Origin of the sequence: Reyranella sp., assembly GCF_004296935.1 — a bacterium.
Lineage (GTDB): Bacteria > Pseudomonadota > Alphaproteobacteria > Reyranellales > Reyranellaceae > Reyranella.
On the sequence record NZ_SCVH01000160.1, the window covers coordinates 1 to 53,786 of the forward strand.

Sequence of the window (53,786 nt, forward strand, 5' to 3'; positions counted from 1 at the left end):
GGATCGTCTGAACCGCGGTGCCGTTGTTGGCGATGAAGGTGATCCAGCAGGCGCCCGAAAGGGCGACACAGGCACCGACCACCAGCGGCGTGAGCACGAGCGCGATCACCAGGGTGGCGGCAGTGTGGATGCCCATCGCCCAGATATTGGCGCGGTCCGGCCCGAGCAAGCGATTCAAGGTCGGCATGAGGATGGCGCCAGCCACGGCACCGGCTCCGAACACGGCGTAGAGGATTCCGAAGGCGAATTCGTCGAGACCGAGCTCGAAGCGGCCGATCACCGGCAGCAGGGTGCCGACAGCGATGCCGGGCACGAAGAAGCAGAGGCCGCGGGCGAAGATCGCCTTGAGCTCGCCGGACCCGCGCACGAAGGCGATGCCGCTGCGCGCCGCCTCGAGCAGTCCCTCGCGACGCTGGGCGGCTTTCGCCTCGGCCGGCCGGCGCCAGCGCAACATGGCGAAGATGACGCCGACATAGGTGGCGGCGTTGACGGCGAAGAGCATGAAGACACCGACCAGGCTGAGAAGGACCTGGCCGACCACCGGCCCCACCGTGCGGGCAAGATTGAAGCCGGCGCTGTTCAGCGCGATGGCCGGCCGGAGGTGCGGTCCGGAGACGATCTCCGGCACGACGGCATGCCAGGCGGGCGCGTTCATGGCGTTGCCGAGCCCCATGCAGAAGCTGAGGCCAAGCAGGCTCCAGTGGTCGAGCCGGCCCAGGAAGGCCAATACGGCCAAGGCGGCGGCCACCGCCATCATCCAGACCTGGCAGACGATGATGTAGCGGCGGCGATCGAACCGGTCAGCCAGGACGCCGGCAAAGAAGCAGAACAGGAACATCGGGAGCGTGCCCGCCGCCGACAGCAGCGCCACGAAGATCGGCTCCTGCGTCAGACTGGTCATCTCCCAGGCGGCACCCGTGGTCGCCATCCAGCCGCCGGTGTTGGACAGGACGTTGGCGGTCCACAGCAGCGCGAAGGAGCGGTTGGCGAAAGGGGCGAAGGCCGACGCCGGGCGGCCGACGCCGGGCGTCCGCGGGCTCACCCCAGCGCCTTCTCGTAGACCCGGTGCGTCTTGTAGTGAACGCCGCCGACCGAGCGGATGATGTTGTTGGTCGCCTTGTTGTCCTCGAGAATCCAGCCCAGTTCGGCGGAGGTCTTGCCCAGGCGCTTGCCGTTGGCGCGCAGGTGATCGATGGCGATCATGGCGAGGCCAGCGCCCATCAAAGGGTGATTGCGGAACTTCTTCTTCACGCCCATCAGCGGCACGCGGGTACTGTGGACGTCGGTGATCTTGAGCCGGAACAGGAGCTTCACCAGATTCCAGGGCGTGAGCGCGCCGTTGAAGTCGACGGTCGCCTCGCTGAGGTTGGTGAGGGCCAGGATGAAGGCGACCGTCTCGTCGTCGACATCCACGAACACGGCGAGATCGGGCACGATCACCGGGCGCAGCGCCTTGGAGGCATGGTCGATCTCGGCCTGGGTGAAGGGCACATAGCCCCAGTTGTCACTCCAGGCATCGTTGAAGATGCCGACCAGGGTGCGGACCTCGGCGTCGAACATCTTCATGTTGGCAGTGCGGACCTTGACCCGGCCGGCGAGGCCGGCGCGGTCGAGCAGCTTGCGGCCGATGGTCTCCGGCGCATTCTGGACGTCGTAGTCGTAGGAGAAGAGATCCTTGGCTTTCACATAGCCGCAGGCCTCGACCCGGGCCCCGGCATAGGGCGGATCATAGGGCACCATCAGCACCGGCCGGCTGTCGAAGCCGTGGACCAGGAGGCCCACCTCCTCGTTGATCGACAGGGTGAATGGACCGGTCACACGCACCATGCCTTTGGCCTTCAGCCAGGCTTCGGCCGCGGCGAACAGCGCGGCGAAAATTGCCGGATCATCCTCGGCCACCAGGCAGCCGAACTGACCGGTGCTGTCGGCATGCTGATCGAGATGGGCGCGATCGACCTGGGCGGAGATCCGACCGACGACCCGGCCGGCGCGCCGGGCGAGAAAGAACTGGACCTCGGCATGCAGAAACAGCGGATTCTTCTTGGGCGAGAAAGCCTCCTGCCGCTCGACGTTGAGCGGCGCCACCCAGCCCTTGTGTCCGGCATAGAGCCGCTTGGGCAGGCCGATGAATTCCTTGAGGTCAGCCTTGGTGGCCACGGGGGAAACGACGAGATCGGAAGGTGCCATGTCCGCCTCAGCCTACCACGGCCGATGCAGCGCTTCGGAACACGAACTGGCCATCGAGTTCGCAGCCGGCACCGTCGGCGCGCAACGCACGGATATCGACTCCCAGGCGCCATCCCGTCGGCTCGTGCTCGACATGGATCAGGTGGTAGCGCGCCCGACCATACTTGCCGCCGGGCGCCGCCGACGCCGAGGTGACGCCGATCACCGGCACCGGGCCGGCCGGGCCGTCGATCCGCGCGACTTCGCTTCGGTGGTTGTGTCCGTGCAGGACGAGTTCGCAGCCGACGCGACGGACCATCGCCTGGAAGGCCGCCGCATCGGTCAGGCGCTTGAAGTGCTTCTCGGTGGTGAGCGGCGGATGATGGATCAGCACGACGCGGCAAAGCCCTTCTCGGCCGAGATCGGCCAAAATCTTCTCGGCAGCCGTGATCTGTGCTTCGCCGAGCGTCCCGGTGGCGAAGAAAGGTGGCTTCGGCACTCCGCTGTTGAGGCCGACCAGCGCGACCGGCCCGCGCCGGCGCAAGGTCGGGAAGACCTGGAAGTCGGTGGCCGGCGGCTTGTCGTCGCCTGCCATGTAGGTGCCCCAGAGACCGAGCCCCTCGCCCCAGGCCGTGGCGACATAGACGTCGTGGTTGCCGGGAATGACCGTGATCCCGTCGGGCCCGCCGAGCTGGGCGAGCCACTTCGAAGCGCGGACGAACTCGTCGGGCAGCGAGATGTTCACGAGGTCACCGGTCAGCGCGATGTGATCGGGCTTCTGCGCCTTGAGGTCGGCCACGATGCCGGCCAGCGCCTCCGGCACATGCAAGTGCACGCGGTGCCGCCACCAGTTGAGGTAGCCCGTCACGCGCTTGCCCAGGAGGTCGAGGGAGCGCGCCGCGGGCATCGGCAGGTGCGGATCGGACAGATGCGCCAGCGTGAACATGGAAGGGTGATCCACCGCCCGGTCCGGACGGTCAAGCGAGGCGGCTGGAACTAGCGGCTGCCGGCGACGACGCGCAGCTTCGGCGCCCCGGAAAGGACCCCGAGTTGCCGGCCGATCCCGGTCATGACCTCGATCATGTGCTGCAGCTGTTCCGGCGTGTGGGCGGCGCAAACCGAGCAGCGCAGCAGCGAGACGCCGTTGGGCGTGGCCGGCGGCACGGCCACGTTCACGTAGATCCCGGCATCGAGCATGGCGCGCCAGAAGCCGATGGCGAGCATACGGTCGGGCAGATGCACGCCCACCACGGGACCATGCTCCGGGCCGAGCTTAAAACCCTGCGCGGCGAGGCCGTCATAGAGGGTGGCGACGTTGTCCCAGAGCTGCTTGCGCAGCTCCGGCCGCGCCTGGACGACGCGCAACGCCTGGCGGACGGACGCCACGATCGAGGGCGGCAGCGACGCCGTGAACATATAGGAGCGCACGGTGACGCGCAGGATGTCGAAGTCGGGATCGTTCGACACGCAGTAGCCGCCGATCGCGCCCAGGGTCTTGGAGAAGGTGCCGACGATGAAATGGCAATCGTCGAGGACGCCCGCCGACTCGCAGAGGCCGCGGCCGGTCTCACCGAGCGCGCCCAGCGAATGGGCCTCGTCGACCAGCACATAGGCGCCGTATTTCTTGCAGACGTCGACGAATTCCCTGAGCGGCGCGCTGTCGCCCAGCATCGAATAGATGCCTTCCAGGATCACCAGCCGGTTGCCGGACTTGTCGCCCAGACGGCGAAGGCGGGATTCCAGGCTCGAGGGGTCGTTGTGCTTGAAGCGCACGACCTCGGCCTGGGTCATCTTGCAGGCATCGTAGATCGAAGCGTGGCTGTCGGCGTCGATCAGCAGATGGTCGCCCTGGCCGACCAGGGTGGAAATCACGCCGAGATTGGCCTGGTAGCCGGTCGTGAAGACCATGCAGTGCTTCTTGCCGTAGAAGGCGGCGATCTCCTCCTCCAGGAGGACGTGCTCGCTATAGCTGCCGTTGGCGATGCGCGAGCCGGTCGTGCCGGTGCCCTCGGCGCGGATCGCCTCGATGGCGGCTTCCATGCAGGAAGGATCGAACGTCAGGCCGAAATAGTTGTTGGTGCCAACCAGCAGGGTCTTGCGGCCGTTGATGATCGCCTCGGTCGGCGACAACACCCGCTCCATGCGGATCTGGAAAGGGTCGGCCCCGGTGGTCCGGACATCGCGGTACGCCTCGAGCAGGCCCGCATGACGGTCGAACAAGCCCATGATGGCTAGCGCTTGGCGCGCAAATCCAGGATCGTGTCGGCGAGCTGGTCGACGGTATGGATCTCGGCCACGACGTTCATCGGGATCGACACGTCGAAGCTGTCCTCGAGCTCCATGACCATATCCATGATCGCCAGCGAATCGATGGTCAGGTCCTTGGCGATGACGGTGGCGCCAACGATCGGCCGCTCGCCCGCCTGATAGGGCGCGAGGTGACGGCAAATCTCCCGGATCACGTCGAGACGCGACGCGAGGCGGGGCAATTCGAGGGTGTTGGCGATGTCGTCGTTTTCGACGATCAATTGGTGGGCAGTGCGCAAGAGCTGCTCTCCGGTCCCGGGGTCAGACATGCCACTTTGTGACAGAAACCGTGATTCCTTGTGAAATAACAATTTGTTACGCAGTGTTTCACACGTCCTAGAGCCATTTGTTCTGGCGATACCACGAGATCGTGTCGCGAAACCCCGCCTTCAGATCGTAGCGGGGCCGGAAATCGATCGTTGCCGCCAGACGGCGGTCGTGAACCGCCCAGTCGGGGTGAAATAGTTCCCGGACCTTGGCCCGGGTCAGAATCTGGGCCGCCCCTCCCAGGGCATGCCGCAGGCCGTTGGCCCAGCCGACGACTTCCATGGCGGCCCGGGGCACCGGCAACGACCAGACCCCGCGCCCCAGCGCGGCCCCCGCCGCCGCCGCCATGTCGCCGTAGCCGTACCCTCCCTCCTGTCCGTCATCGATCTCGTAGACAGAGTCGGGTGGGGGATGATCGACCGCCATGGCCAGGGCTTCGGCCAGATCCGCGACATGGATGAGAGCCAATCGGGCGTCGTCGAGTTGAGGTCGTGGCGCCAGCCCCCGGGCGGCGGCTTTGAAATAGGTCAGCGTTTCGCGGTCGCCCGGGCCGTAGACCGCCGGCGCCCGAATCGCCAGCCACGGACCGATTCGGCCGGCCACCACCTGCTCAGCCGCCCGCTTGCTCCCGGCATAGGGCGAAAGCTGGGGTTCGCGGGCAGCCAGTGAAGAAAGCAGGATGAACCGCGCCTGAGGGGCAAGAGCCGAAAGGCGCGCCGTGCCATCGCGGTTGACCGCCATGAAGTCGGCGGGCTGCCGCGCCTTGATGAGGCCGGCGGCGTGAATCACCGTGTCGGCGCCGTCGACCAGGCGCCGCAGGGCCGCTTCGTCAGCCAGGTCGCCGAGCACGACCTCGGCCTTGACGTTCGGCAACGAGGGCATCGGCGACCAGCGTCGAATCAAGAGGCGGAGGCTGAAACCACGTCGGGCCAGGGCAGACACAAGGTGCGGCCCGACAAAGCCTGTGGCGCCGGTAACCGCGACCAGCCTGCCCATTGCGGCCGACTCAGGCCGCGGCCGGCTTCGAAGGCGAGGCCGGCGATGCGTAGAGGCCGGCGAGGTAGTTGGCCTTGGTCCGCGCGCGGCTCAGCTTGCCTGAGCTCGTCGTCGGCAGCCCTGTTGTCGGCGGCACCAGGGCGACGTCGCAATCGACCGCAATTGCCTCGCGCACCGCGCCGGCGACGTCGCGCGCCAGCGCCACGCGGGCCTCCTCACCCGACACGCGCGCCAGCACCGCCACGACCACCCGCTCGCCCTCGCCGGTATCGATGGAGAAGGCCGCGGCATCGCCGTTCTTCACGAGGCGCTTGGCCTCGATCGCCCACTCGATGTCCTGCGGCCAGACATTGCGGCCGTTGATGATGATGAGATCCTTGGCACGCCCCGTGACCACGATCTCGCCCGCCAGCCAGTAGCCGAGATCGCCGGTGTCGAGCCAGCCGTCGTCCGAAAGCACCTCCTGGGTGGCCTCGGGCTCGCCGAAATAGCCCGGCATGACGCTGGGGCCCTGCACGAAGATTCGTCCGACCTGACGATCGGCCCGCACTCCGCCGTCGGGACCGCGCACTTCGAGAAGGTGGCCGGGCAGGACACGGCCGCACAGCACGAAACGGCGGGCGCGCTGGCTGTCCTGCGGATCGGAAGCCGGCATCGCGAGCTGTGCCTCGCCAAGCGCTTTTCGGTCGACGACGTCGGTACGCACACCCACATCGTGCGGGCTGAAAGTGATCGCCAAGCATACCTCGGCCATGCCGTAGCTTGGAATGAAGGCCTTGCGATCGAAGCCCGAGGGTTCGAAGGCGTCGGCGAAGCGTTGAAGCACCTCGGGACGGATCATGTCGCCGCCGATCCCGGCGCGCCGCCAGCTCGAGAGGTCGAGATCGGCCGGCACCTGCGTGGCGCCGCGTCGCGTCGCCAGGTCGTAGCCGAAGCTCGGGCTGTAGGAGATGGTGCCACGATTGCGCGAGATGATGTTGAGCCACTGCATCGGCCGGCGCGCGAAGTCGCGCGGCGTCAGGTAGTCGATCGAGAGCTGGCAACTGAGCGGCGCCATCAGGAACCCGATCAGGCCCATGTCGTGATAAAGCGGCAGCCAGCTCGCCGTGCGATCGCCCGGGACCACATCGAGGCCCGCCGGCCCCGTCATGCCAGCGAGGTTGGCCATCAGGGCCCGCTGGGTGATCTGCACGCCATGCGGATGGCGCGTGCTGCCCGAGGAGAACTGGATGTAGCAGAGGTCGGCGGGGCCGAGCGGCCGGAGGTCGACCGGCTTCTCCGGCAGGGCATCGAGGACATCCTTGCCGCCATGCAGGCGTACCGCCGGGAATTCCCTGGCGGCGTCGGCGAGGAAGCCCGCGAGATCGTCGATGCCGACGGCCGCGACCGCGCCCGAGGCAAACAGCTGCCGGCGGAGTTGGTCGAGATAGGCATCCTTGCCGCCGATCCCGACCGGAATCGACACCGGGACGGGCACCAGCCCGGCATACTGGGCGCCGAAGAAGGAATCGAAGAAGCCGGGCCAGGTGTCGGCAGTAATCAGGAGCCGTTCGCCGACGGCAAATCCCGCCCCGATCAGCTTACGGGCGGTGACCTGGGCCCGCTCCCGGACCTCGCGCCAGGTGAGCACCGACAGCAGGTCCCCCTTGGCATTATAAAAGGAGATGCCGGTCTGGCCCTGAGCCGCATAGTCCAGCATCTCGGGCACCGAGGTGAAGCCGGCGCGGCGCTGGGCAAGCCGGGCATTGCGTGAGGGAAGCGGATCCATTGGAACGGCGGGTCTCCTAGCAGAGGGGTCGGAGGCCCTCAAGACGCACACCTGCGCCCTTTGGGCGACGTTGACACACCCCGACCTCGGTAAGATAGTGCCCGACCCCCGCCAAAAGCGGGGGAATTTTACTTCTGAAGGAGGGTCTAGCTGTGATTACGGCTGTTATGCCGACGTACGGTCGCAAGGACGTCGTGTTCGAACGCGGAGAGGGCAACTATCTCTACGCGACGGACGGCCGACGTTATGTCGACTTTACCTCCGGTATCGCCGTCAACGCGCTGGGCCACTGCCACCCCTACCTGGTCAAGGCTCTGACCGAGCAGGGACAGAAGCTGTGGCACACCTCGAACCTGTTCCGCATCGGCAACGGCGAGAAGCTGGCCAAGCGGCTGGTCGAGAACTCCTTCGCCGACACCATGTTCTTCTGCAACTCGGGCGCCGAGGCGATCGAGGGCGGCATCAAGCTGATCCGCAAGTATCAGTTCATGAACGGCCAGCCCAAGCGGTACAAGATCATCTGCTTCCAGGCGGCGTTCCACGGCCGCCTGCTGAACGCGCTCGCCGCCACCGGCAACGAGAAGTACCTCGAAGGCTTCGGCCCGCCGGCTGCCGGCTACAGCCACGCGCCGCTCAACAACACCAACGTCGTGCGCGACATGGTGGACGACGAGACCGCCGGCATCCTGGTCGAGCCGATCCAGGGCGAAGGCGGCATCCGCGCCACCACGACGCAGTTCCTGAAGGACCTGCGCGCGATCTGCGACGAGTTCGGCCTGCTCCTGTTCTACGACGAGATCCACACGGGTTTCGGCCGCACGGGCAAGATGTGGGGCTACGACTGGTCGGGTGTGAAGCCCGATGTCGCGGCGATCGCCAAGGGCATGGGCGGCGGCTTCCCGATCGGCGCCTTCATGGCGACCGAGAAGGCGGCGGTCGGCATGGTGCCGGGCACGCACGGCTCGACCTACGGCGGCAATCCGCTGGCCACGGGCGTGGCCAACGCGGTGCTCGACGTCCTCCTGGCGCCCGGCTTCATCGAGGGCGTGCGCGAGCGCGGCGAATACCTCAAGGGACAGCTCGAAGGGCTCTGCAAGAAGCATCCGAAAGTGTTCGTCGAGCAGCGCGGCACCGGCTTTCTCCAGGGCATCCGTTGCGTGCCGCCGGCCGGCGAGATGGTCGACAAACTGCAGTCGCTCGGCATGCTGGTGCCGCCGGCCGGCGAGAACGTCGTCCGCATCTTCCCCGCGTTGATCGCCGACAAGGCGGTCCTCGACGAGGGCGTGGCCATTCTCGAGAAGGCTGCGGTCGCGTTCGAAGCCGCAGCCAAGTGACGACCCATGTCGACACCCAAACATTTCCTCGACCTCGATCAGGTCGACCCTAAGACGCTTCGCCAGATCCTCGACCAGGGCAAGGCGATGAAGAAGTCGCGGGCCAATGGCGGGCCGGGGGGCGGCCACGCCCAGCCGCTGGCCGGCAAGACACTCGCCATGATCTTCGAAAAGCCCTCGACCCGGACGCGCGTGTCGTTCGAGGTCGGCATGCGCGAGCTGGGCGGCCAGACGATCATGCTCGGGCGCACCGACACGCAGCTGGGGCGCGGCGAGACCATCGCCGACACCGCCCGCGTGCTCAGCCGCTACGTCGACATCATCATGATGCGCACCACCGTCGAGGAGAAGCTCCTCGAGATGGCCAAGTATGCGACCGTGCCGGTGATCAACGGCCTCACCGACAAGACGCATCCCTGCCAGCTGATGGCCGACGTCATGACCTTCGAGGAGCATCGCGGCCCGATCCAGGGCAAGGCGATCGCCTGGTCGGGCGACGGCAACAACATGGCGACGTCGTGGATCCACGCCGCCGTCCAGTTCGATTTCGAGCTGCGCATCGCCTGCCCGCCGGAACTGACGCCGCCGGCCGACGTCGTGCAGTGGGCGGAGAAGTCGAAAGGCCGCATCCAGATCGGCCACGATCCCGAGAGACTGGTGAAGGGCGCCGACTGCGTCGTCACCGACACCTGGGTGTCGATGGGCGACGAGGATCCGCAAAGCCCGAGCGCCGCCAGGCGGCACAACCTGCTGCGCGGCTTCCAGGTCGACAAGCACCTGATGAAGCAGGCCAAGAAGGACGCCATCTTCATGCACTGCCTGCCGGCCCATCGCGGCGAGGAAGTGACCGTCGATGTGATCGACGGGCCGCAGTCGGTCGTGTTCGACGAGGCGGAAAACCGCCTGCATGCGCAGAAGAGCATCCTCGCCTGGTGTCTATCGTGAGTCTCGCGTCGGAGGGCCTCACCCCTTCCGACGAAGACTGGGACCGCGTCCTACCCTTCCAGCTCGACGCGCTGGGTGTCCGCGGCCGTCTCGTGCGGCTCGGCCCCTCGCTCGATGCCATCATCGAACGCCACGGCTATCCGCTCGCCGTGGCGCGGCCGCTGGCCGAGGCGATGGTGCTGTGCACGGCGCTGGCGACGTCGCTGAAATACGACGGCATCTTCACGCTGCAGATCAGCGGCGATGGGCCGATCCGCCTCCTCGTCACCGACCTCACCAGCGACGGCGCGCTGCGCGGCTACGCCCAGTTCGATTCCTGGAAGCTCGCCGTCGCCCTCGGCTCCGGCAACCACGATGCGCCGGACGGCTACGTGCCGAAACTGTTCGGCCAGGGCCGCCTCACCTTCACCGTCGACCAGGGCCAGCACACCGAGCGCTACCAGGGCGTCGTGCCGCTGGAGGGTGCCACCCTGGCCGACTGCGCCCACACCTATTTCCGCCAGTCCGAGCAGCTGCCGACCGGCATCAAGATCGAGGCCCGTCGCGAGGAAACGACGGACGGTCCTCACTGGCGGGCGGCCTCTCTGGTCGTCCAGCAGATGCCGGAGTTCGACGCCGGCCGCATCGACGTCGACCAGGACCAGCGCGAGGACGACTGGCGCAAGGCCGTCATCCTGATGGCCTCGGCCACCGAGAAGGAAATGCTCGACCCTGCCCTGCCCGGCAAGACGCTGCTGTTCCGCCTGTTCCACGCCGAGGGCGCGCGCCTGTTCGAGCGCCGCGCCTTCCAGGCCCGCTGCCGCTGCAGCCGCGAGCGCATCGACGGCGTGCTGAAATCGATCAGGCGCGAGGAGCTCGCCGACCTGCGCGATCCGCAGGGCCTGGTCGCCGTCACCTGCGAGTTCTGCTCGACCCAATATGCGTATGACGAGGCGGACCTCGACCGGGTCTACGCCTCCGACGCGTAGCCGTTTCGGTTGCCCGCTCGCCCGGCGCACGGGCCCAACTTTTGAAATCGGGCCCAACTCGACATACAGAAATTCGGCTCTCCAGCCGCCTGGAAGCCAGCAAATCCAACCTTTCCGCGCGCTCGGCGGGCCCACCTGAAACGTGGGAGTGTTGGGCCCGAAGTTGGGCCAGACTCCGAGATAAGCCCTATTCCATTGGCTTTTGTCCGACTCCCGGTTTCTTCGTTTGCCCAAGCCCCGGCGCGCCCTGTGCCCCAGGCGTCGTTAAGTGTCTGTTCTGGCGTCGTTATTTGGCGCCGAGTTGAGACGGGGTCGTTGTTGGGACTGTCCACGGGTCAGGACCCGCGGCGGCTGCACCAGGCGCCCGGAAGGAAGAGGCGCGCGAACCCACGGACGGCCGCAGGAGGTCTTGCCGATCATGAAAAAGGCCGACGCAGTCCGAGCGTCAGCCTACCTGAATAATAACCTAAAACCTGCTGAACCTGCAAGTCTCCTATCGGAAACCTGCCATGCGCCCCACGCAGGCGTCGCAACGCTCGACGAGGGCCAGCGACACTGGCGCCAGGAGTTCCTCGTAGGCTGCATCGCTTCCGCCCGCCGCCTCGATCATGGGAAGCGCCATGTTCACGCCGATGATCGGCACGTGTCCGGCGCGATGAAGCGCGACGGCGGCTTCGTTGAGAACTTTCAGATTGGCCGCCCGGACCGCCGGATCGGCCGCTCCACCACCGGCCCTGTAGGGCCCGGCAACCATGATCCACATTCTCGCTCCCCACTCTTTCGTGCGACGGGAGGGCGCGGTCATCTCCGCAAGGCCCTCACGCCGGCCCATGTCGCCTCGGCGCCGAAGCTGCGCACGCGGGCGCCCCTCTGACCGAGCGCGAGAGCATAGCGCGCCGTCAGCGCCGCCGCGCCGATCGCGATGACCTCGCGACCCATTGGCAGCTCCTGAAGACGCAGTTCCTCGCCGATCAGCAGGCCGGAGAGATAGCTCGCCGACTGGGCCGGCGACAGGCGGCCGAACAGGCCGAGCGCGCGCACACCGAAGGCGTTGTGCAGCAGGCCTTCGCCATTGCCGGCGCGCGTTACGCCGCGCAGGAAGGCCGCCTCGTCGAGGGCGGCGTCGGCGTCGAGCGTGCGCGCCAGGATGGAATGCTGGCTCAGCAATCCATAGAACTCCCCTGTCATATAGGTACGGAAGCCGATGACCCGGCCACCCTGCACCGTGGCCCATTTGCTGTGCGTGCCGGGCAGGACGAACAGCCCCTCGCCAAGGCCCGTAAGCCGCATGGCGCCGAAGATCTGCACCTCCTCGCCGCGCATCACGTCGGGCACGTCACCCTGCTCGTCGCTGAGGCCGGGCACGAGGGCGATCCGCCCCGGCTCGATCCAGTGCAGGCGCCGCGCGAGCTCGTCGGGCCCGGCGGGACAGGCGACATAGGGCGCCTCGCTCCAACCCTGCCGGCTGCCGGCCATGCCGGAGATCAGGCAGACACTGCCGGCCGGCTTCATCCAGTCCGAGAACAACGAGGCGAAGACGCCGGCGAAGTCGCCGTTGGGCACGTTGAGGATGCCGAGCGGTGCGCTCTTCTCCTCCAGCACGCGACCCGCCTCGTCGAGACGGGCGCCGCGCAGCGAGCTCGTTCCCCAGTCGACGGCGATCAGGTGCGGCACGTCCCGTTCTCCTCCGGTATCGCGGTCACTGTAACGCCTTGAATTCTCGATAGACAGCGGACGCCGCCGCCCTGGGCTATCCTGCCCCACCGGAACCGCCGACAGGAGAACACGCCATGGTCGCGCCACGTCCCTCCAAAACCCACATCGGCAATCACGCGCTCAAGCCCGAGACGCTGATGCTGAGCTACGGCTACGATCCCAAGCTGTCGGAGGGCGCGGTGAAGCCGCCGGTCTTCCTCACCTCCACCTTCGTGTTCGGCTCGGCGGAGGAAGGGCGCGACTTCTTCGACTACGCCGCGGGGCGCCGCAAGCCGCCCGCCGGCACCGGCGCCGGTCTTGTCTATTCGCGCTTCAACCATCCCAACAGCGAGATCGTCGAGGATCGGCTGGCGGTCTACGAAGGCGCGGAGTCGTGCGTGCTGTTCTCGTCCGGCATGTCGGCGATCGCCACCACGATTCTCGCGTTCGCCCGGCCGGGCGATGTCATCCTGCATTCCCAACCGCTCTACGGCGGCACCGAAACGCTGCTGTCGCGCACGATGGCGGGCTTCGGCATCGGCTCGGTCGGTTTCGTCGATGGCGTCGACGAAACCGCCGTTCGTGCGGCTGCAACCGAGGCACGCGGCAAAGGACGTCTGTCGGTCATCATGATCGAAACGCCGGCCAACCCGACCAACACGCTGGTCGATATCGCGCTGTTGCGGCGGATCGCCGACGAGATCGGCGCCGCACCCGGACAAAAGCAGGGTGGTTTCAGGCCGATCCTGGTCTGCGACAACACCCTGCTGGGCCCGGTGTTCCAGCGTCCGCTCGACCATGGCGCCGATGTCTCGGTCTACTCGCTCACCAAATATGTCGGCGGCCATTCCGATCTCATCGCCGGCGCCACACTGGGCGCACAGGCGACCATCGGGCCGATCAAGGCGCTGCGCGGCAGCCTCGGCACGCAGCTCGATCCGCATTCCTGCTGGATGCTGGGCCGCTCGCTGGAAACGCTCGGGATCAGGATGGAGCGCGCAGAGGCCAATGGAAGACTCGTCGCCGAGTATCTGCGCGACCACCCCAGGGTCGACAAGGTCCACTACCTGAAATTCCTGGAGGAAGGCTCGCCGGCCCAGGCGGTCTTCGCCCGGCAATGCACGGGCGCCGGTTCGACCTTCTCGTTCGACATCAAGGGCGGCGAGAAGGAGGCGTTCGCCTTCCTGAACGCGCTGCAAATCTTCAAGCTGGCGGTCAGCCTCGGCGGCACCGAGTCGCTGGCGAGCCATCCCGCCGCCATGACGCACTCCGGCGTTCCGGTCGAAGTCCGCGACCGGATCGGCGTGCTCGACACGACGATCCGCCTCTCGGTCGGCATAGAACATCCCGACGACCTGATCGCCGATCTGACACAGGCGCTGGCGGCGGCGGGGTGATGTCTTCTCCTCCCCCGTCTCGGGGGAGGTGGCCCGAAGGGCCAGAGGGGGTCATGACCCCATCGCCCTCGTATGACGAGGGCACTTCCCCTTGGCGGAGTCCGCCAAGGGGAAGAGTAATGATCTCAAGCTAATCCCTACACGCCCACTCCACCATGCGCCGCATGAAGGCCTCGCAGGCGTCGATCTGGGAGGCGAGCAGGAATTCGTTGGGCTGATGGGCCTGGGCGATGTCGCCCGGGCCGCACACCACCGTGGGCACGCCCAGCGTCTTGCGGAAGATGCCGGCTTCGGTGGCATAGACCACGCTGCCCACCGTGTTGGAGCCCGACCAGCTGCCGGCCAAAGTCTTGGCCTCGTCGTTGCCCTCGGGCGAGAAGGCCGGTGTCGAGGCGCGCAGTTCGGTGGCGATGGCGGCGGCCGGATGCTTGGCCTTCATCTTGGGCAGCAGCTCCGTCTCGAGCCACTTCTTGGCGCGCTCGCCCAGCTCCTCGATCGGCCGCGTCGGCAATTCGCGGTAGCCCCACAGCACCTCGCACTCGCGCGCCAGGATGTTGCCCGCCGTGCCGCCCAGGATGGTGCCGACGTTGAAGGTCGCCGCCGCCGGCATGAACTCGCTGTTCCTGGGCGCGGCCGCCTCGAGCTCCTCCTGGACCTGGTTGAGGTAGTGGATGAATTCGCCGGCGAAGTGGATGGCGCTGACGCCGAGGTGCGTCATCGAGGAATGGGCCTCGAAGCCGGTGAACCTGGTGAGGTAGGACTGCGAGCCCTTGTGGGCATGGACCACCGTCATCATCGTGGGCTCGCCGATGATGATGGCGCGCGGGCGCGGCACTTCGGTCGCCATGGCGGCGGCCAGGGAATGGGCGCCGAAGCAGCCGATCTCCTCGTCGTAGGAGAGCGCGAAATGGATCGGCCGCTTGAGCTTGGCCTTCTTGAACTCAGGGACCATGGCGAGTGCGATGGCATAGAACGCCTTCATGTCGCAGGTGCCGCGGCCGTAGTACTTGCCGTCCTTCAGCGTCAGCGTCCACGGATCGGTGGTCCACGGCTGGCCGTCGACCGGCACCACGTCGGTGTGGCCGGAGAGCACGACGCCGTCCTTCACGTTGGGACCGACGGTGGCGAACATGTTGGCCTTGGTGCCGTCCTCGTTCGGCACCAGCCGGCTCTCGATGCCGTGTCCCTTGAGGTATCCCTGGACGTAGTCGATCAGGGCCAGGTTGGAATTGCGCGAGGTGGTGTCGAACGCCACGAGACGACGCAGCATTTCGACGGAATCGACGATCTCTCCGGCCATGATATCCCTTGCTTACAAAATTCCGACCGATTGTCATGCTCCTCCGGACCGCGAGCGTCCCGCTCGCTCATGAGCTTGAGCGAGCGAGACGCTCGCGGTCCGGAAAAGGATGAGGTCTTGGCTAAACCGACGTACGACCGATCATGGTCAGGAATTCGCGGCGTGTCTCGCCGTTGTCGCGGAAGGCGCCCAGCATGCGGCTGGTCACCATGGTGACGTCGGACTTGTGCACGCCGCGCGTGGTCATGCACTGGTGCGCGGCCTCGATGACGACGGCGACACCGCGCGGCTGCAGCACGTCCTGCAGCGTGTTGGCGATCTGCGCCGTCAGCTTCTCCTGGATCTGCAGGCGATGGGCGAAGGCGTCGACCACGCGGGCGAGCTTGCTGATGCCGACGACGCGCTTGTCGGGCAGGTAGCCGACGTGGACCCGGCCGATGATCGGCACCATGTGGTGCTCGCAGTGCGATTCGAGGCGGATGTCGCGCAGCGCCACGACCTCGTCGTAGCCCTCGACCTCCTCGAAGGTCCGCTGCAGCATGTCGCGCGGATCCTGGTCATAGCCGGCGAAGAATTCCTCGTAGGAGCGCACGACGCGGTCGGGCGTGCCGGCCAGGCCCTCGCGGTCGGGATCGTCGCCGGACCAGCGGATCAAGGTGCGGACGGCGGCCTCGGCCTCCTCGCGCGAGGGACGGGCGAGGCCGGTGGCGAGCGAGACCATGTCGCTTTTCTTCAGCATCCTGTTCATCGTCGTTCCTCCCGAGCACCGATCTCAGTTGAGGTTGCGCTTTGCGATCGGCGTATCGAGTGAGAAGACGGGGATCTCGATGTCGAAATTCTCGCCCGACTCACTCACCATCTGATAAGTGCCGCCCATGATGCCCGAAGGCGTCGAGAGCGGCGTGCCTGAAGTGTACTCGAACACGTCGCCGGGGCGCAGCATCGGCGTCTTGCCGACCACGCCGGGCCCCTTCACTTCCTGCAGGCGGCCGAGCCCATCGGTGATCTTCCAGTGGCGGCTGCGCAGCTGCACCGTGGCATCACCCTTGTTTTCAATACGGACTTGGTAGGCCCAGACATACTGCGACTTGGCCGGATCGGACTGATCGGGCAGATATTGCGGGCTGACGGTCACGCAAATGGCACGGGTAGTGGCTTTATACATCGGTCGGCGGGGCCCCCTCGACTTCCTGACATGGGGCGTTCCGGCCGAAAGGTCAAACTCGGTAATTCGCCAGGCTAAATCGGGAAGATCAGGCAGGTCGTCGTGCCGTGCGCCAGCAATTTGCCCGAGGCGTCGACCAGCCGGCCCTCCGACGTGGCGATGCGCGAGCCGACGTTGATGACCTTGCCCTCGGCCCGGACCGGGCCGGTCTTGTCGGTCATGGCGCGGACGTAGTTCACCTTGATCTCGACCGTGGTGTAGCCGATGCCGGCCTTGAGCGTGGTGTGGATGCAGCAGCCCATCACCGAGTCGAGCAGGGTCGCGGCGATGCCGCCATGCACGCTGCCGAGCGGATTGTAGTGGTCGAAGACCGGCGTGTAGGCGAACACGACGCGGCCGAACTCGATCTCGCTGAGTTTCATGCCCAGCATCCGCGAGATCGGCGGCGCCGGGAAGCGGCCCTCCAGCAGGCCCTTGAACAGGGTGAGCCCGTCCATGGTGCGGGCCTGTTCCAGCGGCACCACGCCAAATCCGGCATCTGCGGTCCCAGTATCTGCGGCCATCGTCGTCTCCTCGATCTATTTACGTGCATATACACATTGAGCCTTTGCCCCGGCAAGCGACCACGATAATGTTGCCGGCATGTCCGCTCCCGCCCCGCTCCGCCTGTCGCCCGCCGAGTGCACCTGCTTTCGCGTGCGCGGTGCTGCCCGGCGTGTGACGCAGATCTACAGCCGGCATCTGGCGCCCACGGGCCTGAAAATCTCGCAATTCTCGCTGCTGGGCTTCGTCGCGGCACGCGGTCCGGTGAGCATCACCGAACTTTCCGAAATGCTCAGCACCGACCGCACGACGCTCACCCGCAACCTGCGGCCGCTTCTGTCGTCGGGCATCATCGAGCGCAGCGCCACAGGCGACCGCCGCCGACACGAGCTGGTCGCGACCACGGCCGGCCGGGCGCTGTTCAAGCGCGCCCTGCCGCTCTGGGCCGACGCCGAGCAGGAAGTGCGCGCGGCCATGGGCACCAAGCTCACCGCCGACCTGCACGGCGCCCTCGATCGCTCGATGGAAAAGCTCGCCGCGCTCTAAAAGTTGGCGTCGAAGAAACCGTATTCGAGCTCCAGCGCGCGCGCGTAATTGGCGCGCACCGTCGCGCTGTCCGTGGCGTGCCTGTCGAGCAGCGCCTCCAACCTTGCCGCCAGCGCCTCGAAACCGGGATCGGCATAGGTCGTCACCCATTCGGCATAGAGCGACGCTGCACCGCGGGCCGCCAGCGAGCGGCCGAGGAACGCATAGAGCCGCATGCAGGGCGTCATGGCGGCGATCGTGGCGCCGAGGTCGCCGCGCCGCGCGATCCCCAGCAGGAAATCGACATAGGCCGTGGTCGCCGCGACCGGCCTCACCGCGGTCAAGTCGACCTGCCAGCGTTCGGCATAGGCCTTGTGCAGCTCGAGCTCGGCGCGCACGCCCGCGATCAGGTCGGCGAAGTCGTTCAGGTCCGCGCGCGTGGTGCTGTGGGCCAGACAGAACGCGTAGGCGCGCGCGAAGGCTTCGAGGAAGTAGGCGTCCTGCGCCACGTAGCCCTTGAAGCAGTCGACCGGCAGCGACCCGTCGCCCAGCCCGCTCACGAAGCCGTGCGCCAGGATGCGTTCCGCCGAAGCGGCGTTGGCTTCCCACAAGTTCTTGGCGAGGGACATGCCGGTCATTGCTTTCATTCTCCTCTCCCCCGCTAGGGGGGAGAGGACCCGGGCGAAGTAACCTTCGCCCTTTGGTGAGGGGGTTACGCAGAGCGCCTCACGCCCCCCTCACCTAGCCTCTCCCCCTAACGGGGGAGAGGAACATGAGGGCGCGGATGCCTCAGCCGCCGAGTGCCTGCACCAGGTCGGCGATGATGTCCTCGGCATCCTCGAGACCGACCGAGATGCGGACGGTGCCGTCGTTGATGCCGAGCCTGGCGCGCTCCTCGGCGCCGATGCGCATGTGGGTCGTGGTCGCCGGATGGGTGACCAGGCTCTTGGCATCGCCCAGGTTGTTCGAGATGTCGACCAGCTGCAGGCGGTTCAGCGTCTCGAACGCCGCCCACTTGCCGGCCTTGAGGTCGAAGGTGACGACGCCGCCGAAGTCCGACATCTGCTTGGCCGCGAGCTTGTGCTGCGGATGGTCGGGCCGGCCGGGATAGAGCACGCGCGAGATCGCGGGATGGCCGGCCAGCGCGTCGGCGACGCGCCGGGCGTTGGCGCAGTGGCGGTCGACGCGCAGACCCAGCGTCTCCAGGCCCTTCACCAGCACCCAGGCGTTGAACGGACTGAGCGACGGGCCGGTGTTGCGGATGATCGGCTGCAGCTTTTCCAGGATGAACTCCTTGGAGCCCAGCACGGCGCCGCCCAGGGTGCGGCCCTGGCCGTCGATATACTTGGTGGCGGAATGGACCACGATGTCGGCGCCCCACTCGAGCGGCCGCTGCAGCATCGGCGTCGCAAAGGCATTGTCGAGCACGACCTTGGCGCCGGCCTTGTGGGCGAGGTCGCACACCGCCTTGATGTCGACGATGTCGAGCATCGGGTTGGACGGCGATTCGAACAGCACCGCCTGGGTCGGCTTGCTGAGCGCCTTCTCCCACTGGGCAAGATCGCCGCCGTCGACGAATTCACCCTGGATGCCGTACTTCGGCAGCAACTCGGCCACGATGTAGTGGCAGGAACCGAAGAGCTGGCGCGCCGCCACGATGCGGTCGCCGGACTTGAGCAGGGCCAGCAGGGAGAAGAACACCGCCGACATGCCGGTCGAGGTGGCGCGACAGGCCTCGGCCCCTTCGAGCGCGGCCAGCCGGTTCTCGAACATGGTGACGGTGGGATTGCCGAAGCGCGAATACTGGTAGTGGCTGCTCTCGCCCTTGAAGGTGGCCTCGGCCTCCTCGGCGCTCGCATAGGCGTAGCCCGAGGTCAGGAACAACGCCTCCGAGGTCTCGTCGAAGTTGCTGCGCAGCTGGCCGCCGCGCACGGCCCGCGTCTGCGGCCGCCAGCTCTTGGTGTCCGCCTGCGTCTTCTTCCTTGGAATCGATCCGTCCATCTCACTCTCCCCTCGTCCGCGCTCTCCCCTCGGGGAATGGCGCGCAACGAAAAAGCCCCCGACCTGGAAGGACGGGGGCTTTTGCGAGCACCTCCGACCTTTTAGCGATGTTTAACGTGGTCGCAAGCCGGTCGGCTCAAATCTCCACGGACCGTCTCTATAGCGGTGAGGACCGGTCTAGGCAAGTGCCTTCAAGCAATGCATTCCTCTCCCCCCCTTGGGAGGGGGAGAGGAACACGGCAGCAAAGCTAGTGCTTCTGCCTGGCCAACGACTGCTCGCGCAGCTTGCTGAGCGTGATGCGCGAGGTGATCGCCTCGGCATCGGTCTTGATGTGAATGATCGACGGCTTGCCGATGGCGACGCAGCGCTCGAACGCGGCGGCGAAATCCGCGGTCTTCTCGACCGTCTCGCCGTGGCCGTTGAAGGCGCGGGCGTAGGCGGCGAAGTCGGGGTTCTTGAGCTCGGTGCCGTGCACGCGGGTCGGATAGTCTCGCTCCTGGTGCATGCGGATCGTGCCGTACATGCCGTTGTCGACGACGATGAACACGATGTTGGCGCCGTGCTGCACCGCCGTCGAGAACTCCTGGCCGTTCATCAGGAAGCAGCCGTCACCCGAGAACGAGACGACCATGCGGCCGGGGGCGGCGATCTTGGCCGCCACCGCCGACGGCACGCCATAGCCCATCGAGCCGTTGGTCGGCGCGAGCTGGGTACGGAAGCCGCGATACTGGAAGAAGCGATGGACGAAGCCGGCATAGTTGCCGGCGCCGTTGGTGACGATCACGTCGTCGGGCAGGCGCGTGTTCAGCCAGCCGACGATGGCGGCGAGGTCGGCCGAGCCCGGCTGCGGCACGGGCTCGATGTTCTTCAGGTAGTCGGCACGCGCCACGGCGACCTTGTCCTTCCATGCCGAGGCATCGACAGGCTTCATCGCCTTGGCCGATGCCGCGAACTGGGCCATGCCGCTGTTGATCGGCAGCGTTGCCTGGTAGACGCGGCCGAGTTCCTCGGCGCTGGCGTGAACATGCACCATCTTCTGCGCCGGCACCGGCAGGTCGAACATGGTGTAGCCGCCGGTCGTCGCCTCGCCCAGCCGCGGGCCGACGGCGATGATGAGATCGCTTTCCTTGATGCGCTTGCCGAGCGGCGGATTGACGCCCAATCCGAGATCGCCGACGAAGTTGGCGTGGCGGTTGTCGATCAGGTCCTGGTTGCGGAACGCCGTGGTGACCGGCAGGTGGTTGGCTTCGGCGAACGCCCGGATGTCGACGCAGGCCTCGGCACTCCAGCCGCCACCGCCCAGGATGAGAAGCGGCTGTTTGGACGCCGCGAGAAGCTCGCGCAGCGTCGCCATGTCGGCGGCGGCCGGCGCACCGCGGGCGATCCGGTAGGGGCCGGCATCCGCCACCTCGACTTCGTCGGTCAGCATGTCTTCCGGCAGGACCACCACGACCGGCCCGGGCCGGCCGTTGAGCGCGGTGTGAAAGGCCTGGCTCAGGAGTTCGGGGATGCGCCGGGCGTCCTCGATCTGGGTCACCCATTTGGCCATCTGGCCGTACATGCGGCGGTAATCGATCTCCTGGAACGCCTCGCGGTCCGTGGTTTCGCGCGCCACCTGCCCGATCAGCAGGATCATGGGCGTCGAATCCTGGAAGCCGGTATGCATTCCGACCGCAGCATTGGTGGCGCCCGGACCGCGGGTGACGAAACAGATGCCGGGCTTGCCGGTGAGCTTGCCGTAGGCCTCGGCCATGTAGGACGCACCGCCCTCCTGGCGGCAGATCACGTAGCGGATGGAATTGCGCTGGGCATAAAGCGCATCCAGCGCCGCGAGATAACTCTCGCCGGGCACGCCGAAGATCGTTTCGGTCCCGTGAATGCGCAATTGATCGATCAGAACCTGCGCGCCACTGCGGCGCGGATGGGCGGTCGCCATGATTTTTCCCTTACTTCGTGGGTGAGAAGGCCGTCGGCACCAATATCTTGTTATTCATGTGCTTCATATATTCTCGGCTCTTCTGCAAATAGGCCTGCCACGCCGGGTCCGCAGCCATCGCGGCGCGGCGCTTGGTGCGGTCGGCGAGATCGGCGTAGCCCCAGATGTGCACGATCTCGTTCACATTGCCGACCTCGGTGGTGAAATATCCGACAAGATTGCCGAGATGCTTCATCTGGACGGGAAGACCTTCCTTTTCGTAGAGCGCGAGAAACTCGCGCAACCTGCCCGGCTGCAGTTCGTAAGTTCGATGATCGACGATCATGGCGCTCTCCCTTTTCGGTTACGATTGTGTGGCTTGCCCGGTGCGATCTCAACCCTTGGTGCGAGCGGTGGACTCAGCCGGTGAATCAGCGCATAAGTGCGGCATTGCGACACTGGCCGACGAGCATCATCACGAGTCTCGGCACAGTCGCGGAGCGCGATACCGGTCAACGACTTCCGTGAGATTCTTGGTCATCCGTCAAAGGTCAACGAAACGCTTGGACACAGTGGTCCAGCAAGCGCGCGCCGGACTCCGCTCAATCCTTCCTCCAGCACAGAGCCTTGAATGAGTCGCAAATTGTTTGTGGGCAATCTGCCCTACTCGGTCACGTCCGAGCGTCTGGGTGAAGCGTTCTCCCAATTCGGGACCGTCAGCTCATCGAAAGTGATCGCGGATCGCGAGACCGGCCGCAGCCGCGGCTTCGCGTTCCTCGAAATGGAAACCGACGATCAAGGCGCCGCGGCCATGCAGGCCATGAACGGCGCGTTGCTCGATGGCCGCTCGATCGCGGTCCGCGAAGCCGTCGAACGCCAGCCCGGTGGCGGCGGCGGCGGTGGATTTGGCGGCGGCGGTGGGGGTGGCGGCCGCGATGGCGGCGGCTTCCGTCCGCGCGGCCCGCGTCCGCCCTACGGCGGCGGTGGCGGCGGCCGTGATGGCGGCGGCGGTGGTTATGGCGGCGGTGGCGGTGGCGGTGGCTATCGCGGCGGCGGCGGTGGTGGTGGATATGGCGGCGGCGGTGCTGGCGGCGGCGGCGGTTACCGCGGCGCGCCTTCGGGCCCGAGCGACGGCGGCCCGATGCGCGACCGACGCGCCGATTTCTCCGGCGCACCGCCTTCCGGCGGATTTGAGCCCCCGAGCGGTGAAGTCGCCAAGCCGGTGCGCCGGCGCGATGCCCCCGGCCCGGACAAGCGCCGCGAGCGCGACTACGAACCGCGCAAGCGCGGCTTCGACGACGACCAATAGACGCAGGCAGTAGACCGCAAGCAACGCAAGCAGCGATCGATGCGAACGCCGGGGGGTTTCCTCCGGCGTTTTTCTTTGGGCCCGCCACAGCGGTGCTATGCTTGATGCCTTCGGCAGGAGGCGGGCATGAAGCGACGGTCGGCGCTTGTAGGCTCCTTGGCGGCGATGGCCGCGGCGACGGCTGCCAAAGCCGAGACACCGGTCGATCTTCAACTCGTGCTCGCCGTCGACGTGTCGCGGTCGATCGACGAAGTCGAGGCCGAACTCCAGCGGCGCGGATACGTCGAGGCGCTGACCAACGACCGCATCATCGACGCGATCCTGTCCGGCGAGCATCGGCGCATCGCGCTTTGCTACACCGAGTGGGCCGGCACGCACTACCAGACGGTGGTCATCGACTGGTCGGTGATCGACAGCGCCGCGGGGGCGCGCCGGTTCGCCGACAAGCTCGCCGAGGCACCCCGCTCGTCGCAGAGCTGGACCGCCGTCGGCGCCGCCCTCCTCCACGCCGGCCAGCGGTTCGAGAACTCAGGCTTCACATCCAAGCGGCGTGTCATCGACGTCTCGGGTGACGGCCGCACCAACGACGGACCGCCGGCCGAAATCGTGCGCGACCGGCTGGTCGCGCAGGGCATCGTCATCAACGGCCTGCCGGTGATGATGAATCGCACCAACTTCGGCCGGCCGCCGGACCTCACGCTCGACAGGTACTACGAGGAAAACGTGATCGGCGGGCCCGGCTCCTTCATGATCGTGGCCGACAACTTCGACCAGTTCGGCCGCGCCGTGCGAACCAAGCTGGTGCGCGAGATTTCGTCGGTCGAAGGCGTCCTCCCCGCACCGGCCTGAGCGGCCGGCCGGCGCGATCTTCCGTGCGCAATTTCCCTTGGCCGGGCGTGTGCGAAGCCGCATCATCCGGGCCGCAACGGACCTTGCGAACGGAGCCTCATCGATGCTGGCCAACGACCCTGTCACGCAGGCGCGAATCGACCTGACAACGGCGCTGCGGGCCGCTGCGCGCCACGGCCTGAACGAGGGCGTCTGCAACCATTTCAGCATGACCGTGCCTGGCCGCGAGGAGCTGTTCCTGGTCAATCCGCAGGGGCTGCACTGGTCGGAGATCACGCCGTCCGACATCGTCATGGCCGACGGCGACGGCAATATCGTCGAGGGCAAGTATCCGGTCGAGCCGACGGCATTCTACATCCATGCCCGCATCCACGGCGGCAATCCGCGCGCCAAGGTCGTGCTGCACACCCACATGCCCTACGCCACGGCGCTGACTTCGATCGAGGACGGCAAGATCGAGATGTGCACGCAGAACGCGTTCCGCTACTGGGGCCGCGTCGCCTACGACGACAAGTATGGCGGCGTCGCGCTCTCGAACGACGAGGGCGAGCGCATGTGCCGCGCCATGGGCGACAAGGACATCCTGTTCCTGCGCAACCACGGCGTGATCGTCTCGGGGCCGACCGTCGCCCAAGCCTACGACGACCTCTACTATCTCGAGCGCGCGGCCATGGTACAGGTGCTGGCGATGCAGACCGGCCGCCCGCTGCTCAACATCGACGAGGCGATGGCCGAGCATACGGCCAGGCAGATCGCAGGCGAGGCGCAGCAGGCCTTCCTGCATTTCGAGTCGCTGAAGCGCCTGCTCGACCGGGACCAGCCCGGCTGGCAGAAGCTGACGGCCTAGGAGGAAACAATGAGGATCGCAGTCGCTCTCATCGCCGCATGGGCGCTCACGCATACGGCGCCGGCATCGGCACAGAACTACGGCAGCGTCGGTGGCGGACCCAAGCTCGGCGAGCTGGAGATCAAGGCCTGGCAGCCGATTCCCAAGACCAAGACCGCCGTTCAGCTCAGCTCCGACACGCGGCTGGGACGCGAGTTGCGCCGGCAGGTGATGGTCCGCCTGTCGCAGCGCGGCAACGAGGTCGGCTTCAGCGGTGGCAACGTCATGCGCATGGACGTGAGCTACTTCGACCTGCTGGGCGGCAGCAGACAGAACTACGGCGTGCTCGGCGAGCAGCCGGCCTATGCCGAGACCGGCTCCAACCCCTACCTCGCCGTGCCGGCCAATCCGATCGGCCGCAACACCGGCCGCACGCCCTCGACAGCCGGCCCGACGCTGCGCATCTCGCTCACGCTCTATAATGTCGACACCGGCAAGGTGTTATGGAGCGCCACCGCGTCCTGCACGACCCAGTCCGACATTTCCCAGCGCGCCGGCGAAATGATGATCAACAACATCTTCGACAATGCCGACAAGAACCGCGTCGGCGACGCCGGCTGCCCGCTCTAGTCCCTTCTTTCCGCCCTTCAGGAGTCGTCCTTCATGCCGCGTCTGGTTCCGCTCGACCTCGACAAGCTCACCCCCGAACAGAAGAAGGTGGCCGATGCCATCGTGGCGGGGCCGCGTGGCGGGCTGCGCGGACCGTTCGATCCGTGGCTGCGTCGTCCGGAGCTGGCCGACCGCGCCCAGAAGCTGGGCGAGTACTGCCGCTTCAACACGTCGCTGCCCAAGGACCTCGCCGAGCTCGCGATCTGCCTGGTCGGCCGCCATTTCAAGGCGCAGTTCGAGTTCTATGCCCACGCACGGCTGGCCAAGGAGGCGGGGCTGGCGCCCGCCATCATCGAAGCCGTGCGTACCCGCGCCACGCCGCCCTTCACGCGCGACGTCGAGAGGATCGTCTACGACTTCGTCACCGAATATCTCGACACCAACCGGGTGGCGACGCCCAACTACAAGCGCGCCATCGACGCCTTCGGCGAACAGGGGGTGGTCGATCTGGTCGGCGTCTGCGGCTACTACATGCTGGTGTCGATGACCCTCAACGTCTTCGAGATGCCGCTGCCGCCGGGCGAGCCGGATCCGCTCGCCTAGCCGATGGATTTCACCAGCATCGCTCTGTTCTTCCTCGCGGCGCTCATCATCGCCTTGTCGCCGGGGCCGGGCATCTTCTACGTCGCCGCACGTACGCTGGCCGGTGGCCGCGATGAAGGGCTGGCCTCGAGCTTCGGCACCGGGCTGGGCGGGCTCGTCCACGTCGCCGCAGGCGCGATCGGCGTCTCGGCGCTCGTGCTGGCCAGCGCCGAGGCTTTCACATTTCTGAAGATCGCCGGTGCGGTCTACCTCGTCTGGCTTGGCCTCAAGACGATACGCGAAGCGCGACGGGAGGCTCGGATCGCCGTCGACATGCGCGCCGAACCGACCGGTGCGAGGCGCGCTTTCCGCGAGGGCATCGTCGTCGAGGCGCTCAATCCCAAGACCGCGGCGTTCTTCCTGGCCTTCCTGCCGCAGTTCGTGGATCCCGCCGCCGGCCCGGTATGGCTGCAGTTCCTGCTGCTCGGACTGGTTTCGGTGGCCCTCAATACCGCGGTCGATGTCGTGGTCGCCCTCCTGGCGTCGCGGGCACGCTCGATGGCAGTCGCCAGGCCGTCGCTGCTCCGGCGGCTACGGCAGGGCGCCGGTCTCGGCATTGCAAGTCTCGGCCTGGCGCTTGTCTTCGCGCGCCGCCCGGCGTCGCTTTAGCCGCTATTCCTCGAAGATCGCCACCGCCCTTGTCCAGCCGGCCGAGGCGCCGCGGATCTTGTGCGGGAAGCACGAGATGGTGAAGCCGTCGCCCGGCAGGGCTTCGAGATTGTGCAGCTTCTCGAGATGGCAGTAGCCGATATCGCGGCCGGCCTTGTGGCCTTCCCAGATGATCGACGGGTCATGGTCCTTCGCCCATTTCTGGGCGGTGAAATAGAAGGGCGCGTCCCAGCTCCAGGCGTCGGTGCCGGTCAGACGAATGCCGCGCTCGAGCAGGTACATGGTGGCGTCGTAGCCCATGCCGCAGCCGGAATTCACATAGTCGCTGTTGCCATAGCGCGAGCCCGCGCGTGTATTGACCACGACGATCTCCAGCGGCTTCAGCACGTGGCCGATGCGCTTCAATTCGGCGTCGACTTCCTTGGCCGTGATGACATGGCCGTCCTCCATGGCCCGGAAGTCGAGCTTCACGCCGGGCTGGAAGCACCAGTCGAGCGGCACCTCGTCGATGGTGATGGCGCGCTCGCCCTTGTTCATCGTCGAATGGAAGTGATAGGGCGCGTCGAGATGCGTGCCGTTGTGCGTCGAGAGGTTGACGTTCTCGACCGCCCAGCCCTCGCCGTCAGGCAGGTCTTCCTTCTTCAACCCCGGGAAGAAGCTCGCGATCTGGGCCGCCGTGTTCTCGTGCTTGTGATACTGGATCTTCGGGCCGAACGGCACCGGATCGGAGATCACGTCGTTTTCGAGATAGATCGAGAGGTCGACGAAACGGCGGGGCATGACGGACTCCAGCTGGGCTAGGGACCAGTCAGCGCACCCAGGATCGACCGGGTCAGGAGCCTGCCGATGCACTTCTGGCCAAAATCGTTAAGGTGCAGCCCGTCGAGCTGCACGAATTGCGCGTAGGGCATGCCGTCGTCGTACCAGCCCCGCATGATGTCATAGCGGCGGAACAGGCCGGCACCGACTTCCGTCGCCACCCTCGCCATGATGCGCTCGTACACTTCCTCGTCCGGCAGTGCCACGACCGCCGGCGCATACTGCAGTGTCATCAGCACGAAGTCGGCGCCGAGCGACTGGCCGAGCTTGATACCGTCGCGCAGCCGCTGTTCGAACAGGTCGAGCGGCATGTGGCGCATCGCTGCATTCGTCCCGGTCTGCCAGATCACCAGTGCCGGCGGATGGGACATCATTTCCGCGCGCATGCGGGCCGCCATCTCCTCGACATCCTGCCCGCCGATGCCGCGGTTGATCACTTCGATTTCGATGCCCGGTAACGCCTTCTCGAGGCCGATGCGGAGCTGCATGGGATAGGCGTAGGCCGGATTGGACACGCCGTAGCCCGCGGTCGTCGAGGAACCGAGCGCGATGATGCGGAGGTGCTTGCGCTCGGCCATCGCCTTGCGGGCGACCGGCAGCGTCGAGCCGATTTTCAGCAGCTCGGGCTTGGCACGGCAGGCGGCCATCGACTGCGGCGATGCCGTCGCCGGCACCAGGAGTGTCGCCACCGCCGCCAGCCAGAGAAAGAGACCTCTCATCTGGCGGCCTTGGCAGCACGCGGCGCGCCCGCCGTCTCGCCGGCTTTGAACCAGGCTGCGACATAGGCCGCCGAGGACATGATCGCGATGCCCGCGATGCTCACGACAATCTGCGACAAAATCGAATCTTCGTGTTGGCCGACAATCACCTGACCCGACAGGGCCAGGAAGGTACCGATACAGAATATGAGCAACGAGGCCTCCCCGCACCTGCGAAGTGGCTGCCAGACCGGCCACTTCAGGAAGGGTGCGTCGATCGGCACCAGCAGCCGGACCAGCCAGGCGATGGCCAGGAAATGCAGGAATCTCAGGATATCGATGTTGGTCTTGTCGATCGGGTAGATCTGGCGGGAGACCCAGGCCGGGATCAGCCGCTCCATCGGATTGTACTGCCAGGAGAGCGCGATGAAGGCCGAAAAGACCAGGAAGGCCGCGGCAAGCACCGTCAGGGGCAGGCGGAAGCGGTCCAGCCAAGCGAGCCCGGGGCCCAGCACGGCGCAGGCCGCACCGACATGGAAGACGACCTGCCAGGCCATCGGATTGAAGTACCAGACCTTTTCGTCGGGATAGGCCGGCAGGCTCCAGTTGTAGCGGCAGGTCACGGCATAGAGGACGAGCGAAGCGGCGATCACGGCGAGCGGCCAGCGCACGACCACGGGCAGGACCAGCGGGAACGCCGCCAGCAGAACGATGTAGAGCGGCAGCACGTCGAGATTGACCGGGCGGAACTTGAGCAGCGCCGCCTCGAGGATGGCCCGGTAGGGATTCTCGCCGAGGCCGAGAAGCTGCATCTCCTCGATCAGCGCCGGCGTGTCGCGCGCAATCGAGACGAAGGCGATCTGGGCGGAGAAGGCCACGAACAGAAGGATGTGGGCGACGTAGAGCTGCCAGACGCGGCGGTAAATGCGGGCTGCGGCTCGGGTCCAGCCGTCGCGCGCCATCATGCGGCTGTAGGCGATCACGGCGGTGTAGCCCGAGATGAAGACGAAGATCTCGGTGGCGTCGCTGAAGCCGTAGTTGCGCACGGTCAGCCAGCTCACGATGTTGGTCGGGATGTGGTCGAGGAAGATGAACCACAGCGCGAGCCCACGAAACAGGTCGAGGCGGATGTCGCGGACGGAGGCAGCGGCGGCCATGGCTCTCTATTGGTACCGCAGCCCAAGGGCCTGCGCTACGCTCGCCCGGGGAGGATTCGATGGCCAAGACAAATCTGCTGCTCATCCCGGGCCTGCTGTGCTCGCCGCGCCTGTTCGCCCCGCAGGCCGCGGCGCTGGCCGACCTGGCCGAGATCGTCGTGCCCGACTGGCGCCGCGCGCCGCTGTCGATCTGGGACAATTGGGAGAGCGCCGCACGCTGGATCGTCGACCAGATGCCACCCGGCAAGTTCGCGCTGGCCGGCCTGTCGCTGGGCGGCATGCTGGCCGTCGAGATCATGCAGATCGCCGCCGACCGCGTGACCAAGCTGGCGCTGCTCGACACCGGCATGCGCAGCCAGAACGAGGCCGAGCGTGCCGTCCGTCGCGCCCGCATCCGCCTCGCCGAGGAGGGCCACTTCGAGCTGGTCCTCGGCCTGCAGATGTCGCGCTTCATCCCGGCCTACCGACTGCCCGACAAGAAGCTGGTCGACGAGGTGATGGCGATGTGCGGCGAGATCGGCGTCGAGATTTACAAGCGCCAGGAGGAGCTGGCGGCGGTTCGCGCCGACCGGCGGCCCGACCTGCCGAAGATCAAATGCCCGACCATCGTGGTGTGCGGCCGCGACGACGCGGCGACGCCGCTGTTTCTCGCGGAGGAGATGGTCAAGGCCATCCCGGCCGCGGCGCTCGTCATCATCGAGCAGTGCGGCCATCTGATCACGATGGAGAAGCCCGAAGAGACGAACCTGATCCTGAGCACCTGGCTCAAGAGATAAGCTCAGCCGATGATCTTCCTGCCGCGCAGCGCCGCCAGATCGGCATCGCTCACGCCGGCGATCTCGCGCAGCACCCGGTCGGTGTGCTCGCCCAGCGACGGCGGCGGCCGCGTGTCGTCGACCGGCGTGTCGGAGAACTTGTAGTTCGAGCCGATCAGCGGCACGTCGCCGACCCTGGTGTGCCTATAATTCTTGAGCATGCCGCGGCGCTTCACCTCGGGTTCGTCGAGCGCCTCCTTCATGGTGCGGATCGGCCCGGCCGGCAGGTGGCGGAGCTTCTGCGTCCAGTTCTCCTTGGTGTCGGTCCTGAGCACCTCCTCCATCAGGCGCGTCAGCTCGGGCTTGTTGGCCACGCGCTGGGCGATCGTCGAAAAGCGCGGATCGGTCGCCCATTCCGGATGGCCCATCGCCTTGCAGGTGTCGACGAACAGCTTCTGGTTGGCCACCGCCATGTAGATCTTGCCGTTCGACGTATCGAAGGAGCTGTTGGGCGCCGAGGCGAAATGGCCGTTGCCGGCCCGCTTGGGTTGGTCGCCACCGATCAGGTAGTACGAGCCGAGGTTGCCGAGCGAAACCAGCGCCGTGTCGTAGAGCGCGAGGTCGATCTGCTGGCCCTTGCCGGTGTCGCGCCGGGCGTAGAGCGCGGCATTGATCGCCGCCACCGAATGGATCGCCGTCATGGTGTCGACGATGGCGATGGCGTGGCGCAGCCCCTCGCCGTTGGCCTCGCCGTTCACGCTCATCATGCCCGACTCGGCCTGCAGCACCGGATCGTAGCCCGGCCGGTCCGACAAGGGCCCGGTCTGGCCGTAGGCCGAGATCGAGAGATAGATCAGTTTCGGGTACTTCTTCGACAGGCTGGCATAGTCGAGGCCGTACTTCTTGAGCACGCCCGGCCGGAAATTCTCCAGCATCACGTCGGCCTTTTCGAGCAGCCTGTGCACGATCGCCTGGCCGTCGGGCTTGGTGAAGTCCAGCGCCACGCTCTTCTTGCCCCTGTTGTAGGTCATGAAGAAATGGCTCTCGCCCTGCTCGCCGCCGGCACGCGGGCCGGCGCCCTTGCGCGTGTCGTCACCGCCGTCGGGGTTCTCGATCTTGATCACCTCGGCGCCCATGTCGGAGAGCATCTGGGTGCACATGGGCCCCGCGATCACGCGGGAGAAATCGATGACGCGAATGCCGTCGAGCGGCGGCCTGCCTGATGTTGCCATGACTGCAAGGTAGGGCTGCAGGCAGCGCACTGTCCATGCGCCGGGTATGCGCTAGACTTCACTCCCATGAACACATTCCGCATGTCGCTGTCTCGCCGCAGTCTTTTCGCCCTGCCCCTCCTCGCCGCGTTACCTGCTGCTGCGCAGACCGAAACTTTTCCGACCAAGGCCATCCGCATCATCGTGCCCTTCGCGCCGGGCGGTTCGGGCGACATCACCGCGCGCCTGGTCGGCAAGTACATAGAAGACAAGACCGGCCAGCCCTTCGTGGTCGAGAACAAGCCGGGCGCCAACGGCATCGTGGGCGCGCTCGCGGTCAAGACCGCGCCGCCCGACGGCTACACGCTGATGCTGGCCACCACCTCGACCAACGCCGCCAACGTCCACATGTACAAGAACCCGGGCTACGACCCGGAGAAGGACTTCCAGGTCGTCGGCATCATCGGCTCGAGTGGCGCCTTCCTCGTGGTGCCGGCGGAGAGCCCCTACAAGACGCTGGCCGACCTGCTGGCCGACGCCAAGGCCCGCCCCGGCAAGCTCAACTTCGGCTATTTCAACGCAAGCTCGCAGGTGCCGGCCGAGGTGCTGGCGGCGCGCGCCGGCGTCACGTGGCAGGGCGTCGCCTACAAGGCGATCGGCAATGCCTGGAACGACCTCTACGCCGGTGCCATCCAGTTCATGTTCGTCGACCTCACCGCCGGACGCGGCCAGGTCGTGGCCAACAAGGCGCGGCCGCTCGCCCTCACCCTGCCGGCGCGCAGCCCGCTCTATCCCGACCTGCCGACGCTCAGCGAAACCTTCCCCGGCTTCACCACCACCGGGTTCCTGGCCATCGCTGTCCCGAAGGCCACGCCCAAGCCGGTGCAGGAGCGGCTGAACGCGCTGATCAACGAGGCGCTCTCCTCGCCCGACATCAAGAACCGGCTGGCCAACGAGTTCGCGCTCACCTCCCGGCCGCTCACCCTGGAACAGTGCGCCCAGCAGGACCGCGACGAGCGCGCCAAGTGGGCCGAGTACGTCAAGATCGCCAAGATCGAGCCGCAGTGATCGACCAGGCAGCGGCACACGAAGTGTCCCGCTGCCAGACGGCAGCTGTGCCGCTGCGTGTGCCACGAGGCCGCGATTCGCACGCCGTCTCAACCACTTGCCCGGTCTCTCCGGTACAGCGCCGTCGCGTGCCGGCACGAGGTCCGAATCGCGGCGTTGTCCAAAACCGTTCTCGCCGTAGGCGACCCGCCCCCGACGAAAACGCCCGCTCCTCAAGATCGCGAGGGCGGGCGCAACAAAGGGCATTCTACAGGAAATACCCTATCATATCCTGCTGAACTTGCAACTATGCAAATGACAATTATTCGCATCTTTGGCATCCTCACCCGATGCACACCTCCCCGCACCCGCTCGACCCGCTTCTCTCCCGCCAATCCACCAGCACGCTCGAGGATCCGGCGCCTCGGGGCGCCGATCTCGACCTGATCCTCGACGCCGGCCTGCGCGCGCCCGATCACGGCCGGCTGCGGCCGTGGCGCTTCGTGCTGATCCGCGGCGAGGCCCGCGCGGCCTTCAGCGACTGCCTCGCAGCAGCGGCGCGCGACCGCCAGGCGCCGCAGGCGCAGATCGATCGCATCCGCGCCTGGCCGCTCCAGACTCCCCTGCTGATCGGCATCGGCGCCCAGATCCGGGCCGGCCATGCCATTCCCGAGATCGAGCAGATGCTGTCGGCCGGCGCCGCGGCGATGAACATGCTGAACGCCATCCACATGCTGGGCTACGGCGGCATGTGGGTGACGGGCGCCAATACCTACGACCCGAAGGTGAACGCGGCGCTGGGCTTCCTGGCGCCGAGCCGGCTGGTCGGCTTCCTCGCCGTCGGAACGCCCAAGGCCCCGACACCGGGAACAACGACACCGAGTGGGCGGCCAGAGCGACTCGCCCATGTCGTCGACTGGAGCGGGCCTTTGACCGCCTGACCCCGGGCGTTTGATCCTGCTCAAAGCGCGCCTAGGATGGCCTCTCCATGGTCGAGCGCCTGGAGGTCATCAATGTCTCTCAAGAGAATCCGACTGGAACTTGCCCGCACCCCCGACCATCCCGACGGCAGCGCCCGCCACGGCTATGAATTCGTGGCGCCGCTCGACGCCGGCGGCCATCTGGTCGCGGCCGACTGGCAGAAGGCCAGGGACGCCTGCATGGTCCGCCGTTTCTGGGCCGGCGCCGACGACGAGCACGGCCGGCTGATCCATCGCCACGACGGCAAGTGGGCGTTCTCCTACGCGGCCGGCGAGGATGACGACGAGCCGATCTTCCGCTTCGACAAGCACGTCTTCCGCCAGGGCGAGTATGTGTCGGTGACCGAGCACGATGGCGTGACGCGCCCGTTCAAGGTGATCGACGTCCGCGCCGCCCTGAACGTGACCTGAAGCGCACGGAATCGGCAGCCGCAGCGGCGGGAAGATCGCCATGACGAGCACGGCCTCCCTGCATGAATTCTGCGCCCGGCGCGGCGATGTTGCCACGCCGTGCCGGCATTGCGGCGCGCGCGAATTCAACATCTGCCAGGCACTCGATGCGGCGCAGCAGGACAAGCTGTTGGCGCTCGCGACCCGGCTGCAGCTGGGCAAGCGCGAGCGCCTGTTCGCGGCCGGCGATCCGGCCCGTCATGTCTACAACCTGACCGAAGGCGCGGTCAGCGTCTCGCGCAGCCTGGCCGACGGACGGCGGCAGATCCTGGGCTTTCTCCTGCCCGGAGACTTCCTGGGCCTCGAGCCCGGCGAGAGCCATCACTGCGACGCGGAGACCCTGACCGAGGCGAAGGTCTGCCGGTTCGAACGAACCACCTTCGAGACCTTCCTGCAGGACAATCCCGAGGTGGCGCTGCGCCTTCTGCGGATCGCCTCCAGCGATCTCGCCCAGGCAGCACGCCACGAACTCCTGCTGGGCCGCAAGACGGCGGTCGAGCGCATCGCCACTTTCCTGCTCGACCTGCGCGACCGCTCGGGCGCGCGGCATCTGCGCACCCATCCGCTGGCCCTGCCGATGACACGCAGCGAGATTGCCGACTACACCGGGCTTACAATTGAAACCGTGAGCCGGGTTCTGGGCCGGCTGAGATCGGGCAAGGTCATCGAACTGGTCGGCGCCAGCGCGGTGCGCGTGCTCGACGATGAAGAGTTGGAGCGCCTGTCGGGCGCCTCTTGACCTGCGTCAAGTCCGCGCGCGTCCCGGCGTGGCACATATTCGGCAACGACCATCAGGAGGATGCCAATGGCTTACAAGACCATTCTGGTTCATTGCGATGCCGCCAAGAACGTGGCCCACCGTCTGGGCGTGGCGGCCGAACTGGCGCAGCAGCAGGGCGCGCATCTCGTCGGCTTCCACGCCCGCCCGCCCTTCCAGACGCCGGTATTCTTCGACGGCGGCTTTCCGATGGACGATTTCTTCAAGTCGTACGAGGCCAGCGTCAAGGCCGACCTGGCCGTCGCCTCGGCCGCCTTCGAGAAGGCAACCAAGGGCCGGCACCTGTCGACGGAATGGCGGGTCGTAGACGGTTTCGTCGAGAATGACCTGGCCGTTCAAGCCCGTTATGCCGATCTGCTCGTGCTCGGGCAGGCCGATCCGGAGAGCAGCCTGCCGACGCCCACCGACCTCCCCGAAACGGTCGCACTGGCGAGTGGCCGGCCTGTGCTCATGGTGCCATACATCGGCGTCACCAGCCCTCCCGGCAAGACGGTGATGCTGTGCTGGAATGCGAGCCGCGAGAGCGCGCACGCGGCCACCGCGGCGCTGCCCTTCCTGAAGGCCGCGGCCAAGGTGATCGTGCTGGCAATCGACGCCAAGTCGTCGCCGGCCGGCCACGGTGCCGAGCCGGGCGCCGATGCCGCGACCTGGCTCGCCCGCCATGGCGTCAAGGTCACGGTCCAGCGCGATGTCGCAGCCGACGCCGACGTCGGCGGCACGATCCTGTCGCGCGCCGCCGACCACGCCGTTGACCTGATCGTGATGGGCCTCTACGGCCATTCGAGGTTACAGGAGATGGTGCTGGGCGGCGCCAGTCGCACCTTGCTCGGCAGCATGACCGTTCCCGTGCTCATGGCGCACTAATTCGCCTGAGCATGGCTGGCCTTGATCGGCCTGATAGGGTCCTGCGTCAGGAAGGCGGTGCAGGGAGCGAGGATGGCGTTGGAATGGACGATATCGCATCCGGATCAACTGGTGTTGGCGGCCGCCAAGGGAGACGTCAGCCCCGGGGAGATCGAGGACTATTTCCATGGTGTCGGCGTGGAAGGCGGCATTTCCTACGCCAAGATGTTCCTCATCGATTCGGCGAGCATGCTGAGCGACGAGAACATCCGGACACTGGGCCGCATCATCGAGCGCTACGCACTCACCGGCAAGATCGGGCCGGTCGCGATCGTGGCGACAACGGACGAGGCCTTCCGGCAGGCCGAGGTGTTTGCCTCCGCCGCTCGCGCCGAGCGTCCCCTCCGGGTTTTCCGCGAGCAGCTCCAGGGTGCGAAATGGCTTGTCGGCATGATGCAAGGTGATCTGCCGACCGACGAGGCGTCCCCGCAGCCGATCATCCACGGCGACGACGACCGGCCCAACTAGCTGAGTCCCAAGTCGGTCGGGGGGGCGCGCCGCGCATCGGTTGATGTGCATCAAAGCGCAGCCCCTTCGCGCGCCTCATCCTGAGCCGATCGGCGCAATCCGCGCCGAGGGAGGTTTCGCATGCGCATCCTGTCCACTCTGGCGGCGGTTGCCGTCCTCGCGACCGTGCCGCTCGTTTCCCATTCCCAAACCCGCCCTGCCGACGATCACGGCGCCCACCGTCCGGCACAGGCCCAACCGGCACCGGGCGGCATGGATATGAAGGGCAGTGCCACTGATGGCATGAAGGGCGGCGGCATGATGGGGGGCGGCATGATGGGCGGCGACATGAGCCGCATGATGACCATGATGCACGGCGGCATGATGGGGGGTGGCATGATGGGGAGCGGCATGATGGGCGACATGCCGCTGAAGCATGTCGAGGGCCGCCTCGCTTTCCTGAAGACGGAGCTGAAGATCACGCCGGCCCAGGAGCCGCAGTGGACCAAGTTCGCGGATGTCGTCCGCAACACGGCCAAGAGTGCGCAGGCCGCGAAGCCACCGATGATGCAGGGCGGCATGAAGGCCTCGACCGCGCCCGAGCGCCTCGCCCACTACGAGAAGGCGCTGACCACGCGGCTGGAAACGGTTCGCGCCCTGAAGGCCGCCGTCGATCCGCTCTACACGTCTCTCAGCGATGACCAGAAGAAGGTTGCCGACGAGCTGCTGATGGGCCCGATGGGAATGATGTAACGGCGCACGCCCAGCATCGGTGCGTCGGCGAGTGGAATGGCATCACTTTCGCGGCGGACGTCGACGCGTTTCCGCGGTCACTCGCCCCTCTCCCAGACGATAAGGACCTTCGAGGATGCGAGATCGGCAGCCCGGCACGCCAATTCTCGTAGGTAAGAGAAGCGGCCTCGGCCTGGCGCTCATCGTTGCGACGACTGTCCTTGCTCACTCTCCCATCAGCGCACAGGCGCCGGATCCCCATGCACCGCATCACGGAGGACAATCGCCGCCACCATCGGGTTCCGGCACGCCGGTAATACCGGCTCCGGGTCCCAACATTGTCGCCCCTCCTCCCCAGGCGCCTACGACTTCGTCCTCCGGAGGGATGATGGAAATGATGGGGTCGATGATGGGTGGGCCACCGCCGAAGCAGCTCTACCCCCAGCTCATGGAATTGCCGGCGATGACGCCGGAAGCGCGCGCAAAAATCGAGGCCGATGCGCACGGTCGCATCAACGCCGGCAACGCGGCGCTCGTCCAAGCGTATGACGACTACCATCGCGCGATGACGAGCAACGACACAGCCGCCATGTCCGCCGCCGCGTCTCGCCAGCACGCGGCACTTGCCGAGTTGGAAAGCGGAACCGCGGCCTTGCGCGCGCTGGCGGAAGGTCAGGCGCCCCGTCAGGTCGCGCTGACCTGGTTCCGCGACCAGATGAATCTCGCGCCTGCCGAGGTGCCGGCGGCAGGCCCCGTCGGACCTCTTGGGCTGTCCTGGTTCCATTTTATTTCCATGACGGCCGTGACGCTGTTCGCGCTCACCATGGCGGCCTTTGCGGCCAGCCGTCGGCGTCGCTCGATCGCCCTGGTAAACCGGCTGACAAGCGCCGCTCCTGCCCCAGCCCCGCATCCAGTTGGACAGCCGACGTCTGCACCACCACCGGCACCGCCCAGGACCGCAGAGGTAACCGCGTTACCCCGGATTGCGCCGCCAAACAGCAATACATGGTCAGGTGCAATGCGCATCACCGCCATCCACCGCGAGACGCCTCATGTGAAGACATTCCGGCTCGCGGCGTCGGATGAGGCGCGCATACCCTTCACGTTCGCGCCCGGGCAGTTCCTGACGTTTTCGGCGACGGTCGACGGCAAGACCCTGCGGCGGTCCTACTCCATCGCCTCGCCGCCGACCCGCACGTCCTATGTGGAGATCACCGTCAAGCGTGAGGACGACGGCGAGTTTTCGCGTTACTTGCATGACAGGATGTCCGTCGGCGATACGCTGCAGGTCAGAGGACCGTCCGGCGCCTTCACGTTCGACGGCGGCAATGCCGACAGCATCGTGCTGATCGCCGGCGGCGTCGGCATCACGCCGATGATGTGCGTCATCCGCTATCTTACCGATACAACCTGGCCCGGCGAGATCTTCCTCGTCTGTGCGATCCGGAGCCCCGAGGAATTCATCTTCCGGGAGGAACTCGAGTATCTCCAGCGCCGATGGCCGAAGCTGCATGTCGCGGCTGCCGTGGCGGCGCGGTCCGAAGGGACCGCGTGGATGGGACTGGAAGGCCAGCTCAGCAAGGATGCGATCGTCCACGCGGTGCCCGGCATCGAAAAGCGACGGATTCATCTCTGCGGACCGCCGCCGATGATGGAGGCCATTCGCCGTGTCTTGGCCGAGCTCGGCGTGCCGTCGGATCAGATCAAGACCGAAGCGTTCGGCCCCGCCATGGGCTTGGTGCCGCCGCCTCGGCCATCGCCTCCGCCGTCTCCGCCTGCGTCAGTGACCCAGCTTTTGCGAAGGGTCGAAGGCGACACCGCCCCGGCCGGCAGACCGCCAGAAGGCGACGCGGGGCCTGCCACTGCGACGCTGTCGTTCGCCCGGTCCGGCAAGGCGGCGTCGCTGCCGCCCGACAAGACGGTGCTCGAAGTCGCCGAAAAGTTGGGCGTACCGATCGACTACTCCTGCCGGGTCGGAACCTGCGGCTTCTGCAAGATCAGGCTCCTGGCGGGCCAGGTGACCATGGAAGTCCAGGACGCACTGACCGACGAAGACAAGGCTTCCGGCATCATCCTCGCCTGCCAGGCGCGATCCCTCGGCAATGTCACGGTCGACGCCTGACATGAGCGACAAGGAAAGACTGATCGTGCTCGCACTGGGAACGCTGCTGCTGTTCCTGGCGCCCGGCTACCTGCTGCATGTCGCGCCGCGCTTCCCCGGCAGTCTGGCGGGGGGACTCCTGGGCATTACGGCGGCGAGCCTGATGCTGCTGGTGCTTCTGTATCCAGCGATCAAGTACGTCGGATGGCTGAGGGCATGGGTGACGCGGCATGTCCCGCTGGGGCGCCTGCTCAGCCTGCACATCTATGGCGGACTGCTCGCGGCCCTGATCGCAATCCTGCATTCGGGCCACAATTATCGAAGTGTGCTCGGGATCGCTCTGGTGCTCGACATCCTGGTGATCATTGGTACCGGCTTTGTTGGCCGCTACTACCTTGGCCACCTCGGCGCGGAAGTCCGCCAGCAACAGGCCTTGCTTGGCACGTTGCGGTCAGTCTATGACCGCATCGCGTTTCGCCTCGGCGCCGCGGCAGGCAGTACGTCAACGGCGCCGAACGTACCGATCCTGAGCCTCGTCGATGCCATCGCGGATGTCGAATATTCTCTCGCGATGCGCGAAGCCGCAAAGCGCATCGCTGCGCGCTGGACGGTGATTCATATCATCGCCTCGATCGTCTTCTACGGACTCCTGCTGCTACATATCGGCAGCGGTATCTACTACGGCCTGCGGTGGCTGCCATGAATTGGAAGGCGCTTGCCTACCTGATGCTGATCACCGCCACGATTGCCGGCGCGGCGGTGGTCGTCGGCACGGTCTACCGGCAAGGGTCGACGGCCGTGCCGCAATGGCCGGACCTGGTGCGGCCCGGTGACCTGTCGGCCAAGCACGCGTTTCTGTCCGGCAAGTGCGAGACCTGCCACACACCGCTGCGCGGCGTGGAGGCAAGCGCTTGCATCGCCTGTCACGCCACCGATGCCGTCACGCTCGCCCGCCAATCGACGGCGTTTCATTCAACCATCCAATCGTGTGCCGCATGCCACGTCGAGCATCAGAAAGCGGTACGACCTACCCGAATGGATCACGACGCGCTGATCGCAATCGGCCGGTCAAACCGGCTCGAGCAATCCGGCAAGCCCCCTGATGCCCATTGGCTTTCAAGCCTGCTGAACAAATCGCCGGTGGGTGCGGAAACACTCGATTGCTTCAGCTGCCACAGCAACAGAAGCCCGCATCGCGATCTGTTTGGACGGGAATGCGCGGACTGTCACCTCACCGCGACGTGGAAGATTGCCGGCTTCAAGCATCCTTCGCCGAGTTCGAGCGAATGCGCGCAATGCCATCAAGCGCCGCCGAGTCACTATATGGGCCACTTCCATATGGTCTCAAAGAGGGTTGCGAGGCAGGAGCATGCGCGCGTCGAGCAATGCTATCTCTGCCATCAGACCGACGCCTGGAACGACATTCGTGGTGTCGGCTGGTACAAGCACCACTAGCCGCGATCACCGGCACGAGACGCCTGCGTCTCCAGACCAACCGGCGCCCAATGCGACGCCCCTCATCGACGCCAGGTTTCAATCCGCAGGAAGCGCTCGCATTGTCCCCGCAACGTCTCGCCGGCACCAACATCCAGATGGATGTGAATGGTCGACATCTCTTCAAATAGCAGTGGGCGAAAAGGAACGTGGAAGATTTCGGAGGCGACGGCCCTTACCGATCGCTTCCGAAGCTTTTCATGGTGCCAAGCCGGCGCAACTCAGCTCGCTTCCACAAGGCCACTATCCTAGGTCTTGCTGGCCGGGGGATGCATGCCGCCATGAGGTCCGATCGTGCACTTCGACCCGGTCGCCGTCGCATCGTCGATGATGCCGTTCCGATCGACCGTGAAGTTGATCATGCAGTTCCTCGCCTGAAAGAGAACCTGCGATTTCGGCCCCGTCACCGCCTGGTTGGTGAACATATAGCCGATCGCCCGGCCACCATCGGCCGTCGGATAGCTGTGATGCGGGGTCCCCCAGGATTGAATGAGATGGGCTGCGCTGTGCCCATCCCAGTCGCGGACATTGAGATCCTTCACCGTGCCCGTCGAGGTCGACACGCACGCCGCTAGCGCGACGGTGGCGATTGGGAGCACTAGGAAATGATGAACTTTCATGACAGACACTCCGTTCTTACGTTTGAAAATCCGCTGCATCGAAGAATGCAACGACGCTTCGATAGATCGGCCCGACGCTACGGACCTCCTGCTTGCAATGCATACGCGACATCCACGCGCGACAACTTGAGATGAATCAAACGCCGCCTGGGACCACAACCCGCGGTGTATTCGAGGCTCATGTTGGCAAGGCACATTTCTTGCATGAGCGGGTCGGCCGCTGCCAAGGGCTTCGTCACCGCCACAACCTATGAGGGTAGTGGGCAGCGCCAATCTTCGTTACGGTGATGGCGCCGTCGATCCGGTCGAACTCGACCTTGTCGCCGACCTTGACCTTGTCGAACATCGCCGGATCGACCCGGCAAGTATCCGCCGTCCCGCCGATGAGGTCCCTCCCGGCGCTCCCCGCATACGGCCCGACCGCACGACATTCCCGACTGCGGCCCGAGACGGCATGCTCGCTACGGCTTTCGGCGCCGAGAGTCGACGTCGATACGTTCCTGCTTCGCCCTGATTTCGGGCGGCCATGTGCTCTTGATGAAGGCCAGGGTCGCCAAGATCTCCTGATCGGTCAGACGCTGCCCAAAGGCCAGCATGTCCGTCTGGTATCCTGCAGGATATGCCGCCGGACCATCCTTGGTGATGCGGAAGAGGACTTCGTCGGGATGGTGCCATGTATGCCCCGACACATCATGCGGCGGCGCCGGCATCCGGCCGTTCGGTAGCCGCCTCTGCCAGTTGGGCTGTCCTTCCAGAGATGCGCCGTGGCAGCTCGCGCAGGTTTCCGCATAGAGACGCCGGCCGGTCTCGATCTGCGGCGCCGGCGCCGGGCCCCAGGCGAGAAAAGCCGCCCCGGCGGCAACGACGACCAGCACGACCGACAGGCCCAGATGGACTGATCTTCTCGACACCGAGGACGATGATGATGCCCTTGGCATTCTACTGCTCATCGTTCTCGCGAGGCGAGGTTTGGAGCCGACACTCCGACCCGATACAGATCACGTGCAGCACCCGGGCGGGCCGTTTGCAGGTCACCGCATAGACGATCAGCGCCGCAGACAGCTGCGTTGGAACGATGCGTTCGGGCACACACGCGTTCCGGTCGAGAACCAACAACAGTTCCCGATCGTTGGCGTGAGCCCTGCTTGCCATCGACGAGGCGGCGGCAAGCAGGGCTCCAATTGCGATCGACATCAAGAAGGACTTCGCCATAGAGCACGTCTCCGTGCCTTGCCGCCCGTCAGTGCGCCTTGCCGATCTTGGTTACGGTGATGGCACCATTGACGCGATCGGCCTCGAACTCGATCTTTTCGCCGGCCTTGACCTTGTCGAGCATCGCCGGATCGGCAACGCGGAACACCATGGTCATGGAATCCATGTCGAGCTTCTTGATCGGCCCGTGCTTGAGCGTGATCTTGCCGGCGGACTTGTCGATCTTGACCACTTCGCCCTTGACCATGTCGCCGTCGGCCCAAGCGGTGCCGACCGTGAAGAACACCGCGAGCGCGATGGAAAGCAAAGTCCTGAACATGCGAATCTCCTTTATGGCTTGATGCGAACTACTCGACGACGATGGTTCCGAACATGCCGGACTGGCGATGGCCGGGGATGAGGCATGAGAAGTCGAACGTACCGGCCTTGGTGAACTGCCAGACGATCTCGGCGGTCTTCTTGGGCTTCACCCGGCGGGCGTTTGGATCGTCGTGCTCCATGTCGGGGTTCTTCTCCATCTCCTTCATGTGCTTGAGATTGTCCTCGAGCGTCGCCACCACGAACTCGTGGTCGACCTCACCGTTGTTGCGAAGCTGAAAGCGCACCTGCTCGCCTTTGCGGATCTTGAGGGTGTCGGGAATGAACAGCATCTTGCCGTCGGACTCGCGCATCACGATCTGGACGATGCGCGCCGGTTTCTTGGGATCGCCCGGCTTGCCGTAGGCCGTCTCCGCCGGATGATCGTGTCCTTCGCCCGGCTTGTGGCCCGGAGCGGCAAGGGCACCGGCCGAGAGCAGGCCGACGGCGAGAACAGTTGCGAGCGCGCGTTGCAATATCATTGGATGCTCCTGTCTAAGGTTACTTGTGACCACTATGTGAGCTTGGCTTGACGACTTTCAGCGCTTCGCCGGGCTTGACGGCCGGCGTAGGCGTGGACGCCCGTGTCGCGGCAGGGGGCGGGCCGGTCCATTGATAGGCGACGGTGCCCGGCGGGTGCTTGTACCAACCGGGATCCTTGTAGTCGCCCGCCGCCAGGCCTTCGCGCACCTTCACGACCGTGAACATGCCGCCCATCTCGACCGGCCCGAACTGGGCGAAGCCGGTCATCATCGGCAGCGTGTTGTCGGGCAGCGGCATTTCCATCTCGCCCATGTCGGCCATGCCGGCCGAGCCCATCGCCATGTAGTCGGGCACCATGCGGCGCATCTGCCTGGAAAATTCACGTTTGTTGACGCCGATGAAGGTTCGGATGTCGTGGCCCATCGCGTTCATCGTGTGGTGCGACTTGTGGCAATGCAGCGCCCAGTCGCCCAGCTCGTCGGCCGTGAATTCGTAGGCGCGCATGGCACCGACCGGGATGTCTATCGTGACCTCGGGCCAGCGCGCTTCCGGACGTACCCAGCCGCCGTCAGTGCAAGTCACCTCGAAATCGTAGCCGTGCATGTGGATCGGATGGTTGGTCATGGTGAGATTGCCGACCCGTACCCGCACGCGGTCGCCCTTGGCCACGACCAGCGGATCGATCCCCGGGAACACCCGGGTATTGAAGGTCCACATGTTGAAGTTCAGCATCTCCGCGACCTTGGGCACGTAATTGCCCGGATCGATGTCGTACGCGGAGAGCAGAAAGACGAAATCGCGGTCGACCCGGTGCAGCTTGGGGTCACGCGGATGAACCACGAAGAACCCCATCATGCCCATCGCCATCTGCACCATTTCGTCGGCGTGCGGGTGGTACATGAAGGTCCCGCTCTTGCGGAGCTGGAACTCGTAGACGAAGGTCTGGCCCGGCTTGATGTGCGGCTGGGTGAGGCCGCCGACCCCGTCCATGCCGCAGGGCAGGAGCTGGCCGTGCCAGTGGACCGTGGTGTGCTCGGGCAGGCGATTGGTGACGAAGATCCGTACCTTGTCGCCTTCCACAGCCTCGATGGTGGGGCCCGGGCTCTGGCCGTTGTAGCCCCACAGGCGCGCGATCATGCCCGGCGCCATTTCGCGCTCGACCGGTTCGGCCACGAGATGGAACTCCTTCCAGTCGCCATTCTGCCGCCACGGCAGGGTCCAGCCGTTGAGCGTCACCACCGGCTGATAATCCGGTCCGCTCGTGGGATAGAGCGGCGGCTGCATGGTGTTGGTCGTGGTCGTCGGCGCCTCGGGAATCGATTGTGCCTGCACGCGACCGCTGACGGCGGCGGCGCTTAGAAGAGCGAGGCCGGAAGCCCCGACGAGGTCGCGTCTGGAGAGACTCATGATGATCTCCTTGGGCTAGAATCCGAGAGGAATGGTTTCGGGCGGGGGCGTCGTGTTGATGACCCCCGACGGCGGGACGGTGCCGCCGACGATGAGGGCCGCCTGGAGATCGGCGATCGCCAGATGGTGATCGCGCAGGGCATCCAGCGCGGCGACGTTGGCCGAAATGCGCTCGCGCTCCTCGACCAGGAGTTCGAAGACGTCGACCAGCATGCCGTTGTAGCGCAGCAGCACTTCCGCCGAGATCTGGCGGCGCAGCGGCAGGATGCGCGTCTGATAGTACCGTGCGATGTCGTAGGTCGCGCGATAGGTCGTGTATGCCACGCGGGCTTCGGAGCGCGCATTCACGGAACGCTCGGTCAGTCGATTGACCGCCCTCATGTAGATCTCGCGAGCGGTCGTGACTCTCGCTTCGCCCGTGTCGAAGATCGGAATCACGATGCCCAACTCGAACCCGTAGCGGTTCTTCGACGTCTGCTCGCCGGCATCGTTGGTCTCGACCTCGTTCCTGTAGCCCAGGGCCAGTTCGAGGAAGGACAGGTAGCGCGTCGCGTCCACGAACCCGACCGACTTGGCCAGGGTGACGATCTCGTAGCGCAGGATGATGAGATCGACGCGCCGACGCATGGCCTCGACCTCGACATCTGCCAGCGCATCGGGTGCGGCAGGCAGCGCGGGAAGCCGCGCCGGCAGCCTGTAGCCAAGGTCGGTGCCCCACAGGCCCAGTATCCGGTTGAGCGCTTCACGGGTCCCGGCGACGCTCAGCCGGGCCTGAGCGACCTGGGCGCTCAGATCGGCGTAGAAGACGGAGACGCGGGCCTGATCGAGCTTGTTGGCGGCGCCGGTCTCGCCAAGTTGCTTCATCAGGCGGGCAGAAGCATCGGCCGTCTGTCGCGACTGTTCCAGCAACGCCAGCCGCTGCTGTGCCGCTATGGCGCGCACGTAGGCACGACGCACGTCCACGGTGAGGCTGAGCGTCGTCGCGACGGCCCGATAGCGTGCTTCCTCGAACTCGCGCTTGGCGATTTCCGTCCGTCTCGGCAGGGTGGCGAAGGCGAGCAGGTTGCCGACGAGCTGGAAGCCCAATTCCACGAAGCCACCCGTGCCGAAGGTGCGTCCCACGGTGAGCGCGGGATTGGGGGGCAGACTCGTCTGGACGTATTCCGCTTCGGAGATCCCGAGGTCATTGTACGCGGCCTGCAATCCGCGATTGTTGAGCAGGGCGATCTGTACGGCCGCGTCTTCATTGAGCGGTTCGGACAGCAAAGCTTGTACTCGCTCGCGCGCCCGTCGCGTTTCCTCGGCCGAGGAAAGTTTCACGGCATCCTTGCCGATTTCCTGGCGGACGCCATCCGTCACCGGCGCCATGCCGCCGTCGCCGGTGAACTTGGCGCATCCCGCCATCAGTAGACCGAGCAGGGCGGCGACAACGATCCTTGATGGCGCCTTCATGGCGACCGTCCGGCGCCGGGCGCCACGCTGTCGTTCAACTCACGCCAAGGCTTGAGCCCGACGGGCGTAAACGCGGCGGTGCCGGCCAGTACCGGCTTGTAGGGTGTGGCAGCTGCGGGCGCCTGAGGATCGGCTGGATCGGGTGACGTGGCCTGGGGCAACGGCGCCGGACTGCATCCGGCAACCGCTGAGGCCAGCGCCACGACGCCCATGACGGCGCGTCGAAACGACATGATGACTCTCCGTGTCTGAAGGGAACCGTGGACGACGGTTCAGACTCGGGGAGGCGGTGGATCCTGGGTGAAGGTGAGGCCGGTAAGGCTGCGCACGGGGGCGGACAGCCAGGCGTGAAGCGGCGCCGGCGCGACGCCCGCCGATGCCGGGGGCAACACGGCCACCGTGCAAGACATCATCGGACAGCATTGCCCGGCGGCATGCTTGGCCGTGCCCTGCGCCGGGCAATCTTGCGGCGGCGGTGCGTGATCGGGGCACTCGACCGAGGCCACCTGCGCCCCGTGTGTCATGGACGGCGTCATCGCATGGCTCGCCGCCGCGGCCCCGAAGGAGGGGACGACGAAGGCCGCCAGGGCGATCAGCCAGACCAGGGTGCGGATGCGTGTCATGTCAGCGGCGCCGACTATCCAATACTTCGAGCAGTTCGTCGATCTTCGTCTGGCGGTCGTTTTCGGAGCCGGCATGGAAAGCGTGCGCCACGCAGTGCTGCAGGTGGTCGCTCAGCGTCTCCTGCTCGACCCTGTCGAGGGCGGCGCGCACCGCGCGGATCTGCGTCAGCACGTCGATGCAGTAGCGATCTTCCTCGATCATGCGCGCCACGCCGCGCACCTGGCCTTCTATGCGGCTCAGGCGCGCAAGCTGGGATTTCTTGAGTTTCTCGTCCATGTCTTGAACTATACCCCCGTAGGGTATATATGGCAAGTCATGAAACACGACCATCAGCACGACGCCGACTGCCACCACGATCACGCGCCCCCAGACGAGCGCGCCACCGACCCGGTGTGCGGCATGAAGGTGAAGATCGCCGGCGCCAAGAACACGACCGTGCACAAGGGCCAGACCTATTATTTCTGCAACCCCAAGTGCCTGCAGAAGTTCACGGCCGAGCCGCTGCGCTACCTGAAGCCGGCCGAAGCGGCCCCGGGGCCGGCCGTTCCAGCGGGCACGATCTACACCTGCCCAATGCATCCCGAGATTCGCCAGGTCGGGCCGGGAAGCTGCCCGATCTGCGGCATGGCGCTGGAGCCGCTCGAGGTCTCGCTCGACAACGGACCCAACGAGGAACTGGCCGACATGACGCGGCGCCTGTGGATCGGCCTCGTGCTCAGCCTGCCGGTCGTGGCGCTGGAAATGGGCGGCCACCTGACCAACCTGCACATGCTGCTCGGGGAGAAGACGTCGAACTGGTTGCAGTTCATCCTGGCGACGCCGGTGGTGCTGTGGGGCGGTTGGCCGTTCTTCGTGCGCGGCTGGCAATCGCTGCTGACGCGCAACCTCAACATGTTCACCCTGATCGCCATGGGCACGGGTGTCGCCTGGCTCTACAGCGTCATTGCGGTCATGCTGCCCGGGATCTTCCCGCAGGCGTTCCGCGGCCCCGACGGATCGGTCGCGGTCTATTTCGAGGCGGCGGCGGTCATCACCGTCCTCGTCCTGCTCGGCCAGGTCCTGGAATTGCGCGCCCGCGAACAGACCTCGGGCGCCATCAAGGCGCTGCTCGACCTGGCGCCCAAGACCGCCCGCCGGCTGAAAGACGACGGCACCGACGAAGAGGTCTCCCTCGAAGCCATCGCGGTCGGTGATCGTCTGCGGGTCCGGCCCGGCGAGAAGGTCCCGGTCGACGGCGAGCTGATCGATGGCCGCTCGTCGCTCGACGAATCGATGGTCACCGGCGAATCCATGCCGGTCACCAAGGAGCGCGGCGCCAAGGTGATCGCCGGCACGCTGAACGCCACCGGCGGCTTCGTCATGCGGGCCGAGAAGGTCGGGCGCGACACCATGCTCGCGCGCATCGTCCAGATGGTGGCCGAGGCGCAGCGTAGCCGGGCGCCCATCCAGCGGCTGGCCGACCAGGTCGCAGGCTGGTTCGTTCCCGTCGTGATCGCGGTGGCCCTTGTCGCCTTCGCGGCCTGGGCGGTGTTCGGCCCCGAGCCGCGGCTGGCGTTCGGGCTCGTGGCGGCAGTGACCGTCCTCATCATCGCCTGCCCCTGCGCGCTCGGCCTCGCGACACCCATGTCGATCATGATGGGTGTCGGCCGTGGGGCGCAGGCGGGCGTGCTGATCAAGAATGCCGAGGCCCTGGAGCGGATGGAGCGGGTCGACACACTTGTTGTCGACAAGACGGGGACGCTCACCGAAGGCAAGCCGAAGGTCGTGGCGATCGTTCCGGCGGCAGGCTTCGAGGAGAACGACGTGCTGCGCCTGGCCGCCAGCACTGAGAAGGCGAGCGAGCATCCGCTGGCGCTGGCGATCGTCGCCGCCGCCCAGGAACGCAAGCTCGCCCTCTCGGAGGTATCGGCCTTCGACTCGCCCACCGGCAAGGGCGTGCTGGGCACGGTCGACGGCCGCAGGCTGGCGCTGGGCAACGCCCGGTTCCTGGGCGAAACCGGCGTCGACACGGCGGCGCTAGAAGAAGCGGCGGAGCGTCTGCGCCAGGACGGCGCGACGGCCATCTTCCTCGGCATCGACGGCAAGGCCGCGGCGGTGTTCGCCATCGCCGATCCGGTGAAGGCCACCACGGCGGCGGCGCTCCAGGCGCTGGCGCAAGACAGGATCCGGGTCGTGATGCTGACCGGCGACAACCGCACGACCGCCGAGGCCGTGGCGCGGCGGCTCGGCATTGCCGAGGTCGAGGCCGAGGTCCTGCCCGAGGAGAAGAGCGCCGTGGTCGAGAGACTGCGCCGCGAGGGACGGGTCGTGGCCATGGCGGGCGACGGCGTGAACGACGCCCCCGCCCTTGCGGCGGCCGAGGTCGGCATCGCCATGGGCACCGGCACGGATGTCGCCATCGAGAGCGCCGGCATCACCCTGCTCAAGGGCGACTTGATGGGCATCGTGAAGGCCAAGCGGCTCTCCGAGGCGACCATGAGCAATATCCGCCAGAACCTGTTCTTCGCCTTCGTCTACAACGCCGCTGGCGTTCCCATCGCCGCGGGCATCCTCTACCCGACGTTCGGCATCCTGCTGTCACCGATCATCGCGGCGGCGGCCATGGCGTTGAGCTCGGTCAGCGTGATCGCCAATGCACTCCGGCTGCGGCGCCTTGAGCTCTAGGGGGCGACCCTGCGACATTTCGGAACGTCCGTGTCGCTTTACCCTTGATCCGCCCCCGGCCGGGGTGAAAATTGATCGAGTCATGCTGCTGATCCATCGCTCGCCCCGCGCCGCCAACGCCGTCCGGACCGTCTCTCCCGGCGGCGAGCTGTTCGTCGCGGCGGTGGTGATCTGCATGATCCTGGCCGCGTTCGGTGACGCCGTCGATCCGGCGTGGATCGGCGAGGCAGGACTGGAAGTCGCCTTGTTCGACCTCGGCGGCGAATTCTCCGTGCTGGCGATGCGGCACTGGCATCTCCTGCAGCTCCTGCTGGCAGGCGCGGCCCTGGCGGCCGGCATCACCGTGCTGCGCATCGGCAGCACCGTCTTCTACAGGGCCCTGCGCCCCGCCCCGCCGGGGGGCGTCGAGAAGGTTCCCATAAAGCTCTGACGACAGACTGAAACTGCCACCGGCTCCCTGCTTCATGCCCGGGGCCGGCGGCTCACGTTCATTTTTCGTTGGAGATCGTCGTGGAACTCGAATTCTTTTCAGCCGCATTTCTGTCGGCGCTGTTCGCCATCATCCTGATCGACCTGGTGCTGGCGGGCGACAATGCGCTCATCATCGGCCTGGTCGCCCGCAACCTGCCCAAGAACACCCAGAACAAGGTCATCTTCTGGGGCACCTTCGGCGCCATCGCCATCCGCGCCGCGATGGCCATCCTGGTCGTCTATATCCTGGCCGTTCCCGGCTTCATGCTGGGCGGCGGCCTCGCCCTGGTCTGGATCGCGCGCAAGCTGCTCACGCCCGAGCCCGACGCCGCGGCCAACCATCTCGCCAAGGCGCCGGCGGCGACCTTCGCCGGCGCGGTCCGCACCATCGTGATCGCCGACGCCGTCATGGGTGTCGACAACGTGCTGGCGATCGGCGGCGCGGCCCACGGCAGCATCCTGCTGATCGTGCTCGGCCTCGCCATCAGCGTGCCGATCATCGTCTGGGGCAGCCAGCTCGTCATCAAGCTGGTCGACCGCTATCCCTCGGTCATCCTGCTGGGCGGCGCGGTGCTGGCCTGGACGGCCTACTCGATGATCGTGCGCGAACCGCTGCTGGTGGCCTGGTTCGAGGCTCATCCGGCAACCAAGCTGGTGGTGGCGATCCTGATCTTCTCGATCTCGCTCGGCCCCTGGTACAGCGAGCGGCTGGCGGAGCACATGAAGCCGCTGGTCGTCCTGCTGCCGGCGCTGCTGGTCTGGATGCTGGCCTTCGAGGTCGCGGCCAGCGTCTGGAAGGTGCAGGTCGACTACCTGCTTGCCAAGGACGAAGGCGAGTACATGCTCGAGGGCCTGCGCTGGCTGGGCTGGCTGCCGCTGGCCGCGCTCTTCCTGTGGGTGCGCGAGCAACTGGCGGCCCGTACCCGCCGCGCGGCGCGCAGCTGAGACGACCGTCAACGAGCCCGGCGCCGTCTCACCACCGCGCCGGGTACCCCTTCCTCTACTCGGGAATGACGAGGTCGGCGCCGGTCAGCCGGCGATAGGCCTCGAGGTAGCGTTTGCTGGTGGCCTCGACGATCTCCGGCGGCAGCTTGGGCGGTGGTGCCTCGCCGTTCCATCGCCCGGCATGGCGCTCGACGTCGAGCCAGTCGCGCAGCGGCTGCTTGTCGAAGCTGGGCTGCGGGCGGCCTTCGGCATAGCCGTCGGCCGGCCAGAAACGCGAGCTGTCCGGGGTCATCACCTCGTCGATCAGTAGGATCTCGCCCGACTTGGTACGGCCGAACTCGAATTTGGTGTCGGCGATGATGATGCCCTGCCGGAGCGCGATGTCGCGGCCCCTGGTGTAGACGAGGCGCGTCAGCCGCTCGAGTTCAGCCGTCGCCTCGGCGCCCAGCGCCTTCTTCATCTCTGCGATGGTGATGTTCTCGTCATGGCCGCTCTCGGCCTTGGTCGCCGGGCTGAAGATCGGCGGGTCGAGCCGGCCGCTCTCCTTGAGGCCTGCCGGCAAGGCCTCGCCGGCCAGCGTGCCGGTCTTGGCATACTCCCGCCACGCCGAGCCGGTGATATAGCCACGCACGACGCACTCGATCGGGAACACCGTGCCGCGCCGGCACAGCATCGCCCGCCCCGCGATTTCCGCGCGATGCGGCTTGAGCGCCGGCACGGCGGCCCCAATCTCGCCGGCATCGGCCGAGATCATGTGGTGCTTCACCACGTCGCCCAGCTGGCGGAACCACCAGGCGCTCACCTGGGTCAGCACCGCGCCCTTCTTGGGGATGGGCTCGGCCATCACCACGTCGTAGGCACTGACGCGATCGGTCGCCACCAGCAGCAGCCGGTCGGCATCGACCGCATAGACATCGCGCACCTTGCCCCGGGCGATCCGCTCCAGGGGCAGATCGCTGGTCGTCATCGCCACCATGTCGGTCAGCCTTCCTTGCGCATCTCTTCGAATACTTCCTTGGCCACCAGCAACCCCTCACGCACCGAGGGCAGGCCGATATAGCCGCTAAGGTGCAGCAGCGCCTCGCTGAGTTCGTCCTCGGTCCAGCCCTGGTTGCGCGCCATGCGGAGATGAATGGCGAGCTCCGGCCAGCGTGCCTGCGACGTGTCGGAGATGCAGCAGATCAGCGCCCGCGTCTTCATGTCGAGGCCAGGCCGCGTCCACAGCATGCCGAACACGGCTTCGCGGGAGTAGTCGCCGAACTTCTTCATGATCGGGTCGTCGTAGACCGTCTTGTTCATCTTGTCGGCGTAGGCAGCGCCCATCAGCTTGGCTCGGATCTCGGTGCCCTTCTTGTAGTTCTCACTCTCGGCCATTTTCTTCCTCCGTCGACATTTCCGGCTGCAGCCTCGGGGAAATCACGCGTAGGATCAATCGCCTGTACGGGGGGAGTGGACGAATACCAGCATGACGGCCATCGGCTCGCCGACGGAACCTGCCGGCCGGAAGCGCACGGCGGCGCTGACGCTGGCGGCGCTCGGCGTCGTCTTCGGCGATATTGGAACCAGCCCGCTCTACACCGTCAGCACGTGCTTCAGCGACTATACCGGCATCAAGCCGACCACCGACAATGTGCTGGGCATACTGTCGCTGATCACCTGGGCCCTGATCATCGTCGTCACCCTGAAATACGTCCTCGTGGTGATGCGCGCCGACAACCACGGCGAAGGCGGCGTGCTGGCATTGATGGCGTTGGTCCTGCAGGAGACGGGGCTCTCCGAGCGCCGGCGGCGGATCTATATGATGCTCGGGATCGCCGGCGCCGCCCTCTTCTACGGCGACTGCCTGCTGACGCCGGCGATCTCGGTATTGAGCGCAGTCGAGGGCCTCAACGTCGCCACGCCCGACTTCGCACCGCTGGTGGTGCCGATCTCGATCGGCCTGATCGTGGGCCTGTTCGCCCTGCAGCACTTCGGGACCACCGGCGTCGGCCGCTGGTTCGGGCCGATCATGCTGCTGTGGTTCATCGCCCTGTTCGCGCTTGGCGCTCAGCACGTCATTAATCACCCCCAGGTGCTGGCGGCCCTCTCGCCCCTGCACGCGATCGAGTTCGCCCTTCGCCACAAGGTCGCGGCCTTCGTGGCGCTGGGCGCGGTTACGCTCGCCTTCACCGGTGCCGAGGCGCTCTACGCCGACATGGGGCATTTCGGCCGCACGCCCATCCGCCTGGCCTGGCTCGGACTCGTGCTGCCGTCGCTGCTGGTAAACTACTACGGACAGGGCGCGCTGCTGCTGGTCGATCCGACGTCGCTCGAGAATCCCTTCTTCCGCCTGGCGCCGCGCTGGGCGCTCTATCCGCTGGTCGCCCTCGCCACGGCGGCGACGGTGATCGCCTCGCAGGCCACCATTTCCGGTGCCTTTTCCATGGCCCAGCAGGCAGCCCTGCTGGGCCTCAGCCCGCGGCTGCGCATCCAGCACACATCGGCCAGCGAGTTCGGCCAGATCTACGTGCCGGCCGTCAATGGGCTGCAGATGGTCGGCGTGGTGGCGCTGGTCCTCGCCTTCAATACGTCTTCGAGCATTGCCGCTGCCTACGGCATCGCCGTCACCGGCACGATGCTGGTGACCAGTGTGTTGATGCTGGGCCTCGCCGTGCGCGGATGGAAATGGGGTTGGCCGGCCGCGATCCTGGTTTTCGGATTCTTCATCGCCATCGACGCGACGATGGTCTCGTCCAACATGCTGAAGTTCTTCCATGGCGGTTGGGTGCCGCTCCTGATCGCCGCGGTGATCTTCATGGCGATGTGGACGTGGCTGAAGGGCCGCCTCGCCGTCGCGGTCCGCGAAAAGGAGAGGGCCGTGCCGCTCGACGCCCTGCTGAGCGGCTTCGACTCCAGCGGTTGGCATCGCGCACGGGGCACGGCGGTCTATCTCACGGCCTTCTCGGACAATGCGTCGAACTGCATGAGACGAAACCTCATCCACAACGAGGCGCTGCACGAGAATGTCGTCCTGCTCACCGTCCATATTGCGGATGAGCCCTTCGTGGCACCGCAAACGCGCCGCGAAGTCGCCGATCTCGGCAACGGCATCCATCGCGTTCTGCTGCGCTACGGATTCATGGAAAAGCCCGACGTGTCGCACGACATAGCCGGGCTTACCGACAGCGGAATTCCCGTCGACCCGGAGCACACGACCTATTTCATCGGCCGCAACAGCATTGTCGGCGGCGACCGGCCCATGTTGCCGCGCTGGCAGCAGAGGCTTTTCCTGATGCTCGCCCGCTTCGCCATAAGCCCCGGCGACTTCTTCGGCCTGCCGGCCAATCGCGTCGTCGAACTGGGCGGCCGGATCGAGATCTAGTTGGTTACCACTCGCCGCAGCCGAACTTCAGCAGGTTGCCGTGCGGGTCGTGGATGTAGAATTCCTTCATGTTCCACGGCCTCACCTCGAAGGGCGACAGGTGCGGCACGCGGCGCTGCTGGAATTCCTCGAAAAGCGCCGGGACCTGGCCACCGCGTATGTAGCATGACGTATTTTCCGGGAACCGCCGGTCGTCGGTCTTCCAGAAATGGAGTTCCATCTCGTCGCGTTTGACGATGAGATAGTTGTCGTCGGCATAGTCGTTGGAAAAGCCGAGATGCCAGACGTAGAAATCCCGCGTCTCGGAAATGTCGAGCGACGCCAGGACCGGGATGCTGCGGGCGTGGTCTTCCATCACGCGTCGAAGCCGGTGAGCGAGATGGGTTGGGCCATCGGCGGCTGAAGTCCGCGCGCCAGCAGGTCACCCAGCCGGGCGAAGATGCGGCCGGCCTCGGCGCAGCCGACGTCCTGCGCGACCGCT

61 protein-coding genes and 1 riboswitch (1 of these 62 running past the window's edge) are annotated in these 53,786 nt (G+C 66.3%); of the genes, 26 read left to right on the top strand and 35 right to left on the bottom strand.

The window, feature by feature from the left end; translation table 11 throughout:
- The 7 genes from EPO55_RS23080 to EPO55_RS23110 all read right to left on the bottom strand — a co-directional run.
- Positions 1-1,042: MFS transporter (locus EPO55_RS23080; protein WP_296339726.1), on the bottom strand; the 1,042-nt coding region annotated here is incomplete at its 3' end.
- Positions 1,039-2,187: a dATP pyrophosphohydrolase gene (locus EPO55_RS23085; protein ID WP_296339727.1), complete on the bottom strand. Its 1,149-nt coding sequence runs from the start codon at positions 2,185-2,187 to the stop codon at positions 1,039-1,041. The genes EPO55_RS23080 and EPO55_RS23085, both read right to left, overlap by 4 nt.
- 7 nt (positions 2,188-2,194) lie before the next feature.
- Positions 2,195-3,112, bottom strand: a complete 918-nt coding sequence (locus EPO55_RS23090) for a metallophosphoesterase (RefSeq protein WP_296339728.1) — start codon at positions 3,110-3,112, stop codon at positions 2,195-2,197.
- 50 nt (positions 3,113-3,162) lie between these two features.
- Positions 3,163-4,392 carry an aminotransferase class I/II-fold pyridoxal phosphate-dependent enzyme gene (locus EPO55_RS23095; protein ID WP_296339729.1) on the bottom strand — a complete coding sequence of 410 codons (1,230 nt, stop codon included), beginning with the start codon at positions 4,390-4,392 and terminating at the stop codon, positions 3,163-3,165.
- A 5-nt stretch (positions 4,393-4,397) separates the two neighbouring features.
- Positions 4,398-4,712, bottom strand: coding sequence for a phosphopantetheine-binding protein (locus EPO55_RS23100; protein WP_296339731.1), 315 nt, complete (start codon positions 4,710-4,712; stop codon positions 4,398-4,400).
- Between the two features lie 97 nt (positions 4,713-4,809).
- Positions 4,810-5,736: an NAD(P)-dependent oxidoreductase gene (locus EPO55_RS23105; protein WP_296339732.1), complete on the bottom strand. Its 927-nt coding sequence runs from the start codon at positions 5,734-5,736 to the stop codon at positions 4,810-4,812.
- 10 nt (positions 5,737-5,746) lie between these two features.
- On the bottom strand, positions 5,747-7,504 hold the full coding sequence (locus tag EPO55_RS23110) for a fatty acyl-AMP ligase (protein ID WP_296339733.1): 1,758 nt from the start codon (positions 7,502-7,504) through the stop codon (positions 5,747-5,749).
- 152 nt (positions 7,505-7,656) lie between these two features.
- Between EPO55_RS23110 and EPO55_RS23115 the strand changes: the two genes are divergently transcribed.
- The 3 genes from EPO55_RS23115 to EPO55_RS23125 are packed head-to-tail and all read left to right on the top strand — an operon-like array spanning position 7,657 to position 10,751.
- The gene (locus EPO55_RS23115; RefSeq protein ID WP_296339734.1) at positions 7,657-8,838 is read left to right on the top strand and encodes an aspartate aminotransferase family protein; all 1,182 of its coding nucleotides are present in this window, start codon (positions 7,657-7,659) and stop codon (positions 8,836-8,838) included.
- 6 nt (positions 8,839-8,844) lie between these two features.
- Positions 8,845-9,783 (top strand): ornithine carbamoyltransferase, encoded by a 939-nt coding sequence (gene argF, locus EPO55_RS23120; protein WP_296339735.1) that lies wholly within the window; start codon positions 8,845-8,847, stop codon positions 9,781-9,783.
- Positions 9,780-10,751: an Hsp33 family molecular chaperone HslO gene (locus EPO55_RS23125; protein WP_296339736.1), complete on the top strand. Its 972-nt coding sequence runs from the start codon at positions 9,780-9,782 to the stop codon at positions 10,749-10,751. Before argF ends, EPO55_RS23125 begins: the two co-directional genes overlap by 4 nt.
- Positions 10,752-11,244: 493 nt before the next feature.
- Here EPO55_RS23125 and EPO55_RS23130 read toward each other — a convergent pair whose 3' ends face one another.
- Both EPO55_RS23130 and EPO55_RS23135 read right to left on the bottom strand, forming a co-directional pair.
- Positions 11,245-11,514 carry a DUF1937 family protein gene (locus EPO55_RS23130; RefSeq protein WP_296339738.1) on the bottom strand — a complete coding sequence of 90 codons (270 nt, stop codon included), beginning with the start codon at positions 11,512-11,514 and terminating at the stop codon, positions 11,245-11,247.
- 38 nt (positions 11,515-11,552) lie between these two features.
- Positions 11,553-12,425: a 2-dehydro-3-deoxygalactonokinase gene (locus EPO55_RS23135; RefSeq protein WP_296339739.1), complete on the bottom strand. Its 873-nt coding sequence runs from the start codon at positions 12,423-12,425 to the stop codon at positions 11,553-11,555.
- Between the two features lie 116 nt (positions 12,426-12,541).
- Here EPO55_RS23135 and EPO55_RS23140 point away from each other — a divergent pair, with 116 nt between their 5' ends.
- A complete protein-coding gene (locus tag EPO55_RS23140; RefSeq protein WP_296339740.1) occupies positions 12,542-13,843 on the top strand; it encodes a cystathionine gamma-synthase family protein in 1,302 nt (433 codons plus the stop codon).
- Between the two features lie 130 nt (positions 13,844-13,973).
- Here the strand turns inward: EPO55_RS23140 and argE are convergent, their stop codons facing one another.
- The 4 genes from argE to EPO55_RS23160 form a co-directional block, all read right to left on the bottom strand.
- Positions 13,974-15,143: an acetylornithine deacetylase gene (gene argE / locus EPO55_RS23145; protein WP_296339741.1), complete on the bottom strand. Its 1,170-nt coding sequence runs from the start codon at positions 15,141-15,143 to the stop codon at positions 13,974-13,976.
- A 121-nt stretch (positions 15,144-15,264) separates the two neighbouring features.
- Positions 15,265-15,891, bottom strand: coding sequence for a GTP cyclohydrolase I FolE (gene folE / locus EPO55_RS23150; protein WP_296339743.1), 627 nt, complete (start codon positions 15,889-15,891; stop codon positions 15,265-15,267).
- A 24-nt stretch (positions 15,892-15,915) separates the two neighbouring features.
- Positions 15,916-16,308 (bottom strand): Co2+/Mg2+ efflux protein ApaG, encoded by a 393-nt coding sequence (gene apaG / locus EPO55_RS23155; RefSeq protein ID WP_296339745.1) that lies wholly within the window; start codon positions 16,306-16,308, stop codon positions 15,916-15,918.
- 74 nt (positions 16,309-16,382) lie between these two features.
- Positions 16,383-16,871, bottom strand: coding sequence for a PaaI family thioesterase (locus tag EPO55_RS23160; RefSeq protein ID WP_296339746.1), 489 nt, complete (start codon positions 16,869-16,871; stop codon positions 16,383-16,385).
- Between the two features lie 79 nt (positions 16,872-16,950).
- Between EPO55_RS23160 and EPO55_RS23165 the strand changes: the two genes are divergently transcribed.
- The gene (locus EPO55_RS23165; protein WP_296339748.1) at positions 16,951-17,397 is read left to right on the top strand and encodes a MarR family winged helix-turn-helix transcriptional regulator; all 447 of its coding nucleotides are present in this window, start codon (positions 16,951-16,953) and stop codon (positions 17,395-17,397) included.
- Here the strand turns inward: EPO55_RS23165 and EPO55_RS23170 are convergent.
- From EPO55_RS23170 to EPO55_RS23185, 4 genes are all read right to left on the bottom strand, one after another.
- Complete coding sequence (locus EPO55_RS23170; protein ID WP_296339749.1) at positions 17,394-18,023, bottom strand: TenA family protein; 630 nt, start codon at positions 18,021-18,023, stop codon at positions 17,394-17,396. The two genes, EPO55_RS23165 and EPO55_RS23170, sit on opposite strands and share 4 nt — an antisense overlap.
- A gap of 142 nt (positions 18,024-18,165) precedes the next feature.
- A complete protein-coding gene (locus tag EPO55_RS23175) occupies positions 18,166-19,377 on the bottom strand; it encodes an O-succinylhomoserine sulfhydrylase (RefSeq protein WP_296339750.1) in 1,212 nt (403 codons plus the stop codon).
- 81 nt (positions 19,378-19,458) lie between these two features.
- A riboswitch (SAM riboswitch) is annotated at positions 19,459-19,535 on the bottom strand.
- A gap of 90 nt (positions 19,536-19,625) precedes the next feature.
- Positions 19,626-21,314, bottom strand: a complete 1,689-nt coding sequence (locus tag EPO55_RS23180) for a thiamine pyrophosphate-binding protein (protein ID WP_296339751.1) — start codon at positions 21,312-21,314, stop codon at positions 19,626-19,628.
- Positions 21,315-21,324: 10 nt separating this feature from the next.
- The gene (locus tag EPO55_RS23185) at positions 21,325-21,639 is read right to left on the bottom strand and encodes an NIPSNAP family protein (RefSeq protein ID WP_296339753.1); all 315 of its coding nucleotides are present in this window, start codon (positions 21,637-21,639) and stop codon (positions 21,325-21,327) included.
- 285 nt (positions 21,640-21,924) lie between these two features.
- On the opposite strand from EPO55_RS23185, the gene EPO55_RS23190 reads away from it, so the two are divergent.
- From EPO55_RS23190 to EPO55_RS23215, 6 genes are all read left to right on the top strand, one after another.
- Complete coding sequence (locus tag EPO55_RS23190; RefSeq protein ID WP_296339754.1) at positions 21,925-22,602, top strand: RNA-binding protein; 678 nt, start codon at positions 21,925-21,927, stop codon at positions 22,600-22,602.
- A gap of 126 nt (positions 22,603-22,728) precedes the next feature.
- Positions 22,729-23,451 carry a DUF1194 domain-containing protein gene (locus EPO55_RS23195; protein ID WP_296339756.1) on the top strand — a complete coding sequence of 241 codons (723 nt, stop codon included), beginning with the start codon at positions 22,729-22,731 and terminating at the stop codon, positions 23,449-23,451.
- Between the two features lie 103 nt (positions 23,452-23,554).
- Positions 23,555-24,298 carry an aldolase gene (locus EPO55_RS23200; protein ID WP_296339757.1) on the top strand — a complete coding sequence of 248 codons (744 nt, stop codon included), beginning with the start codon at positions 23,555-23,557 and terminating at the stop codon, positions 24,296-24,298.
- Positions 24,299-24,307: 9 nt separating this feature from the next.
- Positions 24,308-24,907, top strand: a complete 600-nt coding sequence (locus tag EPO55_RS23205; RefSeq protein ID WP_296339758.1) for a hypothetical protein — start codon at positions 24,308-24,310, stop codon at positions 24,905-24,907.
- A gap of 33 nt (positions 24,908-24,940) precedes the next feature.
- The gene (locus EPO55_RS23210) at positions 24,941-25,489 is read left to right on the top strand and encodes a carboxymuconolactone decarboxylase family protein (RefSeq protein WP_296339760.1); all 549 of its coding nucleotides are present in this window, start codon (positions 24,941-24,943) and stop codon (positions 25,487-25,489) included.
- Between the two features lie 3 nt (positions 25,490-25,492).
- Complete coding sequence (locus tag EPO55_RS23215) at positions 25,493-26,137, top strand: LysE family translocator (protein WP_296339762.1); 645 nt, start codon at positions 25,493-25,495, stop codon at positions 26,135-26,137.
- A 3-nt stretch (positions 26,138-26,140) separates the two neighbouring features.
- Here EPO55_RS23215 and EPO55_RS23220 read toward each other — a convergent pair whose 3' ends face one another.
- The 3 genes from EPO55_RS23220 to EPO55_RS23230 are packed head-to-tail and all read right to left on the bottom strand — an operon-like array spanning position 26,141 to position 28,811.
- Positions 26,141-26,917, bottom strand: a complete 777-nt coding sequence (locus EPO55_RS23220) for a cyclase family protein (protein ID WP_296339763.1) — start codon at positions 26,915-26,917, stop codon at positions 26,141-26,143.
- Between the two features lie 17 nt (positions 26,918-26,934).
- Positions 26,935-27,675, bottom strand: a complete 741-nt coding sequence (locus EPO55_RS23225; protein ID WP_296339764.1) for an SGNH/GDSL hydrolase family protein — start codon at positions 27,673-27,675, stop codon at positions 26,935-26,937.
- The gene (locus EPO55_RS23230) at positions 27,672-28,811 is read right to left on the bottom strand and encodes an OpgC domain-containing protein (protein ID WP_296339765.1); all 1,140 of its coding nucleotides are present in this window, start codon (positions 28,809-28,811) and stop codon (positions 27,672-27,674) included. Before EPO55_RS23230 ends, EPO55_RS23225 begins: the two co-directional genes overlap by 4 nt.
- 59 nt (positions 28,812-28,870) lie before the next feature.
- On the opposite strand from EPO55_RS23230, the gene EPO55_RS23235 reads away from it, so the two are divergent.
- Positions 28,871-29,587, top strand: coding sequence for an alpha/beta hydrolase (locus EPO55_RS23235; RefSeq protein ID WP_296339766.1), 717 nt, complete (start codon positions 28,871-28,873; stop codon positions 29,585-29,587).
- 2 nt (positions 29,588-29,589) lie between these two features.
- Here EPO55_RS23235 and EPO55_RS23240 read toward each other — a convergent pair whose 3' ends face one another.
- Entirely contained in the window at positions 29,590-30,798 is a 1,209-nt protein-coding gene (locus tag EPO55_RS23240) for a CoA transferase (protein WP_296339767.1), read from the bottom strand.
- Between the two features lie 81 nt (positions 30,799-30,879).
- On the opposite strand from EPO55_RS23240, the gene EPO55_RS23245 reads away from it, so the two are divergent.
- From EPO55_RS23245 to EPO55_RS23290, 10 genes are all read left to right on the top strand, one after another.
- On the top strand, positions 30,880-31,845 hold the full coding sequence (locus EPO55_RS23245) for a tripartite tricarboxylate transporter substrate binding protein (RefSeq protein ID WP_296339768.1): 966 nt from the start codon (positions 30,880-30,882) through the stop codon (positions 31,843-31,845).
- Between the two features lie 329 nt (positions 31,846-32,174).
- Positions 32,175-32,765 carry a nitroreductase gene (locus EPO55_RS23250; protein ID WP_296339769.1) on the top strand — a complete coding sequence of 197 codons (591 nt, stop codon included), beginning with the start codon at positions 32,175-32,177 and terminating at the stop codon, positions 32,763-32,765.
- A gap of 72 nt (positions 32,766-32,837) precedes the next feature.
- A complete protein-coding gene (locus EPO55_RS23255) occupies positions 32,838-33,215 on the top strand; it encodes a hypothetical protein (RefSeq protein WP_296339770.1) in 378 nt (125 codons plus the stop codon).
- A gap of 40 nt (positions 33,216-33,255) precedes the next feature.
- On the top strand, positions 33,256-33,993 hold the full coding sequence (locus EPO55_RS23260; protein WP_296339773.1) for a cyclic nucleotide-binding domain-containing protein: 738 nt from the start codon (positions 33,256-33,258) through the stop codon (positions 33,991-33,993).
- A 66-nt stretch (positions 33,994-34,059) separates the two neighbouring features.
- Complete coding sequence (locus EPO55_RS23265; RefSeq protein WP_296339774.1) at positions 34,060-34,896, top strand: universal stress protein; 837 nt, start codon at positions 34,060-34,062, stop codon at positions 34,894-34,896.
- A gap of 72 nt (positions 34,897-34,968) precedes the next feature.
- Positions 34,969-35,403, top strand: a complete 435-nt coding sequence (locus tag EPO55_RS23270; RefSeq protein WP_296339775.1) for a hypothetical protein — start codon at positions 34,969-34,971, stop codon at positions 35,401-35,403.
- A gap of 120 nt (positions 35,404-35,523) precedes the next feature.
- A complete protein-coding gene (locus EPO55_RS23275) occupies positions 35,524-36,135 on the top strand; it encodes a Spy/CpxP family protein refolding chaperone (RefSeq protein ID WP_296339776.1) in 612 nt (203 codons plus the stop codon).
- Between the two features lie 373 nt (positions 36,136-36,508).
- Complete coding sequence (locus tag EPO55_RS23280) at positions 36,509-38,236, top strand: FAD-binding oxidoreductase (protein ID WP_296339777.1); 1,728 nt, start codon at positions 36,509-36,511, stop codon at positions 38,234-38,236.
- Position 38,237: 1 nt separating this feature from the next.
- Positions 38,238-38,918 (top strand): iron reductase, encoded by a 681-nt coding sequence (locus EPO55_RS23285; protein ID WP_296339779.1) that lies wholly within the window; start codon positions 38,238-38,240, stop codon positions 38,916-38,918.
- Entirely contained in the window at positions 38,915-39,670 is a 756-nt protein-coding gene (locus EPO55_RS23290) for a class III cytochrome C family protein (RefSeq protein ID WP_296339780.1), read from the top strand. Before EPO55_RS23285 ends, EPO55_RS23290 begins: the two co-directional genes overlap by 4 nt.
- Before the next feature lie 287 nt (positions 39,671-39,957).
- On the opposite strand, the gene EPO55_RS23295 is transcribed toward EPO55_RS23290, so the two are convergent.
- The 10 genes from EPO55_RS23295 to EPO55_RS23340 all read right to left on the bottom strand — a co-directional run bounded on the left by EPO55_RS23295 (position 39,958) and on the right by EPO55_RS23340 (position 46,140).
- A complete protein-coding gene (locus EPO55_RS23295) occupies positions 39,958-40,329 on the bottom strand; it encodes a hypothetical protein (protein WP_296339782.1) in 372 nt (123 codons plus the stop codon).
- A 461-nt stretch (positions 40,330-40,790) separates the two neighbouring features.
- The gene (locus tag EPO55_RS23300) at positions 40,791-41,204 is read right to left on the bottom strand and encodes a cytochrome c (RefSeq protein WP_363719759.1); all 414 of its coding nucleotides are present in this window, start codon (positions 41,202-41,204) and stop codon (positions 40,791-40,793) included.
- A 64-nt stretch (positions 41,205-41,268) separates the two neighbouring features.
- Entirely contained in the window at positions 41,269-41,541 is a 273-nt protein-coding gene (locus tag EPO55_RS23305; protein WP_296339784.1) for a hypothetical protein, read from the bottom strand.
- A 28-nt stretch (positions 41,542-41,569) separates the two neighbouring features.
- Positions 41,570-41,860, bottom strand: a complete 291-nt coding sequence (locus tag EPO55_RS23310; RefSeq protein ID WP_296339786.1) for a copper-binding protein — start codon at positions 41,858-41,860, stop codon at positions 41,570-41,572.
- Positions 41,861-41,888: 28 nt separating this feature from the next.
- Entirely contained in the window at positions 41,889-42,380 is a 492-nt protein-coding gene (locus EPO55_RS23315; RefSeq protein WP_296339787.1) for a cupredoxin family protein, read from the bottom strand.
- Between the two features lie 19 nt (positions 42,381-42,399).
- The gene (locus tag EPO55_RS23320; RefSeq protein ID WP_296339788.1) at positions 42,400-43,788 is read right to left on the bottom strand and encodes a copper oxidase; all 1,389 of its coding nucleotides are present in this window, start codon (positions 43,786-43,788) and stop codon (positions 42,400-42,402) included.
- 15 nt (positions 43,789-43,803) lie between these two features.
- The gene (locus EPO55_RS23325; protein ID WP_296339789.1) at positions 43,804-45,240 is read right to left on the bottom strand and encodes a TolC family protein; all 1,437 of its coding nucleotides are present in this window, start codon (positions 45,238-45,240) and stop codon (positions 43,804-43,806) included.
- A complete protein-coding gene (locus EPO55_RS23330) occupies positions 45,237-45,473 on the bottom strand; it encodes a hypothetical protein (protein ID WP_296339790.1) in 237 nt (78 codons plus the stop codon). Before EPO55_RS23330 ends, EPO55_RS23325 begins: the two co-directional genes overlap by 4 nt.
- 39 nt (positions 45,474-45,512) lie before the next feature.
- Positions 45,513-45,863 carry a hypothetical protein gene (locus tag EPO55_RS23335; RefSeq protein ID WP_296339791.1) on the bottom strand — a complete coding sequence of 117 codons (351 nt, stop codon included), beginning with the start codon at positions 45,861-45,863 and terminating at the stop codon, positions 45,513-45,515.
- A 1-nt stretch (position 45,864) separates the two neighbouring features.
- On the bottom strand, positions 45,865-46,140 hold the full coding sequence (locus tag EPO55_RS23340) for a metal-sensitive transcriptional regulator (protein WP_296339792.1): 276 nt from the start codon (positions 46,138-46,140) through the stop codon (positions 45,865-45,867).
- A 39-nt stretch (positions 46,141-46,179) separates the two neighbouring features.
- On the opposite strand from EPO55_RS23340, the gene EPO55_RS23345 reads away from it, so the two are divergent.
- The 3 genes from EPO55_RS23345 (at position 46,180) to EPO55_RS23355 (ending at position 49,944) form a co-directional block, all read left to right on the top strand.
- Complete coding sequence (locus tag EPO55_RS23345; protein WP_296339793.1) at positions 46,180-48,528, top strand: heavy metal translocating P-type ATPase; 2,349 nt, start codon at positions 46,180-46,182, stop codon at positions 48,526-48,528.
- A gap of 82 nt (positions 48,529-48,610) precedes the next feature.
- Positions 48,611-48,958: a hypothetical protein gene (locus EPO55_RS23350; RefSeq protein WP_296339795.1), complete on the top strand. Its 348-nt coding sequence runs from the start codon at positions 48,611-48,613 to the stop codon at positions 48,956-48,958.
- 80 nt (positions 48,959-49,038) lie between these two features.
- On the top strand, positions 49,039-49,944 hold the full coding sequence (locus EPO55_RS23355; RefSeq protein ID WP_296339796.1) for a TerC family protein: 906 nt from the start codon (positions 49,039-49,041) through the stop codon (positions 49,942-49,944).
- A gap of 55 nt (positions 49,945-49,999) precedes the next feature.
- On the opposite strand, the gene EPO55_RS23360 is transcribed toward EPO55_RS23355, so the two are convergent.
- Entirely contained in the window at positions 50,000-50,920 is a 921-nt protein-coding gene (locus EPO55_RS23360; protein WP_296339797.1) for a phosphoribosylaminoimidazolesuccinocarboxamide synthase, read from the bottom strand.
- Positions 50,921-50,925: 5 nt separating this feature from the next.
- Positions 50,926-51,318: a carboxymuconolactone decarboxylase family protein gene (locus EPO55_RS23365; protein ID WP_296339798.1), complete on the bottom strand. Its 393-nt coding sequence runs from the start codon at positions 51,316-51,318 to the stop codon at positions 50,926-50,928.
- Positions 51,319-51,409: 91 nt separating this feature from the next.
- On the opposite strand from EPO55_RS23365, the gene EPO55_RS23370 reads away from it, so the two are divergent.
- Positions 51,410-53,305, top strand: coding sequence for a potassium transporter Kup (locus EPO55_RS23370; RefSeq protein WP_296339799.1), 1,896 nt, complete (start codon positions 51,410-51,412; stop codon positions 53,303-53,305).
- 4 nt (positions 53,306-53,309) lie between these two features.
- On the opposite strand, the gene EPO55_RS23375 is transcribed toward EPO55_RS23370, so the two are convergent.
- Positions 53,310-53,660 (bottom strand): VOC family protein, encoded by a 351-nt coding sequence (locus tag EPO55_RS23375; protein WP_296339800.1) that lies wholly within the window; start codon positions 53,658-53,660, stop codon positions 53,310-53,312.
- Positions 53,660-53,786 carry the 3' end of a hypothetical protein gene (locus EPO55_RS23380; protein ID WP_296339801.1) on the bottom strand. 134 nt of this gene lie beyond the right edge of the window, so 127 of the gene's 261 nt are visible here — the last part of the coding sequence; its start codon lies beyond the right edge, outside the window; the stop codon is at positions 53,660-53,662. The genes EPO55_RS23375 and EPO55_RS23380 overlap by 1 nt, the downstream gene beginning before the upstream one ends.

Coding starts and splice junctions, on each gene's coding strand:
- EPO55_RS23085 (WP_296339727.1), bottom strand. CDS start 2,187: ATGGCACCTTCCGATCTCGTCGTTTCCCCCGTGGCCACCAAGGCTGAC.
- EPO55_RS23090 (WP_296339728.1), bottom strand. CDS start 3,112: ATGTTCACGCTGGCGCATCTGTCCGATCCGCACCTGCCGATGCCCGCG.
- EPO55_RS23095 (WP_296339729.1), bottom strand. CDS start 4,392: ATGGGCTTGTTCGACCGTCATGCGGGCCTGCTCGAGGCGTACCGCGAT.
- EPO55_RS23105 (WP_296339732.1), bottom strand. CDS start 5,736: ATGGGCAGGCTGGTCGCGGTTACCGGCGCCACAGGCTTTGTCGGGCCG.
- EPO55_RS23110 (WP_296339733.1), bottom strand. CDS start 7,504: ATGGATCCGCTTCCCTCACGCAATGCCCGGCTTGCCCAGCGCCGCGCC.
- argF (WP_296339735.1), top strand. CDS start 8,845: ATGTCGACACCCAAACATTTCCTCGACCTCGATCAGGTCGACCCTAAG.
- EPO55_RS23130 (WP_296339738.1), bottom strand. CDS start 11,514: ATGTGGATCATGGTTGCCGGGCCCTACAGGGCCGGTGGTGGAGCGGCC.
- EPO55_RS23140 (WP_296339740.1), top strand. CDS start 12,542: ATGGTCGCGCCACGTCCCTCCAAAACCCACATCGGCAATCACGCGCTC.
- argE (WP_296339741.1), bottom strand. CDS start 15,143: ATGGCCGGAGAGATCGTCGATTCCGTCGAAATGCTGCGTCGTCTCGTG.
- folE (WP_296339743.1), bottom strand. CDS start 15,891: ATGAACAGGATGCTGAAGAAAAGCGACATGGTCTCGCTCGCCACCGGC.
- apaG (WP_296339745.1), bottom strand. CDS start 16,308: ATGTATAAAGCCACTACCCGTGCCATTTGCGTGACCGTCAGCCCGCAA.
- EPO55_RS23160 (WP_296339746.1), bottom strand. CDS start 16,871: ATGGCCGCAGATACTGGGACCGCAGATGCCGGATTTGGCGTGGTGCCG.
- EPO55_RS23165 (WP_296339748.1), top strand. CDS start 16,951: ATGTCCGCTCCCGCCCCGCTCCGCCTGTCGCCCGCCGAGTGCACCTGC.
- EPO55_RS23170 (WP_296339749.1), bottom strand. CDS start 18,023: ATGAAAGCAATGACCGGCATGTCCCTCGCCAAGAACTTGTGGGAAGCC.
- EPO55_RS23175 (WP_296339750.1), bottom strand. CDS start 19,377: ATGGACGGATCGATTCCAAGGAAGAAGACGCAGGCGGACACCAAGAGC.
- EPO55_RS23180 (WP_296339751.1), bottom strand. CDS start 21,314: ATGGCGACCGCCCATCCGCGCCGCAGTGGCGCGCAGGTTCTGATCGAT.
- EPO55_RS23185 (WP_296339753.1), bottom strand. CDS start 21,639: ATGATCGTCGATCATCGAACTTACGAACTGCAGCCGGGCAGGTTGCGC.
- EPO55_RS23190 (WP_296339754.1), top strand. CDS start 21,925: ATGAGTCGCAAATTGTTTGTGGGCAATCTGCCCTACTCGGTCACGTCC.
- EPO55_RS23195 (WP_296339756.1), top strand. CDS start 22,729: ATGAAGCGACGGTCGGCGCTTGTAGGCTCCTTGGCGGCGATGGCCGCG.
- EPO55_RS23200 (WP_296339757.1), top strand. CDS start 23,555: ATGCTGGCCAACGACCCTGTCACGCAGGCGCGAATCGACCTGACAACG.
- EPO55_RS23205 (WP_296339758.1), top strand. CDS start 24,308: ATGAGGATCGCAGTCGCTCTCATCGCCGCATGGGCGCTCACGCATACG.
- EPO55_RS23210 (WP_296339760.1), top strand. CDS start 24,941: ATGCCGCGTCTGGTTCCGCTCGACCTCGACAAGCTCACCCCCGAACAG.
- EPO55_RS23215 (WP_296339762.1), top strand. CDS start 25,493: ATGGATTTCACCAGCATCGCTCTGTTCTTCCTCGCGGCGCTCATCATC.
- EPO55_RS23220 (WP_296339763.1), bottom strand. CDS start 26,917: ATGCCCCGCCGTTTCGTCGACCTCTCGATCTATCTCGAAAACGACGTG.
- EPO55_RS23225 (WP_296339764.1), bottom strand. CDS start 27,675: ATGAGAGGTCTCTTTCTCTGGCTGGCGGCGGTGGCGACACTCCTGGTG.
- EPO55_RS23230 (WP_296339765.1), bottom strand. CDS start 28,811: ATGGCCGCCGCTGCCTCCGTCCGCGACATCCGCCTCGACCTGTTTCGT.
- EPO55_RS23235 (WP_296339766.1), top strand. CDS start 28,871: ATGGCCAAGACAAATCTGCTGCTCATCCCGGGCCTGCTGTGCTCGCCG.
- EPO55_RS23240 (WP_296339767.1), bottom strand. CDS start 30,798: ATGGCAACATCAGGCAGGCCGCCGCTCGACGGCATTCGCGTCATCGAT.
- EPO55_RS23245 (WP_296339768.1), top strand. CDS start 30,880: ATGTCGCTGTCTCGCCGCAGTCTTTTCGCCCTGCCCCTCCTCGCCGCG.
- EPO55_RS23250 (WP_296339769.1), top strand. CDS start 32,175: ATGCACACCTCCCCGCACCCGCTCGACCCGCTTCTCTCCCGCCAATCC.
- EPO55_RS23255 (WP_296339770.1), top strand. CDS start 32,838: ATGTCTCTCAAGAGAATCCGACTGGAACTTGCCCGCACCCCCGACCAT.
- EPO55_RS23260 (WP_296339773.1), top strand. CDS start 33,256: ATGACGAGCACGGCCTCCCTGCATGAATTCTGCGCCCGGCGCGGCGAT.
- EPO55_RS23265 (WP_296339774.1), top strand. CDS start 34,060: ATGGCTTACAAGACCATTCTGGTTCATTGCGATGCCGCCAAGAACGTG.
- EPO55_RS23270 (WP_296339775.1), top strand. CDS start 34,969: ATGGCGTTGGAATGGACGATATCGCATCCGGATCAACTGGTGTTGGCG.
- EPO55_RS23275 (WP_296339776.1), top strand. CDS start 35,524: ATGCGCATCCTGTCCACTCTGGCGGCGGTTGCCGTCCTCGCGACCGTG.
- EPO55_RS23280 (WP_296339777.1), top strand. CDS start 36,509: ATGATGGGGTCGATGATGGGTGGGCCACCGCCGAAGCAGCTCTACCCC.
- EPO55_RS23285 (WP_296339779.1), top strand. CDS start 38,238: ATGAGCGACAAGGAAAGACTGATCGTGCTCGCACTGGGAACGCTGCTG.
- EPO55_RS23290 (WP_296339780.1), top strand. CDS start 38,915: ATGAATTGGAAGGCGCTTGCCTACCTGATGCTGATCACCGCCACGATT.
- EPO55_RS23295 (WP_296339782.1), bottom strand. CDS start 40,329: ATGAAAGTTCATCATTTCCTAGTGCTCCCAATCGCCACCGTCGCGCTA.
- EPO55_RS23305 (WP_296339784.1), bottom strand. CDS start 41,541: ATGGCGAAGTCCTTCTTGATGTCGATCGCAATTGGAGCCCTGCTTGCC.
- EPO55_RS23310 (WP_296339786.1), bottom strand. CDS start 41,860: ATGTTCAGGACTTTGCTTTCCATCGCGCTCGCGGTGTTCTTCACGGTC.
- EPO55_RS23315 (WP_296339787.1), bottom strand. CDS start 42,380: ATGATATTGCAACGCGCGCTCGCAACTGTTCTCGCCGTCGGCCTGCTC.
- EPO55_RS23320 (WP_296339788.1), bottom strand. CDS start 43,788: ATGAGTCTCTCCAGACGCGACCTCGTCGGGGCTTCCGGCCTCGCTCTT.
- EPO55_RS23325 (WP_296339789.1), bottom strand. CDS start 45,240: ATGAAGGCGCCATCAAGGATCGTTGTCGCCGCCCTGCTCGGTCTACTG.
- EPO55_RS23330 (WP_296339790.1), bottom strand. CDS start 45,473: ATGTCGTTTCGACGCGCCGTCATGGGCGTCGTGGCGCTGGCCTCAGCG.
- EPO55_RS23335 (WP_296339791.1), bottom strand. CDS start 45,863: ATGACACGCATCCGCACCCTGGTCTGGCTGATCGCCCTGGCGGCCTTC.
- EPO55_RS23340 (WP_296339792.1), bottom strand. CDS start 46,140: ATGGACGAGAAACTCAAGAAATCCCAGCTTGCGCGCCTGAGCCGCATA.
- EPO55_RS23345 (WP_296339793.1), top strand. CDS start 46,180: ATGAAACACGACCATCAGCACGACGCCGACTGCCACCACGATCACGCG.
- EPO55_RS23350 (WP_296339795.1), top strand. CDS start 48,611: ATGCTGCTGATCCATCGCTCGCCCCGCGCCGCCAACGCCGTCCGGACC.
- EPO55_RS23360 (WP_296339797.1), bottom strand. CDS start 50,920: ATGGTGGCGATGACGACCAGCGATCTGCCCCTGGAGCGGATCGCCCGG.
- EPO55_RS23365 (WP_296339798.1), bottom strand. CDS start 51,318: ATGGCCGAGAGTGAGAACTACAAGAAGGGCACCGAGATCCGAGCCAAG.
- EPO55_RS23370 (WP_296339799.1), top strand. CDS start 51,410: ATGACGGCCATCGGCTCGCCGACGGAACCTGCCGGCCGGAAGCGCACG.
- EPO55_RS23375 (WP_296339800.1), bottom strand. CDS start 53,660: ATGGAAGACCACGCCCGCAGCATCCCGGTCCTGGCGTCGCTCGACATT.